This window comes from Spirochaeta thermophila DSM 6578, from assembly GCF_000184345.1.
In the GTDB taxonomy this organism is placed as follows: Bacteria; Spirochaetota; Spirochaetia; order Winmispirales; family Winmispiraceae; genus Winmispira; species Winmispira thermophila.
The window spans coordinates 1,433,420-1,491,090 of sequence record NC_017583.1 but is presented as its reverse complement, the minus strand read 5'-3'; the positions used below and the strand labels follow the sequence as shown (position 1 = coordinate 1,491,090).

The window sequence follows — 57,671 nt, the reverse complement described above, 5'->3', positions numbered from 1 at the left end:
GACCGTGACCGTGAATGGGCGCGTCTACGCCGCGCCTGCGGGTGAGATAGTGGGAGGGGGGTGGTTCTACAACAAGAAGATCTATGAGCGCCTCGGGCTGAAGGTGCCCCATACGTGGGCCGAGCTCATGGCGAACTGCGAGAAGATAAAGGCGGCCGGCATCCAGCCCATCGCGGCTTCCTAACAAGGATTCCTGGACCAGCCAGCTCATCCTACTTGCCGACTACTACAACGTACAGCGGGCCTATCCTGACTTCCACGAGGACTACACCGCCCACAAAGCCGGTTTCGCCGATACCCCTGCTGCGCTCAGGGGCTTCGAAAAGCTCCAGGAGGTCTACAAGAGAGGATTCCTGAGTCCTCATCCCGCCTCCACCACGTATGAGAATGCCCTCCTCATGCTTGCGAACGGAGAGGCAGCCCACTACCCCATGCTCACCTTTGCGTTGGCCAACCTTCAGGCCGTGGCTCAGGACAAGGTGAACGACATCGGATTCTTCGGACAACCGGGAGATGATCCTTCCGATCATGGGGTCACCATCTGGCTTCCCGCAGGTATTTCCATCTGGAAGGGCAGTGCTCACATCGGTGATGCAAAACGGTTCCTTGCTTTCTTTCTCTCACAGGAAGGACTCGATGTCTATATGAAGGCTCAGAAGCCCATGGGTCCCTTTCCCATCCAGGGGATTTCCCTTCCCGACGACATTCTCCCTGCGACGAGGGATCTCCTTTCCTATATAAATGCGGGAAAGACCGCTCCTGCACTCGAGTTCATATCTCCCATCAAGGGGCCGAACCTCCCTCAGATCTGCGTCGAGGTGGGGCTGGGACTCAAGAGCCCGGTCGATGGTGCCCGCGAGTACGATCGAGACGTGGAGAAGCAGGCGAAGCAGCTCGGGCTCCCCGGCTGGTGATGCCCTTGATATCCGGGCCCTCTGCCACTGGCAGAGGGCCCCTTCCTTCATCACTACGAGCGTTGTGTGACTCCAGCGACAAGGAGAATAGATGAGAACGATGAGAACGAGAAACTACGGCTACTGGTTCATCCTCCCGGGGATGGTCATCTACGGGCTCTTCTTCCTCTTCCCCGTGCTCATTTCCTTTCCTTTCAGCTTCACCCGGTGGACCCTCACCGACTGGTATTTCACCGGATTGGACAATTTCAGGATGTTCTTCTCGGAGCCTTCTCTCAGGATAGGGTTCACCAACACCCTCCTCTATGCCGTGCTCACGAGCGGTCTCAAGACCGTACTCGGGTTCTTCTTCGCCGCCTATCTCGTGGGAAGACCCCTGGGCTCGGGCTTCCTCCAGTCGATCATCTTCTTCCCTTCTCTCGTAAGTACGGTGGCCGTGGGTGTGACCTTCAGCAGCCTCATGCATCCCACCTTTGGTATCATAAACAAGGCCTTGGCGTTCGTCGGTATCCCCGGTCCCGACTGGCTGGGGGATCCCCACCTCGCCCTCCTCTCGGTGAGTCTGGTCGACGTGTGGCGAGGGGTAGGAATGGCCACCGTGATCTACATCGCCGGGATACGCTCGATCCCACGCAGTTACTACGAGGCGGCCATGATCGATGGAGCGACCTCAGGGCAGCGCCTTCTCTCCATCACCCTTCCCCTCTCCCGGCCTGCCATGAATACCGTGATCCTGCTCTCCTTCATAGGGGGCCTCAGGACCTTCGACCTGGTCTGGACCATGACGAGAGGAGGTCCGGGATTCTCCTCGGATCTCATCGCCTCCATCATCTACAAGCAGTACCAGTCGGGGTTCTACGGCCTGTCCACCGCGGGAAACGTGATACTCTTCATCTTCATCGCGCTCCTCGCAGTACCGCTCAACAGACTACTCTCGAAGGCGGAGGTCACGCTATGAGAAAGATGAACAGACGCATGCTCGAGCTCTTGGCGGCAGGGATCCTCACTGTTGCATTCGGGGTGCCGTTTCTCTTCGTGATTCTCAATGCGGGCAAGAGTACGGCCGAGGCGGCCTCCATGGCCTTTTCCCTCCCCTCGTCCCCACAGTACCTGGAGAACCTCGGAGAGGTCTTCAGGGCAGGACGGGGGATGGTTCTGCGGGGGTTCTACAACAGTGCGCGGCTCACGATCTTCACCATACTGGTGCTCACGGTGGTGAGCGCCATGACAGGGTTCGTCCTGGAGCGGAGACAGGACCGGGTAGGCTCTCTCATCCAGTTCCTCGTCATGACGGGCCTCATGCTCCCTCCCGCGGTAGTACCTACCATCTGGGTGCTCAAAGGTCTGGGCCTCTACCGGACCCTCCTGAGCATGGTGATGATAGAGGTGGCCCTGGGGTTCCCCTTCGCCGTGCTCCTCTACAGGGCCTTCATGGTCTCTATCCCCCGGGATCTCGACGAGGCGGCCCTCATCGATGGATGCGGTCCGCTCTACCTCTTTTTCCGTATCATCTTTCCGCTCCTCAAGCCGGTGAGCGTCACCATCACCATCCTCACGGCCATCACCGTGTACAACGATTTCGTGAATCCCCTGTACTTCCTTCCCGGAGCGGAGAATGTCACGATACAGCTGAGCCTCTACAATTTCCAGACACAGTTCACCACCAGGTGGAATCTCCTGTTCGCGGATGTCCTGGTGATCGCCGTCCCCCCGTTCCTCTTCTACCTTTTCTTCAGGAGGCAGATAGTGGAAGGTATGGTGGCCGGGGCCATAAAGGCATGAAGGAGGAAAGTATGATCCATGTGTACGATGTCATGTGTGAGGGACAGAGGTTCCCTCTGGCTCTTCGTGTCCTTCGACCTCGGTTTTCCTGGAAGATAGGAGTGGCCGAGGGACTGCGCAATGTAGTGCAGGAGGCCTTCCAGATCCAGGTGGCGCTGGATGAAGGATTCACCTCCCCGGTGTGGGACAGCGGGATGGTGCGGGGAGGGATGTCCCAGTGGGTAGAGTATGGTGGAGCAGATCTGGCTCCCTGCACACGGTACTATGTCCGGGTGAGGACGAAAGTGGAGGGCGGAGCGTGCTCTCCATGGAGTGAACCGGTGTGGTTCGAGACAGGTCTTCCCGAGTGGTCGGCCCCGTTCGTGAGTCCCGAACCCGTGGAGCGGATGGGACAAAGTTCCAGGCCGCGGTATCTGCGTCGGGAGTTTTGGATCGATACGCCCGTTGTGAGGGCAAGACTCTACGCCACGGCGCTCGGACTGTACGAGCTCTCCATCAACGGCCGGAGGGTGGGGGACTCCTACTTCACCCCAGGGTGGACCTCGTACCACCACAGGGTGCTCTACCAGACCTACGATGTGACGGACTACCTCCAGCCCGGAAAGACCGTGATAGCAGGGATAGTGGCGAACGGCTGGTACAGGGGGGAGCTCACCTGGTTCCTCGAGAGGAACCTGTACGGCCGGGAGATCGCCCTCTCCGTGGACCTCAGGTGGAAGGAGGAGGGCGGTGAGGGGCGGCTCGTGACCGACTCCACGTGGAGGTCCTCAGACGGTCCGCTCGTGTATGCGGAACTCTATCATGGTGAGGTCTACGACGCCCGTCTCGAGGTACCGGGATGGGACCTGCCGGGATTCGACGACGGGGAGTGGGAGGAGTGCCGGGTTCTCGAGATGTCGGGGCGTGCCGTCGAGGCACAGGAGGCCCCTCCCGTTCGTATCCATGAGCGACTGGCCCCTGTGCGCATCGTGACCACGCCTCGCGGCGAGAAGGTGCTCGACTTCGGGCAGAACCTCACCGGGTGGGTCCGGTTCAGGGTGAGGGGCCGGAGGGGTGATCGGGTGAAGCTCCGGCATGCCGAGGTGCTCGACAGGGAGGGCAACTTCTACACCGAAAACCTCAGGAAGGCTCGGAACACCATCGAGTATGTCCTGAAGGGGGACGGCGTGGAGGAGTTCTCCCCGAGGTTCTCGTTTCAGGGGTTTCGCTACGTGTGTGTGGATGAGTGGCCGGACGAGGTCGAGCCCTCCAGCTTCACGGCCGAGGTGCTCCACTCTGACATGGAACCCCTCCTCGAGTTCAGGTGCTCGCACGAGCCCCTGAACCGGCTCCACCACAACATACAGTGGAGCTGGAAGGGGAACAGCCTCGCGATTCCCACGGACTGCCCCCAGAGGGATGAGCGGCTGGGATGGACCGGTGATGCGGCCATGTTCGTGGGGACGGCCACCTACCTCTCCGATGCGCGATCGTTCCTTCTCCAATGGCTCGTGGACATGACACTCGATCAACGGCGCGATGGTGCGGTTCCGTTTGTGGTGCCTGACGTGCTCTCCCTTCTCGAGCACCAGGATCCCAACTTCCGGGAGCCGCCTTTCGGCTCTGCCGGATGGGGGGATGCGATCACCATCTGCCCCTGGATCCTCTACCGGCGATACGGTGACAGGCGGGTACTCGAACGCCTGTACCCTGCGATGAAACGCTGGGTGGAGTACATGAGGGCACAGGCGAGGGACGGACTCGTCTGGGAGCGTGGCTTCCACTTCGGAGACTGGGTCGCCCTCGATGCCGAGGAGGGGAGTTACGTAGGGCTCACCCCCCTCCCGCTCATCGCCACGGCCTTCTACGCCCTCTCCACGGAGATCCTCGCTCATGCCGCAAGAGTGCTCGGCCTGGAAGAGGACGAACGCCGGTACACGGGCCTCCACAAGGAGATCGCTGAGGCCTGGTACCATGAGTTCTTCACCGGGGAGGGACGACTACGGCTCGAGACGCAGACAGGCTACACCCTCGGCCTGGCCTTCGGCCTCGTCCCGGAATCGGCCCGGGAGAAGGCAGCGGCGCGTCTCGCGGACCTCGTGCGGGAGAAGGGCCACCTCACCACAGGGTTTCTCGGGACCCCGTTCCTCCTCCGCGTACTCTCCGATCACGGCTATACGGACCTCGCCTATACCCTTCTCCTCAGGGACGAGTATCCGTCCTGGCTCTACGAGGTGGAGGCGGGTGCCACCACTATCTGGGAACACTGGGACGGGATCAAGCCCGACGGCACCATGTGGAGCCCGCAGATGAATTCCTTCAACCACTACGCTTACGGAGCGGTGGGAGAGTGGATGTATACCGTCATGGGGGGTATCCGGGTCGATGATGGAGGGCCGGGGTTCTCCTCGTTCTCGCTCGAACCTCTTCCCAGCAGGTACATTCCGGAGTACTCGGTCCGTTACAGGAGCCCCTACGGTGTAATCACTTCCGCATGGCGCATCGAAGGAGATAGCATGCACTGGGAGTTCGAGGTTCCTCCCAATACAAAGGCTACGGTGCGTCTCTGGGGGGTGAGAAGCGCATCAGTTCGAGAGGGTGAAGGCCTTGGATTCCAGGATCGTATGGTGGGGGGGATTCCTTGTGCCACTACAGTACTAGGCTCGGGGTGCTATCGACTCGTTTCTCCGGTACCGGAGAGAAGACCCAGATCGTGATCCATGTAACTCCAAGCCGTGAGTATGAAAGAAGGAGAGGGGTTTCGGCCCCTCTCCTTCTTTGTCCTGTGAGAACAAATGTCCGGACTTCTCCTCACTATCACCCGGTATGCAAAAAAAAGCACGCTTTTCCAAAGAAACGTATCCTTGACGGGAGCCGTATCTGTGATATTCAGGAGGTATGCATGTACACAACATGAGACGTGAGACATCGTTCCGTACCCTCCTGAGGCGTGTCGCAGGCTCGTGGCAGCTCTATGTGCTCATCCTGCCTGCCTTCCTGTACATCCTCATCTTCAGGTACGGACCCATGTACGGTTTGCAGCTCGCCTTCAAGTCGTACAACGTGCGGCTCGGTATCACGGGAAGCCCCTTCGTGGGACTGGAACACTTCCGCAGGTTCCTCTCGTATTACCGCTTCGGTGAGATCTTCTCGAACACCATCATCCTTGGGCTCTACAAGCTGGCGGTAGGATTCCCCATCCCCATCCTCCTCGCCCTCTCGATCAACGAAGTGCGTTCCCCAAGAATAAAGCGTTTCCTCCAGACGGTGACCTATGCCCCTTATTTCCTCTCGGTGGTGGTGGTTGTGGGGATCGTATACCAGCTCTTCTCGCCCCACTATGGAATCCTCTCAGGTCTCATAAGGAGTCTCACCGGTAAGACTCTCAACATCATGGGCACCCCGGAGGCCTTCCGCCACGTGTTCGTCTGGACCGATGTGTGGCAGCTCATGGGATACCAGGCGATCCTCTATCTCGCTGCCCTCTCCGCAGTACCTCCGGAACTCTACGAGGCGGCCGCCATCGACGGGGCTTCGAAATTCCAGCGCCTTCTCCACATCGATATCCCTTCGCTCCTTCCTACCGCCACCGTCCTCTTCATACTGGAAGTGAGTCGTGTCATGGACATATCGTTCGAGAAGGTCATCCTTCTCCAGACCCCGCTCAATCTCCGAGTCTCCGAGGTGCTCACCACCTATGTGTACAAAGTGGGAATCCTCGAAGGTTATTTCGACTTTGCCACGGCCATCGGCCTCTTCAACTCACTCATCAATCTGGTCCTCGTGGTGACCATGAATACCGTAGCCCGAAAATGGGGAGAATCTAGCCTATGGTGAATCAGACATCTCATCCCGCGCTCAGGTCCACCGGGGCGGACAAGGTCTTCGATGTGGTGAACGGTCTCTTCCTCACGGTGATCGCCGTGGTGGTGATCTATCCTCTGGTGTACGTACTGAGCGCCTCCTTCAGCTCTCCGGGCGCGGTCTCGAGGGGGGCGGTGGTGCTCTGGCCCGTGGAACCCTCTCTGGAAGGATACAAGGCCGTATTCAAGTACGACACCGTGATCACGGGATACCTCAATTCCCTCTTCTACATGGGGGTGGGCACCTTCATCAACCTCGCGGTCACCATGACCGCAGCCTATGCCCTCGCCCAGAAGGAGCTCCCCGGGAGGACCGCCATCATGGTGCTGTTCACCTTCACGCTCCTGTTCTCCGGGGGGATCATTCCCTTCTACCTCGTGGTGAAGAACACCATCGGCCTGAACAACAGGCTCGACATGGTGATCCCCAACGCCATGTCGGTGGCCAATCTCATCATCGCCCGTACCTTCATCCAGCAAAATCTCCCTTCGGACCTCAGGGAGGCGGCCCGTATCGATGGGAGCGACGATTTCTACTTCTTCTTCAAGATAGCCCTGCCTCTTTCCGCCCCGATCATCGGCGTACTCACCGTGCTCTATGCGGTGGGACACTGGAACTCGTTCTTCTATCCGTTCATCTTCCTCTCTTCGAAGGAATTGTTTCCGCTTCAGATCGTGCTGCGAAACATCGTGCTCATGAACGAGATGGGGGTGGACTCGTACCAGAACGTGGAGTACGCGGCGCGGGTGGCGGGCCTGAACGACCTGCTCAAGTTCTCGCTCATCGTGGTGGCGAGCCTGCCGGTGCTGGTCATCTACCCCTTCGTGCAACGCTACTTCGTGAAAGGAATCATGATCGGATCGATAAAGGGTTAGGCCCATGTCGTTGACATGGAAATAGAAATCGAGATGCAGGAGGTCTATCATGCGAGATCGCATCGTGAGTATCGCTCTCCTGTTGCTCCTGGCGGCGGTGGTGCTTCCCGCTGCAGGACAGGGGGAGCAACAGACCGCCCAGAAGGTGAAGATCACCCCTCCGGGTGAGCTTCCCATCGTGGAGGAACCGGTGACGCTCAGCGTCTTCATCCCGAGCGTGGGATTCATTCAGGACATGAAGACGAATCCGATGGCCCAGTGGGTGGAGCAGGAGACCAACGTCAAGATCGAGTGGATCGAGACGAGCAAGGTGGATGCGCGCACCAAGCTCTCGGTGATCCTCGCTTCGGGTGACTATCCGGACATCATATTCGGATGTACCGATTCGGCCCTCAGTAAGCAGGATGTCTATCGGTATGCGAGGCAAGGGCTCTTCCTCCCCCTCACCGATCTCATCGAGAGCCAGGGGTACTTCATCAAGGAACTCTTCGAGGCCGAGCCGTGGGTGAAGGACGCCATCACCTATCCCGACGGCGAGATCTACAGCCTCCCGGCCGTGTTCACGGACGACTACCACATGACCATGCGCCAGAAGTTCTGGATCAACAAGGCCTGGCTCGACAGACTCGGGCTCAAGATGCCCACCACGATCGATGAGTTCTACGCGGTCATGAAGGCCTTCAAGGAAAAGGATGCGAACGGGAACGGCGATCCGAACGACGAGATCCCGATGACCGGGGCCAAGCGCCACTTGGAGGACCTCGCCATGTGGATCATGAACGCCTTCATTCCGGCCGGAGGCCAGGACGACTCGGGGGATGCCCTCCTGAACTGCTACGAGTTCATCATCGATGGCAAGGTGGTCTTCACCGCGAACAAGCCCGAGTTCAGGGAAGGACTCCGCTTCCTCAGGAAGCTCTACCAGGAGGGCCTGTTCGACGTGGCTGCGCTCACCCAGGACCGCTCGCAGGTGAAACCCTTGATCGAGGGGAAGGTGAACAGGATCGGAGGATATGCCTCCCACCATCCGGCCAACATGTGCAGCCTCTCCGGTGATCCTGCGGCGCCCATGCACCAGTTCACCGCACTCCCGCCCATCAAAGGGCCACAGGGCAAGGCCCATACACCCTGGTTCATCGATGCGGTGATCCGTCCCGTGGAGTTCGTGATGACCAACAACTGCGAGTATCCGGAGGTGGCATTCAGGTGGGCGGACCACTTCTACCGCCTGGAGACCGCGCTCCACGACAAGGGGGTCGAGGGAGTCCACTGGGCCAAGGTCGATCCCTCGGAGAACCTCATTGCGATCAACGGTGAGCCGGCCAAGTACAAGTACCTCAAGCCCCTCACTCCGGACGACAACGCCCAGATCAACATGGGGCCGGGCTGGACGCGGAACCTGAAGAACGAGTTCGCGAAGTCAGAGGGCTTCTCCTACGAGGAACTCCTCTACAACGCCACCCTGCTCTACGAACCCTACAAGGTGAGGCGGTATCCCTACGCCACCGCTTCGATCGCAGAGGAGAACCTCACCGAGTTCATCGACCTGAGGAGAACCATCCATACCTATGTGGGTGAGGCCATCGACAGATTCATCGTGGGTGATCTCGACGTGGAGAAGGACTGGGACGCCTATCTCAAGGAGCTCGAGAGCCTGGGTCTCCCCCGGTTCATGGAAATCCTTGAAGAAGGGTATTACACTTCGAAATGAACCATGCTTCCTGGGCAAGGGGACTCGTGGTCCCCTTGCCCACTATCTTTTGAATCCTCACAAGGGGGACGATGCGCGACAACGAACGACTTTCGTGGAACATCTTCCTGCGGTTCATCGTGAGCAATCTCATGATCCTCTTCCCCGCCTTGGTGGGGAGCGTGGCGGCGTATGTGCTCGCGTCGAGGACCATGTTCGAGGTGGCCGACAATATCGCCCGGATCCAGCTCGAGCGCACCGCCGCCGATCTCGATCTCAGGTTCCAGGATTTCGAGAAGGCGGTCACGGCCTTGAGCAGCGACTACGAAGTGAACTGGTACCTCAACCATCCCGGTGATTTCACCGGCTCGGAACTCTACCACACGAGACGTGTCTCTCGTCGGCTCGCATCCCTGCACCTTGGGATGGAGTTCCTCGAGAGGATCTTCATCTACCTCGAGAGGAGTGATCTCGTCGTCTATGAGAACGGGTTCGCTCCCTACGACCTTTTCTACACCACGCTCTTCGAAGTGGAAGGCTATTCGGCCGAGATGTGGCTCTCTTTGATGGAAGATGTGAACAGCAAAGAATTGCCTTCCTTCTTCCCTGGGTCCTACAAGGTGAGCGGCGGCCACTACGTGCCGGTCCTGTTCTTCATCAGGCCTCTTGGTACGGGTACCTACAAGAGGGGCGTCCTCGTGGCGATCTTCAACAAAGAGCTTCTCGCGCGACGTTTGTCCCCTCTCCCCGCGAGTTACGGCGGCGGGGTGATGGTGGTCGATGGGAGGGGAACGGTGGTGGTCTCCACCGGAGTCCCCCTCCCCGTGGATGAGGTGAGAGGGGCCATGAGGGAGGGACGGAAAGAGATCCGCGTCGGAGGAGAGGAATTCAAGATATATTCCCATCGCTCAGGCTTCATGGACTGGCACTACATCGCCGTGGTGAACACCAAGAAGGTGAACGCTCCGCTCTCTTCGGCGAGGGGGGTCTGGCTCCTTCTCGTGCTCCTCGGCTGTGTGGGTGGAGTGAGCTTCGCCTATGGAGTGGCCTTCTCCAATTCGAGGCCCTTGTCCAGGATAGTCCGTCGCATCCCCGAGGGGATGGGAGGATCGTTCCACGGTCTGACCAGCGTCTACCAGGAGGTTGAGGAGGCCCTCGTACACCTCTCCGAGCGGACGCACGAACTCGAAGTGGAGAGTGACCGGAAGAGTCGTCTCTTCCGGGATTATTTCTTCCAGATCCTCCTCAGAGGGGGATACGAGGACCGAGAAATCTGGAGGAAGGATGCGGAGAGGTTCGGCATCGAGTTCCTTACCGGCAGATATCTCGTGATCGCGGTGGGAACGAGTCCGCTCGAGTTCGGGGGTATGGGTGCCGAGGCCCTGGATCAGGTGGAAGTGTTCCTGGAACAGCGGTCGGGAGAGGGGGAGCACTGCCTCCGGATGCCTTCGGGGATCCTGGCGGTGGTGAAACACCTGCCAGGAGGGGGAGAGTGCAGGCGGGAGGTGGAGGAGTGGGTGCGCACCTCCCTGGAGGGGCTGCCGGAGCGCCTCTCTCGACTCCTCCTCTTCGGTGTGGGTTCCCCGGTGGAGGATCCCTTCCTCCTGCCCCTCTCTTTCGGGGAAGCGAAAGCGGCGCTGGAGGCCATTCCACCCGAAGGGAGGACCTCGATCCAGTTCTACGAGGATCTCCACCCCGCCCCTTTGGGCTACTGGTATCCCCTCGATGTGGAGGAGGCCCTCATTCGGGCGGCGAGGGGGGGGAACAGGGACCTCCTCGTCTCACTGCTCTCGGATCTCTGGAGGGAGAACTTCCAGGAGCGGACCCTGGTGGGGCTCGAACTCCAGAACTTCTTTCTCGCACTGCGGGGTACGATGCTCAGGGTGGTCAACGAGAACGGGCCGCCCTCTCCTGAGATCCTCGCACTGCTCGAAGCCCCTCCCAGGGGAGGGGACGAGGAGGAGGGGATCCGCTGGGTCACCGATGTCTTCACCAGGATCCTGGAGATGAGGAATCGTGAGAAGAGGAGCCACAACGAGACCCTCGCCCTCCAGATCGAGGGGTATCTCCGGGATCATTTCGACGACCCTTCGCTCTGCCTTTCCTCGATTGCAGAGAGGTTCCACCTCTCGGAGAGCTACCTCTCCTCTTTCTTCCGGGAGCAGCGCGGCGAGTATCTCTCCGGCTACCTGCTCAGACTCAGGATGGAGCGGGCGGTGGACCTCCTGGTGTCCACCAGGATGCCGGTGGAGGAGGTGGCCCGTCGCTGTGGATATACCAATGTCTCTTCGTTCAGGAGGGCCTTCAAGCGTATGTTCGGCGTCTCACCCCATCGTTATCGGGACGAACATGCAGGGTCTTCCATCTCGCAGTGAAGGAGTGTCGATGAAACGTGACGATATCCAGATACGAGACCCCTATATCCTCTGTGAGGACGGGCTCTACTATCTCTACGGGACCACGGATCCCGATCCCTGGAGAGGGGAGGGGGTCGGATTCGATGTCTATGTGAGCCGGGACCTCGAGGAATGGGAAGGGCCTCATCCTGCGTTCCGGCCGCCCGGACGGTTCTGGGGTCGCTTCAACTTCTGGGCCCCCGAGGTGCACGTGTACGGTGGGGCCTACTACCTCTTCGCGTCGTTCAAGGCGGAAGGGCACTGCAGGGCCACCCAGGTATTCCGCGCCACCTCACCGCTCGGGCCGTTCCGCCCCCACTCTCCCGATCCGCTCACTCCCCGAGGGTGGGAGTGCCTCGACGGCACGCTCTACGTGGAAGGGGAGCAGACCTGGATGGTCTTCTGCCGGGAATGGGTGCAGGTGCACGACGGCGAGATCTGGGCGGTTCGACTCTCGGAGGACCTTCTCACCGCGGTGGGCGCCCCGGTGCTCCTCTTCCGCGCCTCCTCGGCGTCATGGCCCGCTCCGCTGGAACGGAGGGACGGCTCGGGAAGGCACGACGCGAGGGTGACCGACGGCCCCTTCCTCTGGAGGGGGCCGAGCGGTAGGCTCTACCTCCTCTGGTCGAGTCTGGGCAGCACCGGCTACGAGATGGGGGTGGCCGTCTCCAGGACAGGGAAGGTCGAAGGCCCGTGGATCCATGAGCCCGAACCGCTCCTCGTCGGGGATCGCGGGCACGCCATGATCTTCCGGACCTTGGATGGAAGGTGGTCTCTCGCCTACCATCACCCCAACAGGACACCGGAGGAGCGGTTCCACTACGTCGAGGTCGAGGAGAGCGAGGAGGGGCTCCGGCTGAAGGGGGAGGAACACTAGATGGCCATACGGCGAAAGGACGTGGTCCGCAGGCACAATCCGGTGCTGTATCGGCCGGATCCTCTCTCGCCCCTCACGGTGGGAAATGGCGAGTTCGCCTTCACCGCCGATATCACCGGGCTCCAGACCTTCCCCGTTCCGAAGGGGGGCATACCCCTCTGCACCATGGCCCAGTGGGCCTTCCACTCGTATCCCGATCATCCCCATGAGGACCTCCGGCTCACGTACCACCGGAGCGGCTCGAGAACGGTGGGCTACATGAGCGAGGCCACAGGACAGGAGGATGTCTACACGGCACTGAGGATCAATCCACATCGGTTCCACCTGGGGACGCTGGGATTCCTCTTCGGAAAGGGTCTGCGCGCTGGATCGATGGGAGAGGATGGGTGCTCTCTCTTGCGCTCGCCTCGACAGGAGCTCGACTTGTGGACCGGCTCCCTCCACAGCTTCTTCCTGCTGGAGGGGTCTCCGGTGGAGGTGTTCACAGTGGTACACCCTTCACGGGACCTCGTGGCGGTGAGGGTGGAGGCTCCCCGACTCCTCGAGAGGAGGAAGATCGCCCTCAGGCTCGCCTTCCCCTATCCTTCACATGAGATGGAGGGGGCTCATTGGGATTCGGAGGATCGACACCGGACGGAGGTGGTCCGTTCCGGGGCGGGGAATGCCCTTCTCCTTCGCCATGTCGACGAGACCGTGTACTTCGTACACCTCAGGTGGAAGGGGGGTGGACGCCTCTTCCGGATGCGTCCCCATCTCTACGTGCTGGAGGGTGAATCCTCGCCCCTCGAGATGAGTGTGGAGTTCACTCCTGTTCCCCCCCGAACCCCATGTCCGGGGTGGACCGAATGTGCTGAAGGTGCTTCTGCCTTCTGGGAGGAGTTCTGGACCACCGGGGGGATGATCGACTTCTCCCGAAGCACCCACCCCGGCGCTCAGGAACTCGAGCGAAGGGTCGTCCTCTCCCGGTACCTCACGACCGTCCAGTGCGCGGGCTCGCTCCCCCCCCAAGAGACCGGTCTCACCTGCAACAGTTGGTACGGGAAGTTCCACCTCGAGATGCATCTGCTCCATGCCGGGCACTTCGTCCTCTGGGGTCATCCGAACCTCCTGGAGAGGAGCCTCTGGTGGTACCGGCGCATCCTCCCCGAGGCCGTGGCACACGCCGCCTCCCAGGGATACGAAGGGGCGAGGTGGCCGAAGATGACCGATCCTTCGGGGAAAGAGAGCCCCTCTCCCATCGGTGTGTACCTCTGCTGGCAGCAACCCCATCCCATCATGTACGCGGAACTCCTCCGGAGGGCCTTTCCCTCCAGGCCTGTGGTGGACGAATACGCCGAGATCGTCTTCCAGACCGCCAGGTTCATGGTGGACTTTCTGCAGTGGGATGGGCGGCACTACAACCTCGGACCACCCCTCATCCCGGTCCAGGAGACGCATCACCCCCTCGAGACCCTCAATCCGGTGTTCGAACTCGCTTACTGGCGGTGGGCGCTGGAGACAGCCCGTGAATGGATGCGCATGTCGGGAGGAGAGACTCCTCCCGAATGGGAGCGAGTGTTGTCTCTCCTCGCCCCGCTTCCCGTGAGTGGAGGAATCTTTCCTGCTCACGAACGGTGTAGTACCACGTGGACCGAACACAACCGGGATCATCCCTCCATGCTCTTCCCCCTTGCCCTTCTGCCGGATCCACCGTTGGACAGAGAGGTGGTGCGTCGGACCCTCGGCATGGTGCTTTCCTCCTGGGACTTCCCCAGCATGTGGGGATGGGACTTTCCTTTGTTGGCTCTCGTAGCGGCCAGGGTGGGGGAGGTGGAACGGGTACCGGACCTCCTCCTCATGGAGTCGCCCAAGAACACCTATCTCCCCAACGGTCACAACTACCAGGGCCCCGACCTTCCCGTGTATCTTCCCGGTAACGGCGCGCTCCTGTGGGCCGTGGCCCTCATGTCGGGGAAGGACGGAGCAGGCGAGACGAGGGGTTTCCCGTCTTCGAAAGGCTGGATGCTCGAGGTGGAACACCTCCCGGGCGTGCCTTTTATAAGAGAATTTTAAAAATCCTTGCTATAATCCTGATTCCAGGGTATACTTGTCCCCATGATGAAGACAAGTACGGAAAGTACACATCCTATACCAAGAGGTGCCCTCCTCATCATGGCCTTCCTGGTGGGGCTGGGAGGCCTCTATCCCGCGGGTATGAAGGAGCGTTCCATGGCGTATGCCCCTCTCAAAGAGGTATATAAGGACTATTTTTACATCGGTGCTGCGGTGAAGCTGGGCGAGTACAACAGCACGCCCTTCTATCAGGCCTATGGAGAGAGGTTGCTCGAGCACTTCAACTCGTTCACGGCAGAGAACGGGATGAAGCCGGAGAACATCTATCGTGATGGGACGTATGACTTCACCTATGGAGACCGACTCGTTCGATACGCCCGGGAGCATGGGGCCGTGGTGAGAGGCCACACCCTCGTGTGGCACAACCAGACCTCCTCCCTCATACCCGGGAAAATTCCCAAGGAAGAGGCGAAGCGGCTCCTCAAGGAGTACATCAGCACGGTGGCGGGCCACTTCCGAGGAGAGATCCATGCCTGGGACGTGGTGAACGAGGCGGTGGGTGACGGATCGCAGTGGCGCACCTCTTCTCCCTGGTATCAGTCGTACGGAGGGCCTGAGTACATCAGGGAGGCCTTCGAGTATGCGCGGATGGCGGATCCCGATGCCAAGCTCTTCTACAACGACTACAACGTGGTCCAGCCCGGCAAGAGGGAGAGGATCGTGCGCATGCTCGAGGAGCTCGATCTCGTGGAGGCCGGTCTCGACGGCATAGGGATCCAGGCTCACTGGAACCTCGTGTGGCCCTCCGTCGACGAGATCTCGAGGACGATCGAGACCTTCGCCTCCATGGGGCTTGAGGTCCACATCACCGAACTCGACATCGATTGCTACGATGGCAATCCATCTACTCCTCAGATGGAGTATACGCCTGAACTCGAGGAGCGCCTCTCCCGTCGCTACGCGGAGATATTCGAGGTCTTCCGGCAACACAAGGGTGAGGTCACATCGGTCACGTTCTGGGGTCTCACGGATCCCGATTCGTGGCTCAACGGGTTCTCAGGCGGACGCTTTCTTAAGGAGCGGAGGGAGAACTATCCACTCCTCTTCGACGGAAAGGGTGATCCCAAGAAGGCCTTTTTTTCGATCATCAACTGGTAGACCACGGTAAGGGGTTTTCTCCTTACAAGAGAGGGGCAGTGCCGTTGGCCTGCCCCTCTTCCTTTGTCTCTCGAGATGATTTTGAGGAGGTGATTCAACTGACCGTCAGCGGGAGAACATCCTCTCTATCTTCTCGCGATACATCTCGCTTATCACGTGGCGTTTCACCTTGAGCGAGGGTGTGAGCTCCACGCCCACTTCGAAGGGTTTCGCGATGACCTCGAAGCGGAAGATCCTCTCGAAAGGTTTGAAACCCTGGGCCGGGCTGATGAGTCGCTGGATCTCGTCGTTGATCGCCTCCTGGACCTCTGCCTGTTCCACCAGGTCCTCGTACTCCATGTAGGTGAGGCCTTTCTCCCTCGCGTATTCCTCTATCCGCTCCCTGTTGGGGACGATGAGGGCGCCCAGGAACTTCTGGTCCTGTCCCACCACCATCGCGTTCTCGATGAACTCTGACTCCTTGAGCTTCTCCTCGATGGGACCTGGCTCCACGTTCTCTCCGCCCCGGAGCACGATGGTGTCCTTTGCGCGGCCGACTATGGCGAACTCCCGACCATGGGTGAATCGTACCAGATCCCCCGTGTTGAGCCATCCGTCCTTGAGCACCTCGGCCGTGGCCTCGGGGCGCTTGTAGTAGCCGAGCATCACCTGGGGACTCTTCACCCAGAGCACCCCCTTGTGTCCAGGAGGCAAGGGATCTCCGTGTTCCCCGACCACCTTGTACTCCACCTCGTCGAGGAGGGGCCCCACCGTACCCACCATGGGGGCCTTTTGGTTCCGCACGGCGAGCACAGGCCCTGTCTCGGTGAGGCCGTAGCCCTCGAGGACCTGGATGCCCACGGCCTGGAAAAAAGTGTCCACATGGGGGGGGAGGGCACCACCACCCGAAACGCCCGTCTTGAACCTGCCGCCGAGTTTTGCCTTGAGCTTTCGAAAGACGAGTACCTCTCCGAGGCCACGGAAGGGGGCGAGGAGCACGAGGGGGAGGAAGGCCACCACCTTGTCGAGGATGCGGTTCCGGGGGAGGAAGTCGGGCAGAAGTCCGCGGAACATGTTGGAGAAATAGGCATAGAGCTGTCCCACCCCCACGAAGAAGTGGAAGAGGACCCTGGAGACGGCCGGGCCCTTGTTCACGTTGCGGTAGACCGCGTTCCGTATCCCTTCGAAGACCCGGGGAACCGCAGCGAGCCACTGCGGGCTCACCTTGGCCATATCCTCGAGAAGGATCTTCCCCACCGGTTTCGAATAGGCCACGGCGCCTCCGCGTTCCATGAGAACATAGTCCACGGCACGTTCGAAGGAATGCCATATCGGGAGGATGGAGAGAAAGATGTCTCCCACCTCGACGTCGAGAGGTTTCTTGAGTTTGTCGATCTGAAAGATGAAGCTGCGGTGGGGGAGCATCACTCCTTTGGGCTCTCCCGTCGTACCGGAGGTGTAGATGATGGTGGCGAGGTCGTCGCCCGTTCCCTGATCTATCTCTCGATCGATGAGCTGGGGGTCCTGGGAGAGGAGGGCCTTTCCCTTCTCTCTTAATTCACCGAACGTGGTGCACGCAACACCCTCAGGGAGCTCACACTCTTCCGGGGTGCCTTCAATGAGGATCACCTGGGAGAGTCCTCCAAGTTGCTCCTTTCGGGAGAAGACTTTTTTCACCAGATCTGGTTTTTCTATGATGACCCGCGTGCACTCTGCGTGCGAGAGGATGTAGGCGATCTCCTCCGCCGTAGAATCGCTTCCCCGCGGCACGTCCACCGCGCCCAGGGAGAGTAGCGCCATGTCCAAGGTGATCCACTCCCACCTGTTGTCGCTTATGAGCCCCACGTGTTCGCCCCGCTCGATTCCCATGTCCTTGAGCCCGGCCGCCGTCTCCTTCACCGTGGACCACCACTCCCTGTACGGTGTGGGCTGGAAGACCCCCTGGGAGTCTTTCACATAGAGGGCGACTGCCTCGGGGAACTCTTCGAGGATCTTTCGCCTCATACGTTGAGGCAGGGTCTCGTATACCGTACTCATAAACGCTCCTCTCGATAGAATCAAAGAGGAGGGGCGACGGCCCCTCCTCTCCATCATTTCACCTCTGCTGGGACATCCCCCACCAGGCAGAGCCATTCGGCCTCGGCGGCGAGCTCGTCGCCCACATAGGCCTTGCCGCTCTGTTTTATCATGCGGCTCGAGATCCGCTGGTTGGTGATCACCAGCTTCACCCTGTCACCCGGTCTCACCTGGCGTCTGAACTTCGCCTTCTCTATGGTGGCCAGGAAGAAGAGCTTGTCGTCGGCGATGAGCCCCTTCTCCCGCACACCGGCCCCGCCGCACTGGGCCATGGTTTCCACCAGGATCACTCCGGGAACGACCGGGTATCCGGGGAAGTGTCCCTTGAAGAAGAAGTCCTTCTCCGTGAACGTCCTGTACCCGACGATCTCCTCGTCGCTGACCTTCTCCAGCTCTTCCACGAAAAGGAATGGTTCCCTGTGGGGAAGAAGTGCGGTGATGTCCTGCATGTCACAGCTCCTTTCCTTGCATCGTCTCGAAATAATCCACCATAACTGTCCATGATAGTATATATGGAAATCCGGAAAGACACAAGTAAAAATCGGCCGATGGCCGAAAAACCATTGACGAAGCCTCCGCCACGTGCTAGCGTCTTCCTGAAGGAGACTGCACGCGGAGGAAAGAATGAATCTGGAAGAGATCTTCGCCCTCATGGACCGGTTCGAGAAGAGCGGCCTCGACGTCCTCAAGATAGAACAGGAGGATTTCACCATCGTCTTGAAGAAACACCCGGCTGTCCCTGCATCACAGCCGGTCATGATCGCGTCGCACCCCGCAACTCCGCAGGCGGCGCCGGTGGCTGCCCCCACCACCCAGGAGGGTGCAGAGGGCATCTCTGCTGCGGCACCGGGAGCCCCCGACCTCGAGGTCATCACCTCGCCCATCGTGGGCACCTTCTACCGGGCCCCCTCCCCCGATGCGCCTCCCTTCGTGGAGGAAGGGCAGAGGGTCGAGCGGGGGCAGACGTTGTGCATCATCGAAGCCATGAAGATCATGAACGAGCTCGAGGCCGAGTTCCCCATGGAAATCGTGCGCGTCCTGGCAGAGAACGGGCAGATGGTGGAGTACGGTACCCCGCTCTTCGAGGTGAGGCGTCTATGATCCGATCGGTCTTCATCGCGAACAGGGGTGAGATCGCGGTCCGTATCATCCGAACATGCAAGGAGATGGGGATCCGTACCGTGGTGGCCTGCTCGGAGGCGGATCGCACCTCGCTCGCCGTGCGGATGGCCGACGAGGCGGTGTGCGTGGGACCTCCGCCCGCATCCGAGAGCTACCTCAATCAGAGCAACCTCATCGCCGCAGCGGTCCTCAAAGGGTGTGACGCCGTGCACCCCGGATTCGGCTTCCTCTCGGAACGGGCGGACTTCGCCCGCAGGGTGAGGGAGGAGGGCCTCGTCTTCATCGGCCCCTCGCCCGAGGTGATCCACCTTCTGGGGGACAAGGTCCAGGCCAAGGAGACCGCTCGGAAGTACGGCGTACCGGTGATTCCGGGGAGCGACGGCGCGGTGGAAGACGTGGCGCAGGCCAGGGCCCTCGTGAGGGAGATGGGCTTTCCCGTGATCGTCAAGGCCGCGGCAGGTGGCGGAGGGAAGGGGATGCGGATCGTGTGGAAGGAGGAGGACCTCGAGCGTACGCTCCGCATCGCCTCGCAGGAGGCCGAGAAGGCCTTCTCCGACGGCACCCTCTATATCGAGAAGTTCCTCCAGAATCCTCGACACGTGGAGGTCCAGCTCCTCGGCGATGCCCACGGCAACGTGGTCCACCTCGGGGAGCGGGACTGTTCCGTGCAGAAGAACCACCAGAAGCTGGTGGAAGAGAGCCCCTCGCCGGTCGTCACTCCCGAGATGCGCAAGGCCATGGGTGAGGCAGCGGTGCGACTCTTCAAGGGCATAGGGTATGTGGGAGCCGGCACGGTTGAGTTCCTCGTGGCCGACGGTCGGTTCTACTTCATGGAGGTGAACGCCCGCATCCAGGTGGAGCACCCGGTGACCGAGATGATCACCGGCGTGGACATCGTGCGGGAGCAGATTCGGGCAGCGGGAGGTGAGCGGCTCTCCCTCACCCAGGATGAGGTGCGTCTCGACGGATACGCCCTCGAGTGCAGGATCAACGCCCTCTCGCCCGGAAAGGTGACGGCCTTCCACGCCCCTGCAGGCTTCAAGACCAGGATCGACAGCTACCTCTACACCGGTGCCGAGGTCCCGGCCTTCTACGACTCCCTGGTGGCCAAGGTGATCGTAGGTGCCTCCACGAGGGAAGAAGGGATCGCCCGGATGCTCCGCGCCCTCGACGAGCTCGTGGTGGAGGGGATCACGGTGAACACCGACCTCCAGAAGCGCATCGTCTCCCATCCCATCTTCCGGAGCGGTCGGTTCGGTACCGACGTGCTCGAGAAGATCCTCGAGGAAGGAGGCCAGGAATGAAACTCGGAGACGTCTTCCGGAAGGTCTTCGGCGGGGTGGGGGCGCCTCAGCGTCCAGGACTCAAGCCCGTGCTCGGCCTCGACCCCCGACGGTTCGTGGAAAAGAAACACCAATGCCCCGTGTGCCAGACCCATGTGGATTCCTGGGATCTCAAGGAACACCTCTATGTATGCCCCTCATGTGATTATCACTTCAGACTCGACGCATGGGAGCGGATTGAGCTCCTGGTGGACGAGGGCTCTTTCGAGGAATATGACGCCCACCTCAGGAGCGATGATCCCCTCGGCTTCCCGGAGTACAGAGAGAAGCTCCAGTCGGCCATGGTGAAGACCGGACTCAACGAGGCGGTGGTAAACGGCAAGGGCGCCGTAGAGGGGAGGGAACTCCTCCTCTCGGTGATGAGCTTCTTCTTCATCGGGGGAAGCATGGGCTCTGTCGTGGGTGAGAAGGTGATGCGGGCCATGCTCCGCGCCATCGACATGCGGCTCCCGCTCCTGATCTGCACGGCTTCGGGAGGGGCCCGTATGCAGGAGGGCATCTTCTCCCTCATGCAGATGGCCAAGACCTCCCACGCAGCGGCCCTCATGGAGAAGGAGCGTATCCCTCTCTTCATCCTCCTCACCGACCCCACCACGGGAGGGGTCACCGCCTCGTTCGCCATGCTGGGTGATGTAATCCTCGCCGAGCCCGGAGCCCTCATCGGGTTTGCAGGTCCGCGCGTGATCGAGGGGACCATCCGGCAGAAGCTCCCAGAGGGGTTCCAGCGTGCGGCCTTCCAGCAGGAGAAAGGCTTCGTCGATGCAGTGGTGCATCGTAGAGATCTGAGGAAGACCATCGCCTTCCTCGTGGATACCCACAAGATCCCCCAGCGGGGATGGCTCGGCACAAAGGGGGCGTAGATGGACGAGATAAGGATCCACCTGGAGAAACTAAAGGCCTCGATAGAACGCACACGTCCCGACCTCCTGCCCGACCTCGACCTCCTCATAAAGAAGTGGGAAGAGAAGACGAAGGAGGAACAGCGGGTCTCGGCATGGCACAGGGTGGAGCTCGCCAGACACATCCAGCGGCCCACCACGCTCGATTACATCCAGCGCATCTTCGACTCCTTCATGGAACTCCACGGCGATCGTGGGTGTGGGGACGACCCCGCGATCGTGGGAGGGATCGCCCTCTTCGAGGGATTCCCGGTCACGGTGATAGGTCACCAGAAGGGCCGGAACATGAAGGAGAACCTCATGCGCAACTATGGCATGGCCCATCCTGAGGGGTACCGCAAGGCCCTCAGACTCGCCAAACAGGCCGAGAAGTTCTCGCGACCTGTGATCACCTTCATCGACACCTCAGGGGCCTATCCCGGCATGACCGCGGAGGAACGGGGGATCGGAGAGGCCATCGCCCGCAATCTCAAGGAGTTTAGTGTGCTCGAGGTACCGGTAGTCTGCGTGGTGATAGGAGAGGGCGGTTCAGGAGGAGCCCTCGGGATAGGTGTGGGGGACGAGATCTACATGCTGGAGAACGCCATCTATTCGGTGATCTCACCCGAGGGATGTGCCTCCATCCTCCTGCGGGACGCTTCCAAGGCCAAGGAAGCTGCAGAGCTCATGAAGCTCACGGCTCAGGATTTGCTCGCCTTTGGGATCATCGACGGGATCGTCCCGGAACCGCCGGGAGGGGCGCACATTGATCCAGACTTTACCGCAGGGGAAATCAAGAAGACCATCCGGGATGCGCTCAAGCGGCTCAGGCAGAAGAAACCCGGGCAGCTCGTGAAGGAACGGAGCCAGAAATACTTCTCCATCGGTGTGTTCGAGGAGGGAGGGGAGGAAGGTTCCTCGCTTCTCCGCCGCCTCTTCGGCCAGCAGACCGGTGCCTGACCGGACCGCCACCCTCCTCACTCCTCTTCCTACCGGCGGGCGGGACACCTCCCGGCCTCGCCTCACCACCCTCAGGAATCCCGCCTTCCGGGGGGCGACCGTTCAGAACGTGGCGCCTCCCCCCAGCACCCACACCACCGTCGCACCCGGATCCCACACGCCCCCCATCCCCAACGCGCCCAGCACCCCCAGCACCCCACCCACGGCCACGCCCCACACCCATCCGCCTCGTCCTCGGCTCCTCCGCACGAGCCCGCGCCAGACCCCCATCCCCCCCAGCAGCACCAGCACCCCACCCGCCCCGAGCCGGGCGATCACCGGGTGCGCCTCCCGGAACGACCGGGCCGCGTCGTAGAGCCCGAGGGCCCATCCCGAGAGCGCGGCGTTGAGCACGAACACCCGGTTCGTCACGATGAGCACCCCTACCCCCACCAGGAACCCCCCCGAGACCAGCCTCACCCCCGTGGCGTGGCGCTTGAAGAACGAGAGCACCCCCTCGAGCCGCTCGAAGAACACCGCCACCAGGAGGAACGGCACCCCCAGGCCGACCGCGTAGAGGAGGAGTGCTCCGATCGCCGTCCCCGCCCCCTGCGCCTGACCCGCGAGCACCAGGATCCCCGCCAGGATCGGCCCCACGCACGGACTCCACCCCGCCCCGAAGGCCAGCCCCAGGACCACCGCCTGGATGAACCCCGCCCGGGCCCTCACGTGTACCCTTCGCTCCACGTTCAACCCCGGGACCAGATCGAACGCCGTGTGGATCCCGAACAGGATGACGAGCCCACCCGAGACCCAGCGCACCCAGTCCAGGGAGAAGAACCCCACCAGCCGGGAGGTCACGAACCCCAGCACCGCGAACACGATCGAGAACCCCAGCACGAACCCCAGCGCCGCACGGAGCACCGCCCCCCGTTCCTCACCGATCGACCGTACCGACACCCCCGAGACGAGGGAGAGGTACACCGGCACCATCGGGAGCACACACGGTGAGAGGAAGGAGAGCACCCCTCCAAGGAGGGCCAGAGGGAGCACCGCGATCCCGCTCATTCCGCGAGGACCCTCTTGATCGCCTCGTAGACCACCTGGGCATCCCAGTTACGCGCCCCCACGAGCTTCCCCCTCACGTTCCCCTCTTTATCGATGAAGTAGGTGGTGGGGATCCCCGACACCGCGTACATGCGCGCCACCTGACCCGTGGCATCGAGAAGCACGGGGAAGGTGTACCCGTTCTCCTTGATGAACGAGCTCACCTGGCTCCTCTGTTCCTGCACATCCACCGCGAGGAAGACCACATCCTCTCCCTTAAGCGCCCTCACCATGGTTTCGATCGACGGCATCTCCATACGGCACGGCGGGCACCACGTGGCCCAGAAGTTGAGGAGCACCACCTTACCCCTGTAATCCGAGAGCGAGACCTGTCCCCCCTCGAGCAGGGGGAGCATGAACTCCGGCGCGGGTACCGGGGTGGACGGCGTACTGAACCCCGCCCGTGCGAGATACCCCTCCAACGACTCCTCCATCGAGACGCTCACCCGTTCGAGAGCCTTCTGCCCCACCCCGGTCGCCTGCTTCTGGGATTCCGACTGCTGCTCACTGCACCCCATCGTCGCAAGGGAGAGCACCAACACCATCGCCCACCACCTCATGAAGACCTCCTCGTGATAAATATAGGAAAAATATTATATTTATGACTAAAAAAATCAAGCCTTTCCGGACCGCACATCCTCTCACCGACCCCCGAGCCACAGGAGCGCGAGCACGCCCATGTTGTAGAGGGCATGGGCCCACGCCACCTCGTGTATGTTGCCGCCTCGGGCGTACCGAACCCCCAGGAAGAGACCCAGGAGGAAGGTGAACCCCCCGCCGTACCACCCTCCCTCGTAGAGGTGTCCCATGGCGAACAGGAGTGCGGAAAGACCCGTCGCCACCCAGCCCGGCGCACCCAGTACCGTGAGACGACCCATGACATACCCACGGAAGACCACCTCCTCCCAGTACCCCGTGATCAGCGAGAAGAGGAAGGCCCAGAGGGGAAAGAAGGACGACGTCATCCGGAAAGGGAGCACCTCGTCCGGCCGGATATCCTGGAAGACGAGTGCCCACGATCCCACCAGCACTCCCATCCCCAGGAGGGTGACCAGGACCCGGCCGGGACGCACTTCCCTCACCCCCCCAACGGGAAAGGGAGGCACGCCCCAGCGGACCATGACCTTCCTGAGGAAGAGCACCAGGGTCATCAATGGGAGCGCTCCCAGCCCGTAGACCAGGACAAAATCGGGAGAAAGTGTTACACTGATAGGATCGGGGCCCACCGCATACTGCGATGCATACCCCGGGACGAGGAGAAGGAGGAGGACCCCCATCTCCGCGAGGACCAGGCGCTGTAGGCGTCCCACGTGAAGGTCATAACAGGAATTCTCGTAAGCATCAAGGATACCACGCGATACGTCGAAAAGGGTAATGTATGACCGTGTTCTTCATCATCATGGGCATCTCCCTCTTCGCCTTCCTCATCGGGTTCCAGAGGATGGGCGGGTTCACCTTTCCCTGGATCAAGTTCTACGTGGAAGGGAAAGAGGCGGGATTCTCCTTCAGTGACCTCAATCTCCTCAGGCGTCTTGCCGTGGACAACCACCTCAAGGATCCCACGGCCCTCTTCTGGTCGGAGAAGACCCTCAACCTCTGTATACGGAACACCATCGTCAAGTTCAGGAACCAGGGGCGGGAGCACGATCCGCACTCCATAGAGTACATAGGCCGGCTCTTCGACTACCGAAAGCGGGTGGAGTTCAGCCTCCCCAAGTACCGCCTGGGATTGAGGAGCACACGAGAGATAGAGGCGGGACAGATTCTCAGGATCATCCTCCCCGAGATGAGAGGGCGCATCTTCACCAGTTCCGTGGTGGAGAACATGAGAAAGTACATCGCCATAAGCTATCCCCAGAGTCCTCACCCGATTCCTCCCGATTTCTCCTGGATGGGAAGGGAGATACACGTCTATTTCTGGCGAAAGGACGATGCCGGGTATTTCTTCACGAGCAGGGTGCTCGGCGACTTCAAGGAGAGGAAGTTCGAGATCCTCCACATCGATCACGCCGAGGAACTCGTCCGAACCCAGAAGCGCAAGTCGATACGCCTCCCCATAGCCGTTCCGGCTCTCATCTTCCCTCTCAAGGACATCCATCAGGCGAGCGAGGAACCGGAGAAGATGGGAGGCTTCAAGTGTCGTATGGTGGACGTCTCCGAAGACGGGGCCGCGGTCCTGGTGGGAGGGCGCGCGAAGCCCGGTATCCCCGTGAAGATCCAGTTCCGCCTCGGGGAGGACCTGATCGTCATGTGCGGCATGGTGAAGGGGGTCTCGTACAAGAAGAAGACCCACCAGTCCATCCTCCACATCCAGAGCGTACCGCTCTCACGGAAGATGAAGAACACCATACTCACCCACGTCTACAAAGTCTTCGATGTAGAGGAAGGGGGGAAGGGCAGACCTCCGGTCTCTCCCGCTCCCGGAACGGACGTATCTCGAAAAAACGGTTGAAATTCCACACTTTTCCCATTACTCTCTCTAGTAAGGAGCAGGACGATGAAAAAGATACTCGCCTTTGCGACAGGGCTTTTTCTCTTTGTCACAGGGTCGGCAGGTGCCCAGGAAGCCGCCGAGAGCGGGGAGCTCGCGACCTACCGGGAGCAGTTCCAGAACGCCTCCCTTCCGGTGAAGGTCCAGATCGTCACCGACGCCCTCGAACTGGGGAGGACCGACTTCGGCCCCCTCTACAAGGACGCCCTCACCTATGTGGTCAACCAGAGGGACAAGCTCAAAGGCGATCCTGCCCTCCGGGAACTCGCCGCTCTCGCAGTCCGGGGGGTCGACGAGACCGCCTATGCCCCGGCCGCCCTCGACCTGTGGACCCTCTTCGAGGCCGACGAAGAGACCACCCTCCGAGTCTCCATCTTTAAGGCCCTCCAGAAGATCGTACGGCCGGGCGATCCGGTCATGGAGGGAGTCCATAGGTGGTTGCAGGAACAGAACGCGGGCGCCCTCGTCTCAGGGGTCCAGCGCGACAGGCAGGTGCTCGAGGCCTGCATGGACGCACTCGCGGTCATAGGTGATCCTGCGTCCTTCGATCCCCTTGTCCATACGATCCTGGTCCAGTACTCGCAGACCATCACCCAGAAGGCGTTCCAGGCCCTCCTCTCACTCGGGGACGTCGATGTGGTCGACGGTCTCGGGCGGATGATGGAGAGGGAACAACAGGAAGTCCGGGAGAAGATCTACGAGGTCTTCACCACGGCCCCTGCCCTCACCGAGGAACAGCACAGGAGGGTGGCGGAGAAGGCCCTCGAAGTGGCTATCGAGGTCATAAAGGCCCTTCCCGCGCCCCTCAAGCAGGTGAGCATGTGGCGGTACCGCATCGCCTCTTTCCTGGTGGAGAACCCTCCTGAAGGGAGCTTCACTCCGGTGGCCATCGATCACTTCAACCTCACCCTCCTCGAGTACGACAGAGGGATCGCGCCGCGGAGTGCCGTGGCCGAAGCCGTGGCTCTCCTCGGTGCCATGGATACCGACGAGGCCGCGGAACGGCTCACCGCCTACCTCGACCTCATCAATACCTACACCGAGCGGAGTCTCCACTACGACATCCAGATCACCCTTGCGGTGATCGAAAATCTCAAGAACCTGGGGAGGAAGGTCGCCTACAACAGCCTCCTCTACACCACCTTCCTCAACTATCCCGCCCGGATAAAGAATGCAGCACGGGAAGCCATGCAGGCCCTCAACGATTGAGGTTGCAGCATACGGGACACTGTGGGCCGGCCTCCTCGTCACAGGGGGCTGGCTCTTTCTGTGGGTCACGTTCCCCCTCCTCGGTGTTCCGGGATCCTTCATGGCAGGGATCGTGCTGGCTTCGTATGGCCTCGCCTCTTCCCTCATGGACAGGCGCATTTTTCTCGTCACCGTATTCCTCGCGATCGGCATTTTCGGGGGATTGGGGTGGCGTGTGGCGGAGGGGAATGGATATCTGGGCCTTCCGAGGGATCGTATCACACGTGTACAGGGGGTGGTGGTGGAGGACTCACGATGGCGGGGTCGTTGGTGGGAGACGGAGCTCTCGGTGCATGGGGTGGAGGGGAGAGACACCAGCCGGACTGCGGCACGACTCCGATGTCTCTTCAGGAGTCCCGAGGGGCCGTTTTGGAGGGGGATGGAGGTGGAGGGGGGCCTGGAAGGATATGCCGACGACGGGGCTCTGAGGGGACGTCTCGAGTTCCAGGGCTGGACATCGCCGGTCGCACGGCTCAGGGCGGAGGCGCAGGAGAGGGTCCGGCGCCTCCTCTCCCGCTGGGAACCCGAGTGCGCTGCCCTCTTCACCGCCCTCTTTCTCGGTGACAGGCACCTCATCCCCACACCCCTCTACGAGCGGTTCAGGGAGGCCGGGGCACTCCACGTGCTCGCCCTCTCCGGCCTCCACGCGGGGATCATCGTCGGCCTTCTCGCCCTGCTCCTGCGCCCCCTCCCCGGATCGTCCTGGAAGCCCTTCGCGGCGGCGGCCGGGCTCTGGATCTACGTGTGGTTCGTAGGCCCCTATCCCTCGCTCCTCCGCGCATCCCTGCTGGTGGGCCTCTCGCTGTTCCTCCTCCCCCGGAAGATCCCCGCTCCCTCCCTCCTGGGGACTCTGCTCCTCTTCATGGTGCTCTTCCTCCCTCGTGCACTCTTCTCCCTCAGCGGGATGCTCTCCATGACGGCCTTTGCGGGCATCGTCTTTCTCGCTCCCCTCCTTCGGACCGTGGTGATCCGGTTCCTGCCGGACCTCCTCGCCGTGCCCCTTTCGGTGGGCGCAGGAGCCTTCCTCGGTACGGCACCCGTGGTCTCGCTCGTCTTCTCCTCCCTCCCCCTCCAGGGCCTCCTCTCGGGTCTCTTCATCGTACCCTGCGCGGCAGGATTCCTCCTCCTGGGTATTGCGAGAGTCGCTCTCGAGGCCCTGGGAGGCACGCTCCTCGCCGGGGCCCATAGGACCCTGCTCTCCGTGTTCCTGTGGGTGGTGGAGGCCTGGGGCGGTCTTCCTTCACTTCCGGGGCCTTTCCCGGGTATACTGCTTCTCATGGGAGCAGTGGCGATGCCCTTCGTATGCAGATCCATCCCATGGGGAGGGGCGGCTCGTGGGTGAGACCTCGTACCCCATCCGGATGAGGGAGCTCATGGCACGCCACGGGCTCCGCGCCTTGAAGCGGTTCGGCCAGCACTTCCTCGTGCGGGACGACGTGCTCAGGAGGATCGTGCGGGCCCTCGATCTCCATCCCGGGGAGCAGGTCTGGGAGATCGGGCCGGGGATAGGCGCCCTCACCGCCCATCTCCTCGACGAGGGAGTGGAGGTGGTGGGCTTCGAGATCGACAGGGGATTCGTCTCGATCCTCAGAGAGGAGTTCGGCGAGGCGCCGCTCACCATCGTGGAAGGCGATGTGCGGGACACATGGCGCACCGTGTACCAGAGACGTGTCCCACACCGGGTGGTGGGGAACCTCCCCTACAACGTCGCCACGAGCATCATCCTCGACTTTCTCGAAGGTGGACTCGTGGTCCCCCAGGTCTTCATGGTCCAGAGAGAGGTGGCGGAACGCATGGCCGCCTCGGTGGGGAGCCCGGCATACGGAGCCCTCTCCGTGATCGTGGGTACCTTCTATCGTTGTGAACTGCTCTTCCACGTGCCTCCTACGGCCTTCTATCCCCGGCCGAAAGTCTGGTCCTCCGTCCTCCGCCTCCATCCCGTCACCTCTCCGGTGTCGCAGGAAGACATTCCCTCGTTCCTCTCGTTCGTCTGGAACCTCTTCAGATACCGCAGGAAGATGCTGAAGAACGTACTCCTTCGGTCACCGTTGGGGGCAGAGGGAGTGGAGGAGGTGGGTTCGCTCCTCGAGAGGGTAGGGATAGACCCTACCCTCAGGGCGGAGCAGCTCCCCCTCGATCGCATCCACGCGCTGTGGAAGGAGCAGGGGACTAGATGATACCCAGGTCCTCGAGCACGGTTTTGACAAGTCGTTTCTTGTCCTCGGCCAGGGGACAGAGCGGAAGACGGTAGACCTCCTGGATGGAGAGGGAGGAGAGGAGGGTCATGGCGTACTTGACGGGGATGGGGTTGGTATCTATGAAGATCGCCTTGAAGAGAGGCAGCAGTTCGTAGTGTCTGCGCCGGGCTTCCTCCATGCGCCCCTCGAGCAGGGCCTTCACGAAGGCGCTCATCCTCCCGGGGACGAGATTGCTCGCCACCGAGACCACGCCGTCTCCTCCCAGTGCCACGATGGGAAGGGTGAGGTTGTCGTCACCTGAGAGCACCGCGAACCCGTCCGGCCGTTTGGCGATGATCTCCATGACCTGGGCCATACTCCCGCTCGCCTCCTTCACCCCTGCGATGAGCGGATGTCCGGCGAGACGGAGGATGGTTTCGGGTTCCACGTTCTTGCCCGTGCGGCCGGGGATGTTGTAGACGATCACGGGGAGCTCACACGTCTCGGCAATCGTCACGAAGTGACGGTAGAAGCCTTCCTGGTTCGGCTTGTTGTAGTAGGGAGCCACTTGGAGCGTCGCATCTGCTCCTATCTCCTTGGCCCGTTTCGTCATCTGGATGGCCTCGTCGGTGCAGTTGGATCCCGTCCCTGCGATCACAGGGACCCTTCCCTTCGCCTGATCGACCACCACCTCCACGATCTTCACGTTCTCCTCATGGGTCACCGTGGGACTTTCCCCCGTGGTACCCACAGGAACGAGTCCGTTCACCCCTCCGGCGATCTGGATCTCCACCAGGTCCCTGAGGGCGCCGTAGTCCACGGAACCGTCCTTGTTGAACGGTGTGATGAGTGCGGTGAACACGCCTCTAAACATTGGCTACCTCCCCGAAGATATCGTCGATGAACGTCTCCACCGTGAAGAACCCCTTTCGTCCCAGGAGCCATTCGGCGGCCCTCACCGCCCCCACGGCGAACCCCCTCCGACTCCGGGCCCGGTGGGTGATCTCCACGGTGTCGGCCTCGCTGTCGAGCATGAAGGTGTGGGTTCCGGGCACCTCACCACCGCGTACCGAGGCCACGTGGAGCTCATCGGGCTCCGGAGCCCGGGAGAGTCGGTCGATCACCACCCGCTTCTTGGTCTTGCTTGCCTCTATGATCTTCTGCGCCAGCGTGAGGGCCGTGCCGGAGGGTGAGTCCTTCTTGCGTCTGTGGTGTATCTCATACGCCAGGGCGTCGTACTCGGGGAATGCGTGTGTCAGCCTTGTCGCATGGACTGCGAGGGCGAAGAAGAGGTGCGCTCCTATGGAGAAGTTGGCCCCCCAGAGGTATCCTATCTTTTCGCCCACCATCCGCCTGACTTCCTCGATACGATCCGTCCATCCCGTGGTCCCCACCACGGCCGGCACTCCTGTTTCCACGTAGATGCCACAGTTGGCGACTACGCTCGAGGCATGTGAGAACTCGATCGCCATGTCGGCACCGGAGAGGAGGGAAGGCGTGAGGGTGGGAGCGTCGCCGCTGCCCGAGGGGTCCACCCGGTAGGTGACCTCGTGCCCGCGTTCCCTGAGTACCTGTTCCACCTCTCGTCCCATCCGGCCGTAGCCTACCAGCACCACCTTCATGGTCTTCTCCCTAGTCCTGGGCGAGTGTGGCCGCCGCGGTGTTCACGATGTCGTCCACCGAGCACCCGCGCGACAGGTCGCTCACCGGTTTCGCGAACCCCTGGAGGAACGGCCCGTAGGCCTCTGCCCCTGCGAGCCGCTGGACCAGCTTGTACCCAATGTTCCCTGCATTGAGGTCCGGGAAGATGAGCACGTTCGCGCGACCCGCCACCTGGGAACCGGGTGCCTTCTTCTTGCCCACTTCCGGGACCAGTGCGGCGTCGGCCTGGAGCTCTCCGTCCACCACGAGGTCGGGCCGCTTCGCCTGCACGAGCGTGAGGGCCTCCACCACCTTGTCGACCAGGGGATGCTGGGCGGATCCTTTGGTGGAAAACGAGAGCATGGCCACCACCGGTTCGGCGTTGAGGAAGTTCCTGCACGATTCGGCAGAGGCGATGGTGATCTCCGCGAGTTGCTCCGGACTGGGATCGGGAATGGTGGCGCAGTCCGCGAAGATGAGATGGCCCTCCACCCCCCAGGAAGTGTCCCTCATCTTCATCACGAAGCAGGACGAAGCGTACTTGATGCCCTCGCGCGTCTTTATGATGGTGAGGGCGGCCCTGAGGACGTTTCCCGTGGAGTTCTCCGCCCCCGCCACCATGGCGTCTGCCTTGCCGAGACGCACCATCATGGCCCCCCATCGGAGGGGATCACAGATCTCCTTGTAGGCGGTCTCCTTGGTCATCCCCTTGTGTTTCCTCAGCCGGTGGTATTCCTCCGCGAAGGCCTCGAGGTCGTCGGGCACACCCGGCTGCATCACGCTGATGCCCTCGAGCGAGACCCCTGCCTCGCGCGCCTTCGCCTCCACCTCTCCGGGATCCCCCAGGAGGACCACCTGGGAAGCGAGTCCCTGTTTCCGGATGATCTGTGCGGCCTTTAGGGTTCGTTCTTCCGTTCCTTCGGGGAGCACGAGCCTTCGCTGGCGATCCTTGGCCTTCTTCCACATCTCGGCTACGAAATCCATGTCCTTCTGCTCCTTACGCATCGGTGATTCAAGGGCGATCATGTCCCTCACGAGCTATTATAGATGAGATCCCGTGAAATTGAAATACCGGGGATTGTGAAAGGTGTGCAAACTTTCTATGATGCTCCCATGCGCGTCGGTGTCTACGGGCTCGGCCGGTTCGGTCGGTTCTGGGCGGAGACCCTCGGGACCCGTTTCGAGGTATACGGATACAGTAGGACTCCCAAGGCCATCGCCTCCCGGCATTTCACGCTGACCACCTACGAAGGGCTCCTCTCGTGTGACGTCATCATCCTGTGCGTCTCCATCTCCGCGGTCGAGGAGGTGGCCCGATCTCTCGCCCGGGACCTTTCCCCTTCCACCCTGGTGATGGATACCTGCAGCGTGAAGACCTATCCCCTCGAGGTGCTCTCCAGGACCCTCCCCGACGGGATCGACATCCTGGGGACACACCCCATGTTCGGTCCCGACTCTGCGAGAGAAGGTATCGCCGGTCTCCCCATCGTCCTCACCCCCTGCAGGGTCACGGAGGAAGTGAGTTCCTTCTGGGAGGAGACCTTCCGGGAGATGGGGCTCAGCGTCCATCGGATGACGGCAGAGGAACACGACAGGGAGGCGGCCTACACACAGGGTATCACCCACTTCGTGGGGAGAGTCCTCGGGGAGCTCCACCTCGAGGACAGCCCGATCGCCACCGTCGGGTACAGGAAGCTCCTGGAGATCCGGGAACAGACCTGCAACGATCCCTGGCAGCTCTTCCTGGATCTGCAGCACTACAACCCCTACACGCGCCGGATGCGGGAGGATCTCGCCCAGGCCTTTACCCGCATACTCGCCGTGCTCGACAGGACGCTTGACGGAGGAGCGGACCCCTCTGTACGATAGCCTTTCCGGAAGGAGGGTGTACGTGCCACGTTTTCTCGAACGACATCTCGAGTTTTCGCAGTTCCACATGGTCCTCGGAGAGGATGCAGAGTTCGAGGGCAAGATCGAGGTCCCGGAGGCCCTGTGGATCAGGGGCAGGGTGAAAGGTGAGGTCGCTTCCTCCGGGGAGGTGGTGATCTCCGAGGAAGGGGCCCTCGAGGGAGAGGTGGAGGCCCGGGCCGTCCAGGTGAGGGGGACCGTCCAAGGAAAGGTCTCATGCGGAGGACTCGTGGAGCTCTTTCCCTCGGGGAAGGTAGGGGGGGAGATCGATACCAAGGAGCTCGTGATCCAAAGGGGTGCCCGATTCTCCGGGGAATGCAGGATGGAGGGAGTATGAGACGTGCGTTCCTGCTGGCATTCTTCATCGGCGGTATGGCCTTGAGCCTCTATGCCCAGGAGAAGCCCGATGCACTCGGCCTCTACAGAGAGCGACGATACAGCGAAGCGGTGGCCGTGTGTCTCCAGGAAATCCAGGAGACACCGCGTCGGGTGGATTCCTACGTGGTGCTCGGCTGGTCGCTCCTCGCCCTCGACCGCTATCAGGAGGCCCTCGACTACAGCGAGCGGGCCCTCGCATTCGCACCGTACGACTACAGGCTCCTCATGAACGCAGGGGAGAGCGCCTATTTCCTGGGCGCATACGAGAAGTCCCTCTCATACTTCCAGCAGTACGTGGCCGTGGCGCCCACGGGCCGTCACATCCCCGAAGTCTACGCCTACATGGGCGAAATCTACCTCAGGTGGGGAGAGTTCTATCACGCCGACATCGCCTTCAGCACTGCTGTCTACCACAGGAAGGATGTGCCCACCTGGTGGATACGGTTGGGATACGCACGGGAGCAGTCGAGACAGCTCCGTCTCGCTCTCGCGGCCTACGAGGAGGCGGTGAAGCTCGCCCCCTCGAACCAGGAGGCGACCGCCGGGGTCGAGCGCGTACGTGAGGCCCTCGCCCGTAGCACACCCTGATGAAGCCGGTGGTGATTTTCTACACCCTCGGGTGCAAACTCAACCAATACGAGACCGAAGGTATAGCCGCTGCCTTCCGGGAGGCGGGATTCCGGATAGGGGAGTTCCCTCAGTCTGGAGACCTCTACATCGTCAACACCTGTACGGTCACGAGCAAGAGCGAGCAGAAGGCGCGCAGGATCATCAGGAAGATCGCGCGGGAGCATCCGGAGGCTCTCGTCGTGGTGACGGGCTGTTATCCACAGCTCGAAAGGGACGAGGTGCAGGCCCTCTCGGACCGTGTCATCGCCCTCCCGTTGGAGGAGAAGCCCCTCCTCCTGCACCTGCCTTCCCGGCTTCCGGACGAGGATCTGGATCCCTCACGCGTGGAGCGTCTCCTCCAGGAGATCCGGACACAGTTTCCCCTCGACAGGACGGCCGGACGATTCCTCTACCGGGTGGACCGTCCTGCCTTCCACGCCCGCTCCTTCCTCAAGATACAGGATGGGTGCGATCGACGGTGCACCTACTGTCGGGTCCCGCTCGCGCGGGGAAGGGCGGTGAGCGACGACCCAGCGCGGATCCTGCAGCGGGTACAGGAGCTCGAGGGACGTGGTGTGAGCGAGATCGTGCTCACCGGCGTCAACCTCGCCCAGTACCGGTGGGAATCCCTCGACCTTGGAGGGCTCCTCCTCCGTCTCCTTTCGCATACTTCGCGCCTCCGGTTCCGCATCTCGTCGCTGGAACCGGAGGGCTTCTCGGAGGCACTCTGGGACGCCCTCTCCTCCCCAAGGATCTGTCCTCACTTCCACCTCCCTGTCCAGTCCGGATCGAACCGTGTCCTCAGGAAGATGGGGAGGTGGTACACGGCGGAAGAGATCTCGGCCCTCATCGCGAGGCTCAGGGATGTCTCCACGGATCCCTTCATCTCGGGGGACTTCATCGTGGGGTTCCCCGGGGAGACCCGGGAAGACTTCGAGGCCACCCGTGCCTTCCTGGATGAGAACGCTTTCTCCGGGGCCCACCTCTTCCGCTACTCCCCCAGACCGGGGACTGCGGCCTATGCTTCCAAAGCGCACGTGCCCGAGCGGGTGGCAAAGGAACGGGAGGAAGCCCTGCATGCCTGTGTGGAGGTGCACGCCTCGGCCTATCTCGCACGCCAGAAGGGGAGGGTGGTGGAGGTGATCCCCGAGCAGGAGAGGGTGAAGGCCGGACAGAGGTATGCGGTGGGGACCTCGGAGAACTACCTTCTCGTGTGGGTCCCGGTTCCCCTGGAGGGGGAGACGGTCCGAGTCGAGGTGGGGGATGTGGTGGAGGGAGAAGGACGTTCGGTCTATGGATATCCTGTTTCGATTTGAAAACCGGGGGTGATCGGTCTATATTGAAGAAGTGGGGAGTCCTCCTGTAACTTTTGGAGATTTTTGAGGTTTTAGAGATTCTGGAGACAATAGAGATGCGATTATGTCCCCCGGCAATGGTGTTCCTCCTGTGTGTTCTCACGGTACCGGGTGTCTTCGCAGAGCAGGACCCGCTCCTCATCCCCCTTCGGCCTCACACGGTGAGCACCGCCGGGGCGGGATGGCTCTTCGATGAAGGATACGCCTCTTTCTTCGCCAATCCCGCAATGCTGCCCGAGGACGGTTCCGACCTGACCCTCCTCGACGCTTCGGTCTGGCTCCATGAAGACCCTCTGCACACCGTGGACACCCTCGCGGCCCTTCTCCTCGCGGATGAGGGGGAGGCGCTCCTCCCATCCCTGGAGGAACAGCTCGAAGTGACGGGCCTCGGCGCAGGTTCTCATCTCGGGTTGGGATATGCAGGAGGAGGCCTCGGCCTGGGCCTCTCCGTGACCACTGACTCCTTCTTCTGGGGGACGTCGATCCCCTCCCATGTCCATGGGGTGATCCTGGGCGAGTACTCCTTCTTCCTGGGTGGCGCCTTCTCCTTCGATCTCGGGACCATGCAGGTGCGGATGGGTACGGACGTGAGGCCCTTCATGCGGGCATATGCCCCGCTCGACGAGGAGGAGGCCGGCGCGCTCTTCGCCTCGCTCCTCGATCTCCCCTCGTCGGGGACCTTCGGCGATGCGGCGAACACCCTCGCCGGGTACGGTGTGGCCTGGGACGTGGGGATCGTGCTGGCCCTCCCGGGCCCCTTCGCCCTGGCCTTGGTGGTGAGGGACGTGGGAGGGACCCGGATCTCCTATACCAGGACCTCGTTCGATAGGGCGAAAGACGCCTTTCTCCGCATGGGAGTCCCGGAGGGAGGAGAAGGCGTGGGAGACGAGTACACGATTCCCATGGGTGTCTCGGCGGGGCTCCGATGGGCTCCGGACACCGACGAGGCGTGGGCTCCCCGTCTCTTCGTTTCCGTGGGACCCTTCTCCGGCGACTGGGAGGGTCTGCCCGATGCGGTCCGCGTAGGTGCCGAGGTGACGATCCTTCGCACCTTTACACTGAGTGCCGGTTACGGATCGGGGGCCCTCTCCGGGGGTCTGGGCCTGGACATGGGGGTGTTCGAGGTGGATCTCGGCACAGGGTTCCCGCTTCGTGAATCCGGAGAGAGGGACAGCCTTTCCCTTTCGGGTATTTCGCTGGGAGTGAGACTCGGCCTCCCGTAAGGAGGGGGGGACTGTAACATCGAGTGTTGAAAAAGGCGGGGAAAAAAGATAAGGGGTATCTCCCACCACACTAATCCTTTTTTCAAGGAGGAGATACCCCATGAAGCGTGGTAACACACGCACACTGATTGAGACACAGTATACCCTCTCTGATCTGATGAAACAAGTGGAAGACCAGCTACGGGAGGAGGTGCGCCACACCTACAAGACGTACCTGGAACACCTCCTTGAGACGCTGAGAGAGGAGGCAGTAGGACGACCACGATATGCACGAGGGGAGGCTGAGAAGGCACCGTACTACCGGTACGGCTACAGGAAATGGAAGACCGTGCAGACCCCCTGGGGGCCGATCGAGGATGTACGCGTGCCCCGCATCCGCACCGGCGGGGGGAAGGAGGTGAAGCTGGTCGCCTATGAGCAGAGGCTCGTGGCCCTCGCCGAGCAGCTCCTTCTCGGGTATGTGGGAGGGATGAGCGCGCGGACGTGGGCCATCCTGTTACGGGAGCTGGGGATAGGCGAGGCTCACCCGCAGACACTCCTTAGGCTCATAAAGCGTCTTCGTGAGGAGAAGGAGCAGTGGCGGAGGAGGTCCCTTAGAGGAGTGAAGGCCCTTGTGCTGGATGGAGTGTGGGCAAAGAGGCGTGGGAGGGGTCAGAAGAAGCTGGTTGTCCTGAGTGCCGTGGGGGTGAAGGAGGACGGATCTCATGAGCTCCTCGACTGGGTCGTTGCGGAGCAGGAGGACCAGGCGAGCTACGAGCGACTCCTTACCAGGCTCTATGAGCGAGGGCTTCATGAGGTGGAGCTGGTGGTGGCCGATGAGGCTGAGGGGATCCGGCAGGCCGTGGAGACGGTGTATCCTGAGGCGAAGAAGCAGGTATGCCTCTGGCACCTGCAGGGTACGCTTGAGCAGAAGCTCCTGCAGGACATGGGGGAACGGAAGGGGAAGAACGCAGACCTCCAGAAGGAGAGGCGAGCTTTTCGAGCGGAGTACTGGAAGCTCTTTGAGGCAGGAGGGAAGGAGGAGGCAGAGGGTGCGTGTGAGGCATTCGTGAAGAAGTGGGCGCCGAAGGCTCCCCGGATGACGGCCTCCCTCCTGTGGCGGAAGGACCGGCTTTTCTCCTATCTGGAGTTACCCTATGAGTGGAAGGAGAAGGTGAGGACGAGCAACCTTGCGGAGAACATGTTTCGGCACATGAGAAGCTTTCTACGGAGGTATCCTGGGTATATGAGCCATGCTCATGCAGATGAGGTGGTAGGCCTCTACGTGGTGGGCATGCAGGTGATACAAGAGGTGGGGAGACGCACCCCTACGGGCTCCAACTCAATTTCAACACTCCTCCTTGACAGTGCCGGGAAAGAGACGATGCTTGTCTTTTTTGTTATTTTGATTATACTGATATATCACCTCCGCAGGAGTAGTGGATGAGGAGAATCGTTCGCAAGCGGCAACTTTCCGAGAACGTGTTTCAGTTCGTGGTGGAGGCCCCCCACGTGGCGAAGGCCCACAGACCCGGACAGTTCGTGGTCATCCAACTCGAGGACGAGTTTTCGGAACGGATTCCCTTGAGCGTGGCGGACTGGGATCCGGAGGCCGGTACCATCACCCTCATCGTTCAGGTGGTGGGGAAGACCACTCGGATGCTCTCTCTGAGACGGGAGGGTGAGGGGATCGCCCACGTGCTCGGACCGCTGGGTAACCCCACGGACATAGAGAAGGTGGGCACCGTGGTCTGTGTGGGAGGAGGGATCGGAACGGCACCGCTCCATCCCATCGCGAGGGCCTTCCGGCGGAAGGGAAACAGGGTCATCTCCATCATCGGAGCCCGCACGAAGGATCTCATCATACTGGAAGACGAGATGCGGAGCGTCTCGGATGAGCTCATCGTGTGCACGGATGACGGTTCATATGGGAGGAAAGCCCTGGTCACGGAACCGCTCAAGGAGCTCTGTGAACAGGGAGATGTGAACGAGGTGGTGGCGATAGGGCCTCCCATCATGATGAAGTTCTGTGCCGAGACCACGAGACCGTTCGGTATAAAGACCGTGGTGTCGCTCAATACCATAATGGTGGACGGCACAGGGATGTGTGGCGGGTGCAGGGTGAAGGTGGGAGACGAGATCAAGTTCGTGTGTGTGGACGGCCCCGAGTTCGACGGTCACCTCGTGGACTTCGATGGCATGATGAGGCGCCTTGCCGCCTATCGCCCCATGGAGCAGGAGAAGGACCACCGCTGCAAGCTCGAGCTCGTGGGAAACGAAAGGAGAGGGGAGTGATGGAACACAGGCATATCTCCGACGATGTCCTCTACTCGAAGGAAGAACTCGACCGGAGGGCGAGGGAGCTTCTCTCCGACCTCGAGGGGAGGACCCTCCGGAACAAGGAGCGGCTCGCGATTCCACCCCAGCCCATGCCCGAGCTCGATCCGGTGATACGCAGTCGTCGTGTGGACGAGGTGACCCTCGGATACACCGAGACCCAGGCCAAGGTGGAGGCCCTTCGGTGCCTCCAGTGCAAGAACGCGCCCTGCATAGCGGGATGTCCGGTGTCCATCAACATTCCCGCTTTCATCCAGAAGATCGTGGAAGGGGAGTACAAAGAGAGCGTCGACATCATCAAGGAGACGAACCTCCTTCCCTCCATCTGCGGGAGGGTGTGCCCTCAGGAAAAACAGTGCCAGGAGGCCTGCACGGTGGGCAAGGCGCTGAAGGACCCGCTCAAGGCGGTCTCCATCGGGAGGCTCGAGCGGTTTGTCGCCGACTGGGAGAGGGAACATGGCCTCTACACCCTTCCGCCCGTAAAGCCCGATTCGGGAAAGAAAGTGGCGATCATAGGGAGCGGGCCTGCGGGACTGACCGCAGCGGTGGACCTGCGGAGAGAGGGACACACGGTGGTGATCTTCGAGGCCTTCCCCAAGGCGGGGGGGGTGATGGTCTACGGTATCCCGGAGTTCAGGTTGCCCAAGCGCCTCGTGGAGGACGAGATACGTCATCTCGAAGATCTCGGCGTGGAGTTCGTCTACGACTTCCTCGTGGGTAAGGCGCGTACGCTCACCCAGCTCCTCGAGGAAGACGGGTTCGATGCCGTGTTCATCTCCGCAGGGGCGGGGCTTCCCAAGTTTATGGGCATAGAGGGGGAGGACCTCGTGGGTGTCTACTCGGCCAACGAGTATCTGACCCGGACCAACCTCATGAAGGCCTACGACAGGGAACGCGCTGATACCCCCATCTTGCTTTCGAGGCGGGTGGCCGTGATCGGTGGCGGGAATGTGGCCATGGATGCGGCGAGGATGGCCCTTCGGGTAGGGGCCGAAGAGGTGATCGTGATCTACAGGCGGACCGAGAAGGAGATGCCTGCACGGCGGGAGGAGGTGATCCATGCCATGGAAGAGGGTGTGGAGTTCAGATTCCTCACCAACGTGAAGCGTATCATGGGAGACGGGGAAGGGAAGGTGCGGGCCGTCGAGTGTCTTTCCTACCGACTGGGGGAACCGGATGCATCCGGCCGTCCCCGACCGGTACCCATAGAGGGGAGCGAGCACTCCATAGAGGTGGATACCGTGATCTTCGCCCTCGGGAGCGTACCGCATCCCCTCATACGGAAGACCATGCCCGAGGTCGCGGTGAGCGAGCGGGGGACCATCGTAGTGGACGAGCACCTCCGTACCAGTCATCCCCGCATCTTTGCGGGAGGCGACGTGGTCACCGGTGCGGCTACGGTGATCGAGGCCATGGGAGCCGGAAGGAAGGCGGCGAGGAGTATCCACCTTCTCCTCACCGGGGAACTACCGCCCCCGAAAGAGGCAGGAACCTCGTGAATAGTTGGAGAAGAGGGTCGGAAGGCCCTCTTCTCTTTCGGTCCCGATGGGGCAGGCCGGGAGCGGCCCTATATGCCTATGTCCCTCCGGTAGTACATGCCGGTGAAGGAGATCTTTTCCATATCCCGGTAGGCCTTCTCCCTGGCCTCTCCGAGTGTGGCACCCGTGGCGGTGACCGCGAGGACCCTTCCCCCCGAGGTGTACAGTACTCCCTCCCGTTCCTCGGCCCCTGCGATGAAGACCGTGTGCTCCACGTGATCGAGGCCGTGGATGGGGTAGCCTTTCTCGTAGGGTCCGGGATATCCGTCCGAGGCGGCCACCACGCAGCACGAACAGGCGGCTTCCCACGAGAGTCGTACGTGGGTGAGCGCCCGTTCCCAGCAGGCCAGGGAGAGGTCGACGAGATCGGTGGTGAGCATGGGAAGGAGGGCCTGGGTCTCGGGGTCGCCGAAGCGCACATTGTATTCCAGTAGTTTCACCCCCTTCGAGGTGATCATGAGCCCGAAGAAGATGATACCCCTGAAGTCCCATCCCTCTTTCTGAATTCCCTCGAGGGTGGGGTGCATGACTGAACGCTTGAAATCTTCGAAGATCTCCTCCGTGACGGCGGGGTTGGGGGCGATCACTCCCATGCCGCCGGTGTTGGGGCCGGTGTTCCCCTCGCCGATGGGTTTGTGATCCTTCGCCGACAGGAAGGGTATGATGGTGGTGCCGTCGGTGATGGAGAGGATGGATGCCTCCACTCCTTCGAGGAATTCCTCGAGCACCACCGTGGTGCCGGCCTCGCCGAAGATCCGCTCCTCCATGTAGGCGCGTAGGATCCTCTCCGCCTCCTCCCTGTTTTGCACGATGGTCACCCCCTTGCCGGCCGCGAGACCGTCTGCCTTTATCACGAGGGGGTAGTCGCTCCTTTGGGCGAACTTAAGGGCCTCGGGGAGGGAATCGGTGATGAGGTAATCGGCGGTGGCCACCCCGTACCTCCGCATGAACTCTTTCGCAAAGGCCTTGCTCCCCTCGAGTCGTGCACTCGAGGCCGGTGGCCCTATCACAGGGATACCGGCCTTCTGGAACCGGTCTGCCACTCCCTCCACGAGCGGGGTCTCGGGTCCCACCATCACCAGTCCCACCCCTTCCTCCTCCGCCTTTGCGACCATCTCCTCGAAGGTGAGCAGGGAAAGATTGCGGGCCTTCTCCATGCGGGCCGTTCCCCCGTTTCCCGGGACGCAGAGCACCTCTTCCACCTGGTTCGACCGTGCGAACTTCCATGCGAGGGCGTGTTCCCGTCCTCCGCTTCCTATCACCATCACCTTCATAGCAGGTACACCTTCCTTCCTTCCACTTTTATCCTTCCTTCGGCGAAGAGGCGCACCGCCTCCTCGAGGGCCTTGTACTCCTCCTGGTGGATGCGCTCCTGAAGGGTCTCCGGCGTGTCGTCGGGATAGACCGGGACCACCCGCTGGAGGACGATGGGCCCGGTGTCGGTGCCCTCGTCCACGATGTGCACCGTGCAGCCGGAGACCTTCACCCCGTAGTCTATGACCGCCTTGTGGACCTTGAGCCCGTACATGCCGGGCCCGCAGAAGGCGGGGACGAGGGCGGGGTGGAGGTTGATGATGCGGTTCCGATAGACCTCCAGGATGCGCCCCTTCAGGATCGAGAGGAAGCCCGCGAGTACGACGAGGTCGAGATCTTCGCCGAGTTCCTCGAGGATGGCGTCGGAGAGCCTCCCCCTGTGTGTGCTCCGGGATACGAGTACGGCCGGGATACCGGCTTTTTGCGCCCTCTCCAGCGCATAGGCGGGTCTGTCGGCGATCACCTTCTCTATGCGTATGGGGAGTCTCCCTTCTCCTGAGGCATCGATGAGGTGTTGGAGGTTGGTGCCGTTTCCTGAGACGAGGACTGCTACTCGAAACATACGCCCTTGGCTCCCTTCCGTACCCGCCCGATCCTCCATGCCGGCACCCCCTTTGCGCCGAAGACCTCGATGATCGTTTCGGCTTCGCCGGGGGCGACCGCGAGGACGAATCCGATTCCCATGTTGAAGGTGCGGAACATCTCTTCGTGCGCTACGCCGAGCGATTCGAGGTGGCGGAAGATCGGGGGAACGGGCCAGCTCCCCTCCTCGATCACGGCGGTGAGGTCGTCTTTGAACATGCGTGGTATGTTCTCGGGAAATCCCCCGCCGGTGATGTGCGCCATACCGTGGATCACACCCGGTCGTTCCTCCAGCACCTCCAGGACGGGTCTCACGTAGATCCTCGTAGGCTCCGTGAGCACCTCACCGATGGGCCGTCCCTCGAAGGCCGCCTCCCAGTCGGGGATGAGCTTCCGTACCAGCGAGAATCCGTTGCTGTGGAGTCCGCTGGAGGCGAGCCCCACGAGCGCGTCGCCTTCCCGTACGGCCTTCCCATCGAGCACGCGGTCGCGCTCCACCACGCCCACGGCGAAACCCGCGATGTCGTATACCCCAGGCGGGTAGAATCCCGGCATCTCGGCCGTCTCCCCGCCTATGAGCGCGCACCCCGCCTCCCTGCACCCCGCCGCCACCCCCTCCACGAGGCGGGCGGCCTTTTCAGGCTCGAGTTTCCCGCAGGCGAGGTAGTCCAGGAAGAAGAGGGGGCGCGCGCCGTGACACAGGATGTCGTTCACACACATGGCCACGCAATCCACGCCCGCCGCCTCGTAGCGATCCATGGCGAAGGCGATCTCCAGCTTGGTCCCCACCCCGTCGGTCCCCGCCACGAGGACAGGGTCGCGGTAGCCCCGGAGGTGGAAGAACCCCGCGAAGCTGCCGATCCCTTCGAGGACCTCCGGCCCGAAGGTGGTCTTCGCCGAGTCGGCGTACCGTCGTACCGCGTGCTGGGCAGCCTCTGTGTCGACCCCTGCATCCCTGTAGGTCACGGGCTTGTTCGCATCCATGGCGCGTGGGACTCCTTTCTCGTGGTCTCGTGTGGCCTCCCGACGGGGGGTCACCGTCCCTGCGGGGTGCGGGGGGACTCCTCCATCACGTACTTGCCTCGTTCTATGGCCGCCGAGAGGGGGTACATTCCGGTGAAGCAGCCGGTACAGTAGTCGTGCCTCCCCCCGATCGCCTCGATGAGGCCCTCCACGCTCAGGTACGCGAGGGAATCGACGCCCAACATCTTCCGTATCTCCTCGAGATCTTTGTTGGCCGCCACCAGTTCCGCCCGTGTGGGGATGTCGATCCCGAAGTAGCACGGGTACCGCACCGGGGGGGAGGCGATGCGGAAGTGCACCTCGCGGGCCCCCGCCTCCCTGAGCATCTGGACGAGTCGACTGCTCGTGGTGCCTCTCACGATGGAGTCGTCGATGAGCACGATCCTCTTGCCCGCCACATTGGGCCTGAGTACGTTGAGCTTCACGTGTACGGTGCGTTCCCTCAGTTCCTGGGCCGGGGCGATGAACGATCTTCCCACGTACTTGTTCTTGATGAGGGTCTGCGCGTACGGCATCCCCGAGGCTTCGGACCATCCCTCGGCCGCCACGATACCGGAGTCAGGGACACCGCTCACCAGGTCCGCATCCACCGGACTCTCCCTGAAGAGGATGCGGCCCGCCTGTTTGCGGGCGAGGTATACGCTCGTGCCGTCCAGTATGGAATCGGGGCGTGAGAAGTAGATGTATTCGAACGAACAGGTGGAGAGGAAGGTGCGCTCCGTACTCATGATACTCCGCACGCCCTCCTTCCCTATGATGAGGATCTCCCCCGGTTCCACGTCCCTCACGAGGCGTGCCCCCACTGCATCGAGGGAGCAGCTCTCGGAGGCGAGCACGTATCCTCCCTCGATCTCGCCGAGACAGAGAGGCCGTATCCCCCGGGGATCCCGCACCCCTATGAGGTACTCGGGCGTGAGGAGGACCATGGCATAGGATCCCTGGATCACCTGGAGGGTCTCGGTGAGGGCCGTCTCGAGGCCCTTCCGCGCCCGTCGTGAGATGAGGTTGAGGATGACCTCGGAATCATTGGTGGTGTGGAAGACCGTACCGGTCTCCTCGAGCAGGTCACGCAGTACACCGGCGTTCACCAGGTTCCCGTTGTGGGCGATGGCGAGGGTGCCCAGTTTGGACTGGGCGAGGAGGGGTTGGGCGTTCTCCAGGGTGCTGGAGCCGGTGGTGGAGTACCGGGTGTGAGCTATCGCCGCGTGGCCTTCGAGCCCCGCGAGGGTTTGTTCACTGAAGACCTCGGCCACCAGTCCCATGCCCTTGTGGAGCCCGATGCTCCCGTCGGGACGGACCATGGCGATCCCCGCACTCTCCTGCCCCCGATGCTGGAGGGCGTAGATCCCGTAGTAAGCGAGTCGTGGGGCGGCCGCCCCCTCTTCCATGCGGATCCCGAATACCCCGCATTCCTCATGCGGGTGATCGTCCCTCGGGTTCACTCCTGGGCCTCCAGGTCGACGGGCGAGTTCTGCTCCTCGAATTCTGCCTTCATTTTCGTCCGGTAGTCAATAAGGCGTTCCCTGAGCTCCGGATACTTGAGGGCGAGTATCTGTACCGCCAGGATCCCCGCGTTGAAGGCGTTGTCGATGGCCACGGTGGCCACCGGCACGTTCTTGGGCATCTGCACGATGGAGAGGAGGGCGTCGAGCCCGCCCAGGGCGCCGTTCAGGGGGACGCCGATCACCGGGACGACGGTCTTCGATGCGAGCACCCCCGGAAGATGGGCGGCGAGTCCCGCCCCGGCGATGAAGCATTCCACTCCTTCCCGTTCGAGACGGGCCGCCTCCCGTTCCAACAGCTCCGGCGCCCGGTGGGCCGAGATGATCCTGGCCTCATAGGGCACACCGAAGAGGCTGAGGGCCTTCGCCGCCCCTCTCATCTTCTCCTTGTCGGAGGCGCTTCCCATGAGAATCGCGACTTTCATCCGTCTCTCCTCCTGGGGTGGGTTTTTGGCGGGGATCACAGGAAATAGGCCACCCCGCTCTCGAAGATGCGCTCTTCCTTGTGGCCGGGTATGTTCTTCCCCACTCCGGGCCGTATTCGTTCGGAGTGGGCCATCTTGCCGAGGATGCGACCGTCGGGGCTCGTGAGGCCCTCCACGGCGAGGACGGATCCATTGGGATTGTATCGAGGGTCCATGGTGGGATTCCCCTCCGGATCCACGTACTGGGTCGCCACCTGGCCTTGATCGAGGAGACGGCGTGCCTCCTCTTCGCGCGCGACGAACCTTCCTTCGGTATGGGAGACCGGGAGCACGTGGACGGCTCCCGGCTCCTCCTTGAGGAACCACGGGGAGAGGCGGGAGACGAGACGCGTGCGGACGTATCGGGCTACATGGTGGCCGGAGGTGTTGTAGGTGAGGATGGAGGAATCCTCCTCAAGGTCGCGGATCTCACCGTAGGGGACCAGTCCCAGCTTGATGAGGGCCTGGAACCCGTTGCAGATACCCAGGACGAGGCCGTCCCGGTGATGGATGAGATCCTCGAGGGCGTGGCGCACCACGGCGTTTCTGAAGACCGTGGCGATGTACTTCCCGGAGCCTTCCGGTTCGTCCCCTGCACTGAAGCCGCCAGGGATCATGAGGATCTGGGCGTTCCTGATGCTCCGGGCGAGGGCCTCGAGCGATTCGTGGATGTGGGTGGGCGTCAGATTCCTGAAGACGAGCACGTCCACCTCGGCGCCCGCGCGCCTGAAGGCCTCGGCCGAATCGTACTCGCAGTTGGTCCCGGGGAATACCGGTATGCACACCCTCGGACGGGCGACCTTCGGGTGGGAGGCCCGCCTCCGGGTGGTTTCCTTCTCCACGGTGTGGAAGGGGAAGCTTCGGCCCTTTTCCCTCTCGTGAGAAGGGAAGACATCCTCCAGGGGCCTCGTCCACACGGCGAGGAGCTCCTCGAGGGAGATCCATTCCCGGCCTATCACTACGGCATCCCCGCCCGTGACCGCGATGCATGAGGCATGGGGATGCCGCTCGAAGGGCGCGTGGGGCACGTCGACCGGTACTTCAACGAGGAAACTTCCATAGCGCGGGCAGAAGAGGTCCTCCCGTCGAGGCTCGGAGACGAATACGCATCCCAACCTGTTGCCCACTGTCATGCGGGTGAGCCCCCCCGCGATCCCGTCGGCACGGAGCGCAGTGGCCGAGATGACCACCCCTTCCCCTATCCGCTGTGCGAGGAACTCCAGGTTTTCCATCAGTGCCGTGATGTCGGGAAGGTCGTAGTCGCCCGTGGGGGTGTGGATGAGGTAGATCTTGCTCCCCTCCCGTTTGAGCTCGGGGGAGATCACGCGGTCCACCGGGGCCGTGGTCACCGCAAAGGAGACGAGTGTGGGGGGTACGTCCAGGTCCTTGTAGGTGCCGGACATGCTATCTTTCCCCCCAATGGAGGGGATCCCCAGGCTCATCTGTGCATGGAGAGCGCCGAGGAGGGCTGCCGCCGGCAGTCCCCATCGGGTCGGATCGCTTCCCGGCCTGGGGAAGTACTCCTGGAAGGAGAGCCGCACGTTCCGCCAGTAGCCGCCCGTGGCCGCCACCTTGCAGACCGACTCCACCACGGCATAGAAGGCGCCGTGGTAGGGGCTCCAGGATCCGATCTCGGGGTTGAACCCGAAGGCCATGATGCTCGCGGTGCGCACGTCCCGTCCCGGCACCGGGATGAGGCTCACCATGGCGTCCACGGGCGTATCTTCGTGCGCCCCCCCGTACGGCGAGAGCACGGTGCCGGCGCCGATCGAGCTGTCGAAGAGGATCTGGAGCCCCTTCTGGGAAGCGCTCTGGAGGCGTCCCATGCGGAGCTTCCACGCCTCGAGGATGGAACCCTCCTCTCCTTCGGTACAGGTGAACGTGAGGGGAGAGGACTCGGGTCGTGGATCGGGGAGCTCCACCATGGTGTTGCGGCGGGCACCGTTGGTGGCGAGAAAGGAGCGGGGAAGGTCCACGGCGGTGAGCCCCTTCCAGAACATGCGGAGCCGCCCCGAATCGGTGACCTCCGCCACCACCGTCGCCTCCAGGTTCTCCTCGTCGGCATAACGGATGAAGGCCTCTGCGTCCTCCCGGGAGGTGACCACCGCCATCCGCTCTTGGGACTCGCTCAAGGCCAGCTCCGTGGCGGTGAGCCCTGCGTATTTCTTGGGCACCCTGTCGAGGAAGATGTCCACGCTCGGGGCGATCTCCCCGATGGAAACGCTCACGCCTCCTGCTCCCATGTCATTGCATCGCTTGATGAGCCGCAGCGCCTCGGGCCGACGGAAAAGACGCTGGAGGTGACGCTCCACAGGCGGATTCCCCTTCTGGACCTCGGTACCCGCCTTCTCTATGGCCTTCTCATCGTGGGCCTTGGAAGAACCGGTCGCACCCCCTATCCCATCGCGCCCTGTCCTTCCTCCCACGAGGATCACCACGTCTCCCGGAACGGGCTCCTCACGCCGCACATGTTCCGCCTTCACCGCTCCCAGCACCGCGCCGATCTCCATGCGTTTCGCCACATACCCGGGATGGTAGAGTTCGACCACCTGACCCGTGGCGAGCCCCACCTGGTTCCCGTAGGAACTGTAGCCCCTCGCCGCTTCCCTGGTGATCTTGATCTGAGGCAGCTTTCCCGGGAGGGTCTCCTCGATCGGTGTATGGGGATCCCCGCTCCCCGTGACCCGCATGGCCTGGTATACATAGGCGCGGCCCGAGAGCGGGTCCCTTATCGCACCGCCGAGGCAGGTGGCGGCCCCTCCGAACGGTTCTATCTCGGTGGGGTGGTTGTGGGTCTCGTTCTTGAACATGAGGAGCCAGTCCTCCTCACCCCCATCCGTGGACACCTTTATCCTGATGCTGCATGCGTTCACCTCGGGCGATTCGTCCAGATCGGCGAGGGCACCTGTCTTCCTCAGATACTTCATCCCTATGGTTGCCATATCCATGAGGGTCTCGGGAGGGAGGGAGCTCCCGTAGACCTCGCTCCTGAGGGCATGGTAGGTCCTGTAACTCGCCTGATAGAGGGGGGCATAGGGCCCCTGAGGTATCTCGAGATGGGCGATCTCCGTGAGAAACGTGGTGTGACGACAGTGGTCGGACCAGTAGGTGTCGAGGAGCCGGATCTCGGTCTCGGTGGGGTTCCGCTCGGCGGTCTCCTTGAAGAAGCGCTGACAGTGGAGGAGATCGGCGAGATCCATGGCAAGACCCATCACTTCCCTGAGGTGGAGGAGGTCTTCCTCGTTCGCCGAGATGAACCCCTCTATCGTCGGGATGTGTGCCGGTGGATCCGGAACGGGCTCGAAGAGGTGGGAGGGCTTCTCCAGCCGCGCCTCCCGGGAATCGGTGGGGTTGATGAGGTATGAGCGGATCCTTTCCTTTTCTGCCTGTGTGAGATCCCCTTCGAAGACGTAGACCGTGGCGTACCTCACCGTCGGTGTTGCCTCCGGCTCGAGGAGTCTGAGACATTGCACCGCGGAATCGGCCCGTTGATCGTACTGTCCCGGAAGGAGTTCCACCGGGAGCGTCCATCCTCCCGTGACGGGGAGTTCCTCACGGTAGACGAGATCCACCGGAGGCTCGGCGAAGATACCGGTGAGCGCCCGCTCGAAGGTCTCGGGCGAGACTCCCTCTACGTCGTATCGATGGATCACCCTGAGCCCTGTGAGGGATCGAATGTGGAGGGTGGTGACCAGGTCCTCGAAGAGGTGACGGGCCCTCACATCGTACTCCGGTCTCTTTTCGACGAAGACGCGCTCCACTCGATTCTGCGGCATACCGCATCATTTCAGATTTGCCCGGTTTTGTCAAAGGAAGGGGGAGGGCTCCATTGACCATGGAGGGACCTCCCTATTAGGATGCCTCCTCCGCTTCGAATAAAAGCTTTTCAATGTCGCCGAGGTGCGCTATACTGGGACAAAGGAAAAGTGGTATATCAGGGGAGGGAAGTCGTGCGTAAAAGGAGTACGCTCTCGTAATGAAAAATGTGCAATGCAGTATAGGATTTGTGCTGTCTCTCCCCTATGGGAAGGACAGCAGGGAAGTTGCCTCGTTCTACAAGTCCCTTATAAAACCTCTCGTCTCTCTCATCTATCATACACCGCAGATCCCGGTCTCTATCTACATGGGGGGCGCCCTCCTCGAGATGCTGAGGAGTCACAATGGTGCCTTCTTCGATGTCATGAAGGAACTCTGTGAGAGGAAACAGGTGGAGATCTTGGGAGGAGGGTTCTACGAGCCCCTCTTCCCCCTCATCTCGAAACCCGATCGCATAGGCCAAGTGGAGCTCCTCACCACCTACCTGCGTCAGGAGTTCGGCAAACGCCCGCGTGGGTGCTATTTGCCCTTCGGCATCTGGTCTCCGGATCTCGCCTCCACCCTGGCCACGGCGGGAATGGAGTACGTCCTCCTCCCGGACGTCCACCTCTCCCATGCGGGCATCCGCATGGGCACCCAGGCCGCCTTCCAGCACTACATCACCGAACACGACGGCAAGACCCTCTGTCTCCTCCCTGTGAGTACCCGTCTCAAGAGTACCCTCTACCAGGGGTCCCCGCGGGAGTTCTTGGAGGGTCTCCTGGATCTTCCGCTTCGGGATCAGGGGGTGCTTGTCCTCATGGAGGATTTCGCCTCGTGGAGCACCCTCTCTCCTTCACGTCAGGAGGCGGTGCTCGCATGGTGGACCGAACTGTTTTCGCTTCTGAAGACACGTTACGGCGAGCTCGATCTCCGACTTCCCCGCGACGTGGTGCGGGAGATCGTGCCGACCCGGAGGATACACCTCCCTCCGCTCATCCTTTCTCCGGAGGGGAACTCCGAACATTTCTACGTGCGTCAGGAGGTTTCGAGGATCGAAGAACCCCATCTCCTCTATGCGAAGATGCAGTACGTCCAGAGTCTGGTGCGTCAACTGAGGGGTGACAGGTCGAGGAAGAAGACCGCCCGCGAGGACCTCTACCGGGGACAGACCGGGGCGGCGTACAGTATCGTCTCCGGAGACGGTGGGGTGGCCTGTCCCTGGTTGCGGCATGCCGCCTACAGGGCCCTCATCCAGGCCGAGAAGAACACCAGGGAGAAGGGTATCTTCTATCCCTCCGTGGTGAAGACCGACTTCACCTTCGATGGATATCCCGAGTACCTCTTCCAGGGGGAACGGTACAACGCGTACCTCTCCACCAAGGGGGGGGCGGTCTTCGAGCTCGACATCCTGGAAGAGGAGTGGAACCTCCTGGCCACGTGCGGTCGGTATCCCTTTCTCAAGCTGGAGGGGAGTTCCCTTTCCGGTGAGGACAAGGAGCCACGGCTCCTGTTCGTCGACCGGTTCTATGAGGAAGGGGTGACCCTGGAGCACTGCATACGGGGGACCGCCCTCGTGGTCGCCGATTTCTCGGGAGCGCACTACACCGTGGACCACTACAGCAGGGACGTCCTCGACATCACCCTCTCGCACGAAGGGGTCGTCCGTCAGGGGAGACGTCAGACCGGCATCCATATATCGAAGCGCTATCTCTTCGGACCCGACACCCTGCGGGTGCGTTACCACCTCGTACTCGAGGGGCAACCTTCCCATCCTCTGAGGTTCGTCCCCGAGATCAACCTCTCCTTCCCCCCACAGGTGCCCCGTAAGATGCGCTATATGAAGGAGGGAGCGGGTGGGCCCCGCGACGCCTCGTTCCTCGAAGCGGGGAAGGAGCGCGCCGAGAAGGTGCTCTTCCTCCCGGAAGGGAAGAACGGCTCGACGTGTCTGGTCTCGTTCGACAAGGAGGTGCCGCTCTGGCACTATCCGGTACTCACCGCAGGGAAGAAGGCGGGGGAGACCGCCCTTCAGGGGATCGCCCTCCTTCCCCTCGTGGACATCTTCCCTCACACTTCCGAATACACCCTCGAGATAGCCATCTCTCCTGCGGTCAAGGGCTGAGTATCCTCCTGAGCCATCTCGTGGTTTCGACGTAGTAGGTATCGCGGGCCATGAGAAAGCTCAAGACCGCCTGTTCCTTCTTTCCCTGGAAGAAGAGCACCTGTCCGAGATAGAAGAAGATCCGGGCTTCCAACTCCGATGACTCGGTGAGGGAGAGGAGGTTGAGGAGCGCCTGTTCGGATGCGGCCCATGTCTGTGGGGAGGAGAGGTCTGCCGCGATGGACTTGAGCGCGGCCTCGATGGCTGTCTCGGGTGATCCGCCCTCCTCCTCCGGGAGCAGCTCCGGTGATGGGGGAACTCGAGCCGGGGGTGGGAGCGAGGAGAGCATCTGCTCCAGCGACTTCCGCGTGGAGAGGGTGAGGGGGACCCGCCTCTGAGGGAGCACGCTCCGAGCCGATGAGCCCGTGGCGGGTGCAAGATAGGGAAGGGGCGCCTCCCTGAGTGACCTGGATGGTGCCTCAGGCAGGCTCATGACGGCCTTTTCCAGGGGGATCTCCAGCGGGCTCCCTGTGGTGTTCTTCCCTGCGACGAAGGCCGTCGCTCCTCGCTCCAGCTCCAGGGAGTCCACCACCGCATAGTAGTACGGGATCCCCGGGACGGGTTGGTCGAGGTACGAGGTCTCCGAGCTCGGCACACGATCGACCGGAACGGCTTCCCGCAGATCCGCAGGGGAGGTGAAGGGGCGGGTATGGCGGTAGATGACGAGGGTGCGGTCCTCACGTGAGGCCCTGAACGTGAGTACGATAGTCGATCCCTCCACCCGTCCGGAGAGGGAGAGGACTTCGGCCGTTGAGGGGAGTGCCTCGGCGCTGATGGAGACGGGTGAGACGGTGGTGTTCCGGAAGGGAATGAACACCCTGTGCTCTCTCCCCTCTCGATCGACCGCCAGGACGGCATAGTAGTAGTCCCCTCCCGGCCGAGGCGTGTCGAGGAAGAATTGTACCCCTTCGTCCACCTCTCCCGCGAGTACGGCCCCTTCGAAGGTCTGGTCGTTTATCTGGTAACCGTGCCGGTAGATGCGGTATCTTTCTCCCGATATCTCGTCGACATCCCGCCACGTGAGTTTCACCTCGTTCTCCTTCACCGCCACTTTTAGGAACGAGGGATACAGGAGTCTCTCCTGTGCGGAGACGGGGACGAGGATCAGAACCGCACACAGTACGTGGACCAGGTTTCGCATCTTCTCTAGTCCCATCGGAAGAATCCTCCGTAATCTGTAGGACCTGTCCTCTGATGTGCCGGCCCCGTTCCCATGGGAGGGGGACTCCACGGTGGTGGGATCCACCCCGGATACCGATACCGATTTCATTCCGACTTTCAAAAGACGAATGAATTTGACAGGGGATGGTGGAGGATGTAAGATTATACGTCGAAACATCCTTTGGGATGTCATGACTTTCTTTCCGGGAGGTTTCTATGAAACGATTAAACCGATTTCTCACCCTGCTGCCCGCCGTGCTCCTCTTCACGGTGGGGTGCTCGCTCTCGACACCCTCCGCCGAAGTCTCCTCCAGGGCGGCTCCCCGCTCGGTGAGCACCGGTACGCTCCGGGGGATCAACCACGCGCATACCTGGTACAAGGACAGACTCGAGAGTGCGCTCACCGGGATTCGATCATGGGGGGCGGATTCCGTACGGGTGGTCCTCAGCAACGGGTACAGATGGACCAAGGACGACGCCGCGAGTGTCGCGACGATCATCGAGACCGCGAAGCGTCTCGGGTTCTCCGCCATCATGCTGGAGGTCCACGACACCACCGGATACGGCGAGGATGGGGCCGCCTGTTCGCTCGCACAGGCGGTCTCCTACTGGCGGGAGATACAGGCCGTGCTCACGGGAGAGGAGGACTTCGTGCTCCTCAACATAGGGAACGAACCATATGGGAATAACAACTACCAGAACTGGGTGCAGGACACCATCGATGCCGTCCAGGCCTTGCGGAATGCGGGGTTCCAGCACACCATCGTGGTGGATGCACCCAACTGGGGTCAGGACTGGTCCTTCACCATGAGGGACAACGCCCCTCAGGTGTACGCGGCCGATCCACAACAGAACCTCGTCTTCTCCGTGCACATGTACGGCGTATACGACACCGCCCAGGAGGTGCAGGACTATTTCCAGGCCTTCGCCGATATGGGGCTGCCGCTCATCGTGGGAGAGTTCGGCTACATGCATTCCGATGGGGATCCGAACGAGGAGGCCATCGTGAGCTATGCCCGCCAGTATGGCATAGGCTACTGGGGCTGGTCGTGGTGCGGCAACGGCGGTGGGGTCGAATACCTCGACATGGTGTACAACTGGGATCCGGCCGACCCCACCTCGTGGGGCGAGTGGTTCAGGACCACCGCACTCTCCGGGGGAGGATCCTCTCCCACGCCCACGTCCACACCGACTCCGACTCCCACACCGACGTCTACGCCCACATCCAGCCCCACACCCACCGCTACTCCTGGTTCGGGCGAGTATACCGAGATCAGTCTGCCCTTCACCTATGACGGGGCGGGTGAGTACTACTGGAAGACGAACGACTTCTCCACCACCACCAATTGGAGCAGGTACGTGAACTCCTGGAACCTGGACCTCCTCGAGATCAACGGGAGTGACTATACCAACGTGTGGGTGGCACAGCATCAGATCCCGGCTGCAGCCGACGGCTACTGGTACATCCACTACCGGAGTTCGGTCCCATGGGGGCATGTGGAGATCAGGTGAGCTTCGATGCCGTGGATCGAAGAGGAACGACGGGGCCGCCTTCCGGCGGCCCTGTTTCTGTGTGACCCGGACGGGATTCCTTTTATTGAAACCCATTCGGTGAACAGGTATACTGTGGGACGATCACACGAAGGAGAGGTGCATATGCTGGAAGAACTCAGGCCTGCGATCGAGGATCTTGAGGCGAAAGTCAAAGAAACCTGGAGGTATCTTTGAGAACTCGAGCATAAAGGAGCAGATCTCCCGGCTCGAAGAGGAGACCGGGCGTCCCGATTTGTGGAACGACAGGAAACACGCCGAAGAGGTGCTCTCCCGTCTCCGACGGCTGAAGGTCCGCTATGAGGGGTGGGCCTCGCTCGTGCAGGAGGTGGAGGACATCCATACCCTCTACGACCTCGCCGCCGAGGAGAACGATCCCTCGCAGGAGGAGGAGGAGGAGGAGTTGAGGCAGCAGCTCGCCGAGGCCGAGCGGAAGTTTCGGGAGCTCAGGCTCAGGGAGCTCTTGAACGAGGAGTACGATCAGAAGGATGCGTACCTCACCATCCATGCAGGAGCCGGGGGGATGGAGGCATGCGACTGGGCCTCCATGCTCCTTCGGATGTACCTCCGGTGGCTCGAGCGGAAGGGTTTCTCCACCCAGATCGTCGACATGGTGGAGGACGAGGGGGGGATCAAGTCGGTGACCGTGGAGGTGAAGGGGGACTACGCCTTCGGCTACCTCAAGGGCGAGGCGGGGGTCCACCGCCTCGTGAGGATCTCCCCGTTCGATGCGAGCGGGAGGCGCCATACCTCGTTCGCTTCGGTGTATGTGTCGCCCATCATCGAAGACGACATAGAGGTGGACATACGCCCCGAAGACCTGAGGATCGATACCTATCGTTCACAGGGGGCCGGCGGTCAGCACGTGAACAAGACCGAGTCCGCCGTGCGCATCACCCACCTGCCCACCGGAATCGTGGTGCAGTGTCAGAACGAGCGGAGTCAGCACAAGAACCGCGAGATCGCGATGCGGATGCTCCGTTCCCGGCTCTACGAGTACTATCAGCAGCTTCGAGAGGAGGAGCAGGAGAAGAAGGCCATAGAGAAGAAGGACATCTCCTGGGGGAACCAGATCCGCTCCTATGTCTTCCAGCCCTATACCATGGTGAAGGATCTCAGGACGAGGGTGGAGACAGGAAACATCCAGGCGGTGATGGACGGCGATCTCGATATGTTCATAGAGGCCTACCTCCTCCAGCAGTGGAAGGAGCGTCAGGAGGCGGTACAGACGTGAGGCGGGTATGAAGGCACGGGTCCTGCTGGTAGGTGTGCTCCTGGCCGGCGGGGTGGCTTCGGGCCTCGTGGCCGAGGACGTCATTCCCCTCCCCGAATCATGGGTCCTCGGCTTCCTCCCCCTCGAGGTGGAGGGAGACACCGGGACCTTGGGTACCGTGATCCCGGAGCTCCTCGCGCAGGAGCTGGAGGGGGTGAAGGCGCACCTGTTCTCACCGGCCGAGCTCCGGGCCTACAGCGCGTATCAGAGGGACCTGCTCATACGGAGGCTCCTCGCGGAACGGGTGAAGAAGGTGGCCGAGCGGGACGAGATCCTTTTCGATCCCGATCCTCTCGTGCGGTGGGAGACGCTCGCTTCGAAGAAGAAGGAGATCCGCGAGCTGGACCGGCGCATCGCACGGATAGGTCGACTTCCGGATGTCGCGGTGGATCGGGTGCCGATGGAGGTCTATCAGGATGACGCGGGGCTTCCGTTCCTTCCGGAGGGGAGGACGCTCGAGGAACGGATGGAGAAGGCGGGTGTGGATCTGGTGGTGGGTGGGGAAGGATGGGTGGCGGAGGGGTATCTGGTCGTGCACCTCGTGTTGAAGTGGCGGTACGGTCCGGATGTCCTGTGGGAGGGGAGGTATGTGGGGGGCGTGGACGAGCTCGTGGACGTGGTGCGGAAGGCGGCGGACGATCTGGCGCCGCACCTTCTGGGTGTGCGCCCCGCACGCCTCGTGGTGGAGGTGCCGGAGGGGGTCCAGGTGTTCGTGGACGGGGAGGTGGTGGGTATGGGTCGTGTGGAAGTCGGTCGCTTGCTCCCGGGGGAGCACCGCGTGGAGGTGCGCGGGAGGGAGGTGGAGCCCCGGGAGGCGACGGTCACGATCGGGGAGGGAGAGGAGCGCGTCGTCGAGGTTCCGATCAGGGAGGTGCCGGAGCGTCTCGTTCAGGTCTCCACCGTGCCCGCAGGGGCTTCGGTCTATCTGGACGGGGTGTATCAGGGCGCTTCGCCGTGTGAGGTGCGGATGAGGGGTGAGGTGGGTGTCCTCGAGGTGAGGAAGGAAGGGTACCTGCCGGTGAGGGCGCCCGTGGCTTCCATTGAGGGTGATGCGGTGGAGTGGGTCCTTTCTCCGGTGGGTATCGATCTCAAGGAGCGTGTGCGGGTGAAACGGGAGCGATTCTACACCTGGTTCGGTCTGTTTTTCATGTCGGTGCCTCTCACCGTCTTGAGCTACGGGTGGTGGGCGGATTCCTACGAGGCGGCCGAGCTTGCCCTCTCGAGGGGGGCGGCGAATGCCGACGACTACCTCGAGCGCATGGACGTGGCGGCGGGGTGCTACTATGCAGGGGTCGTGCTGAACGTGTCCCTGTTCGTCCAGGCCGTACTGACATTCGGCGACTATCTCCGCGCCCTCGAGAGGGTGCCTGAATGAGGAAGGAGTAGCTATGGCATGGCTCATGGATCGTCTCAGATCGTTGTGGGGAGGGGCCCGTTTCGATGAGGCCTTCTGGGAGGAGTTCGAGGACCTTCTCATCGAGGCCGATCTCGGAGCCGAGACCGCCTTTGAGGTGGTGGAGGAAGTGCAGAGGAGGGTGAAGAAGGAAGGGGTGGTGGATGTGGAGGGGGTCCGCGAGGTGATAAAGGACGTGCTCCGGCGGTATGTGAGGGCCGGGGGCTTCTCCCTTCCCGATTCGGGTACGGTGGTGCTTCTCTTCGTGGGTGTCAACGGGGTGGGTAAGACGACGACGATCGCGAAGTGCGCCCATTTCATACGCTCCACGTGGGGGAGGGATGATGTGGTGCTTGCGGCGGGGGATACGTTCAGGGCGGGGGCCATCGATCAGCTCAGGGTGTGGGGCGAGCGTCTGGGGGTCCGGGTGGTGGCCCAGCAGCCGGGGGCGGATCCGGCTGCGGTGATCTTCGATGCGATTCAGAGTGTGGAGCGGAGGGGGGGAGGGGTGGTGTTGGCCGATACGGCCGGGCGGTTCCACAACCGGGCGTCGCTCATGGATGAGCTGGCGAAGGTGGATCGGGTGATCCGTACCAAAGCGGTGCATGCCGACTACCGGCGGCTCCTGGTGATCGATGCCTCCACCGGTCAGAATGCCTTCAGACAGGCGGAGGTGTTCCAGGAGACGGTGGGTCTGGACGGGCTGGTGCTCGCCAAGTACGACGGCGCGGCGAAGGGTGGAGTGCTCGTCCCGATCTCCCGAAGGCTGGAGATCCCCGCCCTGTTCGTGGGAACGGGTGAGGGGCTGGAGGATCTCAGGCCCTTCGACGTCGAGGAGTATCTCTCCCGGCTGGTGGAGGGGTAGGGATGCGTGCGTACCGATGGCTCCTGTGGGGTGTGGGATGGTCGTTGCTCGCTTCGCCTCTGTGGTTCTCTTCGAACGAGATGGGGCAGGCGCTCGTCCCCATCGAGGAGTTCGACCGAGGTCGTTACGAGTACGTGCTGATGGTGGAGGATGGGGAGGGACGGCAGGTACGGGTGCTCTTCCGGGAGGGGGAGGAGGTGCGGCGCTGGGAGATCGTGTGGCACAGGGAGGGTGTGCCTTCGGTGGTGAAGGTGTGGGGGGACGGGGTGCTTTCCCGGGTCTCTCGGTACGACGAGGGGGGGCGCCTCCTCGTGGAGGAATTCTATCGAGAGGGGGAGTTCTCCGAGCGGGTGCGGTACGAGTATGAGGGTGCGCGGGTGGTGCGGAGGGTGTGGGAGGGGGTGGATGGAGGGACGAGTACCGAGGAGTTCCGCTACGATCGGGAGGGTCGGCTCAGGGAGGTGCGGGCGGTCCCCGAGAAGGGGGTGGACCGGTACGTGCAGGTGGGAGGCCGGCTCGTGGAGGAGTGGCACGGGGATGGGGGTTCGGGGTTTCTCGTCCGGTACGGCCGTTCCGGCGAGGTGGTGGAGCGCGAGGAGTGGGAGGGGGGGAGACTCGTGTGGGTGCGCACGTACCGGTACGGCGAAGGCGGGGTGTGTGAGGGGTGGGTGG

At 62.0% G+C, this 57,671-nt stretch carries 48 protein-coding genes and 1 pseudogene (2 of these 49 running past the window's edge); 34 read left to right on the top strand and 15 right to left on the bottom strand.

All coding sequences use genetic code 11. The features are described from left to right. From SPITH_RS12770 to SPITH_RS06705, 12 genes are all read left to right on the top strand, one after another. Positions 1 to 184: the 3' portion of an ABC transporter substrate-binding protein gene (locus tag SPITH_RS12770; protein WP_218915779.1), read on the top strand. Its footprint begins 395 nt before the window's first position; 184 of the gene's 579 nt are visible here — the last part of the coding sequence; the start codon falls outside the window, past its left edge; its stop codon occupies positions 182 to 184. Positions 185 to 209: 25 nt separating this feature from the next. After that, complete coding sequence (locus SPITH_RS12765; RefSeq protein WP_218915812.1) at positions 210 to 914, top strand: extracellular solute-binding protein; 705 nt, start codon at positions 210 to 212, stop codon at positions 912 to 914. A gap of 91 nt (positions 915 to 1,005) precedes the next feature. Continuing rightward, entirely contained in the window at positions 1,006 to 1,872 is an 867-nt protein-coding gene (locus SPITH_RS06750; protein WP_014624933.1) for a carbohydrate ABC transporter permease, read from the top strand. Continuing rightward, the gene (locus SPITH_RS06745; protein WP_014624932.1) at positions 1,869 to 2,696 is read left to right on the top strand and encodes a carbohydrate ABC transporter permease; all 828 of its coding nucleotides are present in this window, start codon (positions 1,869 to 1,871) and stop codon (positions 2,694 to 2,696) included. Before SPITH_RS06750 ends, SPITH_RS06745 begins: the two co-directional genes overlap by 4 nt. 11 nt (positions 2,697 to 2,707) lie before the next feature. Then, positions 2,708 to 5,392, top strand: a complete 2,685-nt coding sequence (locus tag SPITH_RS06740) for an alpha-L-rhamnosidase (RefSeq protein WP_014624931.1) — start codon at positions 2,708 to 2,710, stop codon at positions 5,390 to 5,392. A 196-nt stretch (positions 5,393 to 5,588) separates the two neighbouring features. Further along, positions 5,589 to 6,512: an ABC transporter permease gene (locus tag SPITH_RS06735; RefSeq protein WP_245523349.1), complete on the top strand. Its 924-nt coding sequence runs from the start codon at positions 5,589 to 5,591 to the stop codon at positions 6,510 to 6,512. Continuing rightward, positions 6,506 to 7,414, top strand: a complete 909-nt coding sequence (locus SPITH_RS06730) for a carbohydrate ABC transporter permease (protein WP_014624929.1) — start codon at positions 6,506 to 6,508, stop codon at positions 7,412 to 7,414. Before SPITH_RS06735 ends, SPITH_RS06730 begins: the two co-directional genes overlap by 7 nt. A gap of 49 nt (positions 7,415 to 7,463) precedes the next feature. Then, a complete protein-coding gene (locus tag SPITH_RS06725) occupies positions 7,464 to 9,125 on the top strand; it encodes an extracellular solute-binding protein (protein WP_014624928.1) in 1,662 nt (553 codons plus the stop codon). A 71-nt stretch (positions 9,126 to 9,196) separates the two neighbouring features. Next, positions 9,197 to 11,479, top strand: coding sequence for a helix-turn-helix domain-containing protein (locus SPITH_RS06720; protein WP_014624927.1), 2,283 nt, complete (start codon positions 9,197 to 9,199; stop codon positions 11,477 to 11,479). Between the two features lie 10 nt (positions 11,480 to 11,489). Continuing rightward, entirely contained in the window at positions 11,490 to 12,377 is an 888-nt protein-coding gene (locus SPITH_RS06715; protein WP_014624926.1) for a glycoside hydrolase family 43 protein, read from the top strand. After that, positions 12,378 to 14,429 (top strand): hypothetical protein, encoded by a 2,052-nt coding sequence (locus SPITH_RS06710; RefSeq protein WP_014624925.1) that lies wholly within the window; start codon positions 12,378 to 12,380, stop codon positions 14,427 to 14,429. It abuts the gene before it with no gap. A 42-nt stretch (positions 14,430 to 14,471) separates the two neighbouring features. Beyond that, positions 14,472 to 15,587, top strand: a complete 1,116-nt coding sequence (locus SPITH_RS06705; protein WP_155816524.1) for an endo-1,4-beta-xylanase — start codon at positions 14,472 to 14,474, stop codon at positions 15,585 to 15,587. A 105-nt stretch (positions 15,588 to 15,692) separates the two neighbouring features. Here SPITH_RS06705 and SPITH_RS06700 read toward each other — a convergent pair whose 3' ends face one another. Next, the gene (locus SPITH_RS06700; protein WP_014624923.1) at positions 15,693 to 17,603 is read right to left on the bottom strand and encodes an AMP-dependent synthetase/ligase; all 1,911 of its coding nucleotides are present in this window, start codon (positions 17,601 to 17,603) and stop codon (positions 15,693 to 15,695) included. Between the two features lie 53 nt (positions 17,604 to 17,656). Beyond that, positions 17,657 to 18,091, bottom strand: coding sequence for a 3-hydroxyacyl-ACP dehydratase FabZ (gene fabZ / locus SPITH_RS06695; RefSeq protein ID WP_014624922.1), 435 nt, complete (start codon positions 18,089 to 18,091; stop codon positions 17,657 to 17,659). Positions 18,092 to 18,266: 175 nt separating this feature from the next. On the opposite strand from fabZ, the gene accB reads away from it, so the two are divergent. From accB to SPITH_RS06675, 4 genes are read left to right on the top strand one after another with little or no spacing between them, the layout of a single operon-like run. Then, positions 18,267 to 18,743 (top strand): acetyl-CoA carboxylase biotin carboxyl carrier protein, encoded by a 477-nt coding sequence (accB, locus tag SPITH_RS06690; protein WP_014624921.1) that lies wholly within the window; start codon positions 18,267 to 18,269, stop codon positions 18,741 to 18,743. Beyond that, positions 18,740 to 20,068, top strand: a complete 1,329-nt coding sequence (locus tag SPITH_RS06685; RefSeq protein WP_014624920.1) for an acetyl-CoA carboxylase biotin carboxylase subunit — start codon at positions 18,740 to 18,742, stop codon at positions 20,066 to 20,068. Before accB ends, SPITH_RS06685 begins: the two co-directional genes overlap by 4 nt. After that, positions 20,065 to 20,967, top strand: a complete 903-nt coding sequence (gene accD / locus SPITH_RS06680; RefSeq protein WP_014624919.1) for an acetyl-CoA carboxylase, carboxyltransferase subunit beta — start codon at positions 20,065 to 20,067, stop codon at positions 20,965 to 20,967. Before SPITH_RS06685 ends, accD begins: the two co-directional genes overlap by 4 nt. Further along, positions 20,968 to 21,945, top strand: coding sequence for an acetyl-CoA carboxylase carboxyltransferase subunit alpha (locus SPITH_RS06675; RefSeq protein ID WP_014624918.1), 978 nt, complete (start codon positions 20,968 to 20,970; stop codon positions 21,943 to 21,945). 102 nt (positions 21,946 to 22,047) lie between these two features. Here the strand turns inward: SPITH_RS06675 and SPITH_RS12760 are convergent, their stop codons facing one another. The 3 genes from SPITH_RS12760 to SPITH_RS06660 all read right to left on the bottom strand — a co-directional run bounded on the left by SPITH_RS12760 (position 22,048) and on the right by SPITH_RS06660 (position 24,341). Continuing rightward, positions 22,048 to 22,992: a cytochrome c biogenesis CcdA family protein gene (locus SPITH_RS12760; protein ID WP_014624917.1), complete on the bottom strand. Its 945-nt coding sequence runs from the start codon at positions 22,990 to 22,992 to the stop codon at positions 22,048 to 22,050. Then, on the bottom strand, positions 22,989 to 23,591 hold the full coding sequence (locus SPITH_RS06665) for a TlpA family protein disulfide reductase (RefSeq protein WP_014624916.1): 603 nt from the start codon (positions 23,589 to 23,591) through the stop codon (positions 22,989 to 22,991). The genes SPITH_RS12760 and SPITH_RS06665 overlap by 4 nt, the downstream gene beginning before the upstream one ends. An 81-nt stretch (positions 23,592 to 23,672) precedes the next feature. Beyond that, on the bottom strand, positions 23,673 to 24,341 hold the full coding sequence (locus tag SPITH_RS06660) for a CPBP family intramembrane glutamic endopeptidase (protein ID WP_155816523.1): 669 nt from the start codon (positions 24,339 to 24,341) through the stop codon (positions 23,673 to 23,675). Positions 24,342 to 24,409: 68 nt separating this feature from the next. Between SPITH_RS06660 and SPITH_RS06655 the strand changes: the two genes are divergently transcribed. From SPITH_RS06655 to rsmA, 4 genes are read left to right on the top strand one after another with little or no spacing between them, the layout of a single operon-like run. Further along, the gene (locus SPITH_RS06655) at positions 24,410 to 25,483 is read left to right on the top strand and encodes a PilZ domain-containing protein (RefSeq protein WP_014624914.1); all 1,074 of its coding nucleotides are present in this window, start codon (positions 24,410 to 24,412) and stop codon (positions 25,481 to 25,483) included. Positions 25,484 to 25,528: 45 nt separating this feature from the next. Then, positions 25,529 to 26,731 carry a hypothetical protein gene (locus SPITH_RS06650; RefSeq protein WP_014624913.1) on the top strand — a complete coding sequence of 401 codons (1,203 nt, stop codon included), beginning with the start codon at positions 25,529 to 25,531 and terminating at the stop codon, positions 26,729 to 26,731. Further along, positions 26,694 to 28,112 carry a ComEC/Rec2 family competence protein gene (locus SPITH_RS06645; RefSeq protein WP_014624912.1) on the top strand — a complete coding sequence of 473 codons (1,419 nt, stop codon included), beginning with the start codon at positions 26,694 to 26,696 and terminating at the stop codon, positions 28,110 to 28,112. Before SPITH_RS06650 ends, SPITH_RS06645 begins: the two co-directional genes overlap by 38 nt. Next, a complete protein-coding gene (rsmA, locus tag SPITH_RS06640) occupies positions 28,105 to 28,947 on the top strand; it encodes a 16S rRNA (adenine(1518)-N(6)/adenine(1519)-N(6))-dimethyltransferase RsmA (RefSeq protein ID WP_014624911.1) in 843 nt (280 codons plus the stop codon). The genes SPITH_RS06645 and rsmA overlap by 8 nt, the downstream gene beginning before the upstream one ends. Here the strand turns inward: rsmA and dapA are convergent. From dapA to pta, 3 genes are read right to left on the bottom strand one after another with little or no spacing between them, the layout of a single operon-like run. Further along, entirely contained in the window at positions 28,940 to 29,821 is an 882-nt protein-coding gene (gene dapA, locus SPITH_RS06635) for a 4-hydroxy-tetrahydrodipicolinate synthase (protein WP_014624910.1), read from the bottom strand. The two genes, rsmA and dapA, sit on opposite strands and share 8 nt — an antisense overlap. Next, positions 29,814 to 30,569 (bottom strand): 4-hydroxy-tetrahydrodipicolinate reductase, encoded by a 756-nt coding sequence (gene dapB, locus SPITH_RS06630; protein ID WP_014624909.1) that lies wholly within the window; start codon positions 30,567 to 30,569, stop codon positions 29,814 to 29,816. The genes dapA and dapB overlap by 8 nt, the downstream gene beginning before the upstream one ends. Before the next feature lie 10 nt (positions 30,570 to 30,579). Beyond that, on the bottom strand, positions 30,580 to 31,572 hold the full coding sequence (gene pta, locus SPITH_RS06625; RefSeq protein ID WP_041624233.1) for a phosphate acetyltransferase: 993 nt from the start codon (positions 31,570 to 31,572) through the stop codon (positions 30,580 to 30,582). A 129-nt stretch (positions 31,573 to 31,701) separates the two neighbouring features. Between pta and SPITH_RS06620 the strand changes: the two genes are divergently transcribed. The 8 genes and pseudogenes from SPITH_RS06620 (at position 31,702) to gltA (ending at position 39,876) form a co-directional block, all read left to right on the top strand. Continuing rightward, the gene (locus SPITH_RS06620; RefSeq protein ID WP_014624907.1) at positions 31,702 to 32,457 is read left to right on the top strand and encodes a prephenate dehydrogenase/arogenate dehydrogenase family protein; all 756 of its coding nucleotides are present in this window, start codon (positions 31,702 to 31,704) and stop codon (positions 32,455 to 32,457) included. 22 nt (positions 32,458 to 32,479) lie between these two features. Beyond that, positions 32,480 to 32,833, top strand: coding sequence for a bactofilin family protein (locus SPITH_RS06615; protein ID WP_014624906.1), 354 nt, complete (start codon positions 32,480 to 32,482; stop codon positions 32,831 to 32,833). Next, entirely contained in the window at positions 32,830 to 33,462 is a 633-nt protein-coding gene (locus tag SPITH_RS06610) for a tetratricopeptide repeat protein (RefSeq protein ID WP_014624905.1), read from the top strand. The genes SPITH_RS06615 and SPITH_RS06610 overlap by 4 nt, the downstream gene beginning before the upstream one ends. Continuing rightward, positions 33,462 to 34,799: a tRNA (N(6)-L-threonylcarbamoyladenosine(37)-C(2))-methylthiotransferase MtaB gene (gene mtaB / locus SPITH_RS06605; RefSeq protein WP_014624904.1), complete on the top strand. Its 1,338-nt coding sequence runs from the start codon at positions 33,462 to 33,464 to the stop codon at positions 34,797 to 34,799. The genes SPITH_RS06610 and mtaB overlap by 1 nt, the downstream gene beginning before the upstream one ends. Before the next feature lie 95 nt (positions 34,800 to 34,894). Then, positions 34,895 to 36,061, top strand: coding sequence for a hypothetical protein (locus tag SPITH_RS06600; RefSeq protein ID WP_155816521.1), 1,167 nt, complete (start codon positions 34,895 to 34,897; stop codon positions 36,059 to 36,061). Between the two features lie 100 nt (positions 36,062 to 36,161). Beyond that, a pseudogene (locus SPITH_RS06595) lies at positions 36,162 to 37,405 on the top strand (IS256 family transposase). Positions 37,406 to 37,483: 78 nt separating this feature from the next. Then, positions 37,484 to 38,335 carry a sulfide/dihydroorotate dehydrogenase-like FAD/NAD-binding protein gene (locus tag SPITH_RS06590; RefSeq protein ID WP_014624901.1) on the top strand — a complete coding sequence of 284 codons (852 nt, stop codon included), beginning with the start codon at positions 37,484 to 37,486 and terminating at the stop codon, positions 38,333 to 38,335. After that, positions 38,335 to 39,876 carry an NADPH-dependent glutamate synthase gene (gene gltA / locus SPITH_RS06585; protein WP_014624900.1) on the top strand — a complete coding sequence of 514 codons (1,542 nt, stop codon included), beginning with the start codon at positions 38,335 to 38,337 and terminating at the stop codon, positions 39,874 to 39,876. The genes SPITH_RS06590 and gltA overlap by 1 nt, the downstream gene beginning before the upstream one ends. A 68-nt stretch (positions 39,877 to 39,944) precedes the next feature. Here gltA and purD read toward each other — a convergent pair whose 3' ends face one another. Genes purD through SPITH_RS06555 form a run of 6 tightly spaced genes read right to left on the bottom strand, consistent with a single transcriptional unit; the run spans position 39,945 to position 48,576 of the window. Next, entirely contained in the window at positions 39,945 to 41,189 is a 1,245-nt protein-coding gene (purD, locus tag SPITH_RS06580; RefSeq protein WP_014624899.1) for a phosphoribosylamine--glycine ligase, read from the bottom strand. Continuing rightward, a complete protein-coding gene (purN, locus tag SPITH_RS06575; RefSeq protein WP_014624898.1) occupies positions 41,186 to 41,791 on the bottom strand; it encodes a phosphoribosylglycinamide formyltransferase in 606 nt (201 codons plus the stop codon). The genes purD and purN overlap by 4 nt, the downstream gene beginning before the upstream one ends. Beyond that, positions 41,779 to 42,795 (bottom strand): phosphoribosylformylglycinamidine cyclo-ligase, encoded by a 1,017-nt coding sequence (purM, locus tag SPITH_RS06570; RefSeq protein ID WP_014624897.1) that lies wholly within the window; start codon positions 42,793 to 42,795, stop codon positions 41,779 to 41,781. The genes purN and purM overlap by 13 nt, the downstream gene beginning before the upstream one ends. A gap of 50 nt (positions 42,796 to 42,845) precedes the next feature. After that, positions 42,846 to 44,276 (bottom strand): amidophosphoribosyltransferase, encoded by a 1,431-nt coding sequence (purF, locus tag SPITH_RS06565; RefSeq protein ID WP_014624896.1) that lies wholly within the window; start codon positions 44,274 to 44,276, stop codon positions 42,846 to 42,848. Then, positions 44,273 to 44,761 (bottom strand): 5-(carboxyamino)imidazole ribonucleotide mutase, encoded by a 489-nt coding sequence (gene purE / locus SPITH_RS06560; protein WP_014624895.1) that lies wholly within the window; start codon positions 44,759 to 44,761, stop codon positions 44,273 to 44,275. The genes purF and purE overlap by 4 nt, the downstream gene beginning before the upstream one ends. A gap of 35 nt (positions 44,762 to 44,796) precedes the next feature. Further along, positions 44,797 to 48,576 (bottom strand): phosphoribosylformylglycinamidine synthase, encoded by a 3,780-nt coding sequence (locus tag SPITH_RS06555; RefSeq protein ID WP_014624894.1) that lies wholly within the window; start codon positions 48,574 to 48,576, stop codon positions 44,797 to 44,799. A gap of 200 nt (positions 48,577 to 48,776) precedes the next feature. Between SPITH_RS06555 and SPITH_RS06550 the strand changes: the two genes are divergently transcribed. Then, the gene (locus SPITH_RS06550) at positions 48,777 to 50,717 is read left to right on the top strand and encodes an alpha-amylase/4-alpha-glucanotransferase domain-containing protein (RefSeq protein ID WP_014624893.1); all 1,941 of its coding nucleotides are present in this window, start codon (positions 48,777 to 48,779) and stop codon (positions 50,715 to 50,717) included. Here SPITH_RS06550 and SPITH_RS06545 read toward each other — a convergent pair. After that, positions 50,707 to 52,026: a hypothetical protein gene (locus SPITH_RS06545; RefSeq protein ID WP_245523348.1), complete on the bottom strand. Its 1,320-nt coding sequence runs from the start codon at positions 52,024 to 52,026 to the stop codon at positions 50,707 to 50,709. The genes SPITH_RS06550 and SPITH_RS06545 overlap by 11 nt on opposite strands. 107 nt (positions 52,027 to 52,133) lie before the next feature. On the opposite strand from SPITH_RS06545, the gene SPITH_RS06540 reads away from it, so the two are divergent. The 5 genes from SPITH_RS06540 to SPITH_RS12750 all read left to right on the top strand — a co-directional run. Then, entirely contained in the window at positions 52,134 to 53,429 is a 1,296-nt protein-coding gene (locus SPITH_RS06540) for a cellulase family glycosylhydrolase (RefSeq protein WP_014624891.1), read from the top strand. 144 nt (positions 53,430 to 53,573) lie between these two features. Beyond that, positions 53,574 to 54,702 (top strand): peptide chain release factor 2 gene (prfB, locus tag SPITH_RS06535; RefSeq protein WP_245523491.1). Its coding sequence is split into 2 segments (ribosomal slippage): positions 53,574 to 53,633 and positions 53,635 to 54,702, totalling 1,128 coding nucleotides; the frame shifts between segments, so codons are not numbered across the junction. 7 nt (positions 54,703 to 54,709) lie between these two features. Further along, positions 54,710 to 56,116: a PEGA domain-containing protein gene (locus SPITH_RS12755; RefSeq protein ID WP_014624889.1), complete on the top strand. Its 1,407-nt coding sequence runs from the start codon at positions 54,710 to 54,712 to the stop codon at positions 56,114 to 56,116. A gap of 13 nt (positions 56,117 to 56,129) precedes the next feature. Beyond that, positions 56,130 to 56,999, top strand: coding sequence for a signal recognition particle-docking protein FtsY (gene ftsY, locus SPITH_RS06525; RefSeq protein WP_014624888.1), 870 nt, complete (start codon positions 56,130 to 56,132; stop codon positions 56,997 to 56,999). Between the two features lie 2 nt (positions 57,000 to 57,001). Next, positions 57,002 to 57,671, top strand: partial view of a hypothetical protein gene (locus tag SPITH_RS12750; RefSeq protein ID WP_014624887.1) — the 5' portion only. The gene runs 395 nt beyond the window's last position; only the first 670 of its 1,065 coding nucleotides appear in the window; it begins with the start codon at positions 57,002 to 57,004; the stop codon falls past the right edge of the window.

Coding starts and splice junctions, on each gene's coding strand:
- SPITH_RS06750 (WP_014624933.1), top strand. CDS start 1,006: ATGAGAACGATGAGAACGAGAAACTACGGCTACTGGTTCATCCTCCCG.
- SPITH_RS06745 (WP_014624932.1), top strand. CDS start 1,869: ATGAGAAAGATGAACAGACGCATGCTCGAGCTCTTGGCGGCAGGGATC.
- SPITH_RS06740 (WP_014624931.1), top strand. CDS start 2,708: ATGATCCATGTGTACGATGTCATGTGTGAGGGACAGAGGTTCCCTCTG.
- SPITH_RS06735 (WP_245523349.1), top strand. CDS start 5,589: ATGAGACGTGAGACATCGTTCCGTACCCTCCTGAGGCGTGTCGCAGGC.
- SPITH_RS06730 (WP_014624929.1), top strand. CDS start 6,506: ATGGTGAATCAGACATCTCATCCCGCGCTCAGGTCCACCGGGGCGGAC.
- SPITH_RS06725 (WP_014624928.1), top strand. CDS start 7,464: ATGCGAGATCGCATCGTGAGTATCGCTCTCCTGTTGCTCCTGGCGGCG.
- SPITH_RS06720 (WP_014624927.1), top strand. CDS start 9,197: ATGCGCGACAACGAACGACTTTCGTGGAACATCTTCCTGCGGTTCATC.
- SPITH_RS06715 (WP_014624926.1), top strand. CDS start 11,490: ATGAAACGTGACGATATCCAGATACGAGACCCCTATATCCTCTGTGAG.
- SPITH_RS06710 (WP_014624925.1), top strand. CDS start 12,378: ATGGCCATACGGCGAAAGGACGTGGTCCGCAGGCACAATCCGGTGCTG.
- SPITH_RS06705 (WP_155816524.1), top strand. CDS start 14,472: ATGATGAAGACAAGTACGGAAAGTACACATCCTATACCAAGAGGTGCC.
- SPITH_RS06700 (WP_014624923.1), bottom strand. CDS start 17,603: ATGAGTACGGTATACGAGACCCTGCCTCAACGTATGAGGCGAAAGATC.
- fabZ (WP_014624922.1), bottom strand. CDS start 18,091: ATGCAGGACATCACCGCACTTCTTCCCCACAGGGAACCATTCCTTTTC.
- accB (WP_014624921.1), top strand. CDS start 18,267: ATGAATCTGGAAGAGATCTTCGCCCTCATGGACCGGTTCGAGAAGAGC.
- SPITH_RS06685 (WP_014624920.1), top strand. CDS start 18,740: ATGATCCGATCGGTCTTCATCGCGAACAGGGGTGAGATCGCGGTCCGT.
- accD (WP_014624919.1), top strand. CDS start 20,065: ATGAAACTCGGAGACGTCTTCCGGAAGGTCTTCGGCGGGGTGGGGGCG.
- SPITH_RS06675 (WP_014624918.1), top strand. CDS start 20,968: ATGGACGAGATAAGGATCCACCTGGAGAAACTAAAGGCCTCGATAGAA.
- SPITH_RS12760 (WP_014624917.1), bottom strand. CDS start 22,992: ATGAGCGGGATCGCGGTGCTCCCTCTGGCCCTCCTTGGAGGGGTGCTC.
- SPITH_RS06665 (WP_014624916.1), bottom strand. CDS start 23,591: ATGAGGTGGTGGGCGATGGTGTTGGTGCTCTCCCTTGCGACGATGGGG.
- SPITH_RS06655 (WP_014624914.1), top strand. CDS start 24,410: ATGACCGTGTTCTTCATCATCATGGGCATCTCCCTCTTCGCCTTCCTC.
- SPITH_RS06650 (WP_014624913.1), top strand. CDS start 25,529: ATGAAAAAGATACTCGCCTTTGCGACAGGGCTTTTTCTCTTTGTCACA.
- SPITH_RS06645 (WP_014624912.1), top strand. CDS start 26,694: ATGCAGCACGGGAAGCCATGCAGGCCCTCAACGATTGAGGTTGCAGCA.
- dapA (WP_014624910.1), bottom strand. CDS start 29,821: ATGTTTAGAGGCGTGTTCACCGCACTCATCACACCGTTCAACAAGGAC.
- dapB (WP_014624909.1), bottom strand. CDS start 30,569: ATGAAGGTGGTGCTGGTAGGCTACGGCCGGATGGGACGAGAGGTGGAA.
- pta (WP_041624233.1), bottom strand. CDS start 31,572: ATGGATTTCGTAGCCGAGATGTGGAAGAAGGCCAAGGATCGCCAGCGA.
- SPITH_RS06620 (WP_014624907.1), top strand. CDS start 31,702: ATGCGCGTCGGTGTCTACGGGCTCGGCCGGTTCGGTCGGTTCTGGGCG.
- SPITH_RS06610 (WP_014624905.1), top strand. CDS start 32,830: ATGAGACGTGCGTTCCTGCTGGCATTCTTCATCGGCGGTATGGCCTTG.
- mtaB (WP_014624904.1), top strand. CDS start 33,462: ATGAAGCCGGTGGTGATTTTCTACACCCTCGGGTGCAAACTCAACCAA.
- SPITH_RS06600 (WP_155816521.1), top strand. CDS start 34,895: ATGCGATTATGTCCCCCGGCAATGGTGTTCCTCCTGTGTGTTCTCACG.
- SPITH_RS06590 (WP_014624901.1), top strand. CDS start 37,484: ATGAGGAGAATCGTTCGCAAGCGGCAACTTTCCGAGAACGTGTTTCAG.
- gltA (WP_014624900.1), top strand. CDS start 38,335: ATGGAACACAGGCATATCTCCGACGATGTCCTCTACTCGAAGGAAGAA.
- purD (WP_014624899.1), bottom strand. CDS start 41,189: ATGAAGGTGATGGTGATAGGAAGCGGAGGACGGGAACACGCCCTCGCA.
- purN (WP_014624898.1), bottom strand. CDS start 41,791: ATGTTTCGAGTAGCAGTCCTCGTCTCAGGAAACGGCACCAACCTCCAA.
- purM (WP_014624897.1), bottom strand. CDS start 42,795: ATGGATGCGAACAAGCCCGTGACCTACAGGGATGCAGGGGTCGACACA.
- purE (WP_014624895.1), bottom strand. CDS start 44,761: ATGAAAGTCGCGATTCTCATGGGAAGCGCCTCCGACAAGGAGAAGATG.
- SPITH_RS06555 (WP_014624894.1), bottom strand. CDS start 48,576: ATGCCGCAGAATCGAGTGGAGCGCGTCTTCGTCGAAAAGAGACCGGAG.
- SPITH_RS06550 (WP_014624893.1), top strand. CDS start 48,777: ATGAAAAATGTGCAATGCAGTATAGGATTTGTGCTGTCTCTCCCCTAT.
- SPITH_RS06545 (WP_245523348.1), bottom strand. CDS start 52,026: ATGAAATCGGTATCGGTATCCGGGGTGGATCCCACCACCGTGGAGTCC.
- SPITH_RS06540 (WP_014624891.1), top strand. CDS start 52,134: ATGAAACGATTAAACCGATTTCTCACCCTGCTGCCCGCCGTGCTCCTC.
- SPITH_RS12755 (WP_014624889.1), top strand. CDS start 54,710: ATGAAGGCACGGGTCCTGCTGGTAGGTGTGCTCCTGGCCGGCGGGGTG.
- ftsY (WP_014624888.1), top strand. CDS start 56,130: ATGGCATGGCTCATGGATCGTCTCAGATCGTTGTGGGGAGGGGCCCGT.